Raw genomic sequence first — 57,671 nt, 5'->3', positions numbered from 1 at the left:
CCGCCGTCCCGGCTGGCGCCGGCGCTGCCCCGCCCCCGGCCGGCGGCGCCAGGGCGCTCCAGCTCTACACGGTCGACCTGAGCGCACGCGCTCGGGCCGGCGAGATCGACCCCGTCACCGGGCGCGATGAAGAAATCCGCCAGATGGTCGACGTGCTGCTGCGGCGCCGCCAGAACAATCCGCTGCTGGCCGGTGAAGCCGGGGTCGGCAAAACCGCCGTGGTGGAAGGCCTGGCGCAGCGCATCGCCAACGGCGACGTGCCGCCGCCGCTGCGCGACGTCGACCTGCTGCTGCTCGATATCGGCCTGCTGCAGGCCGGCGCCAGCGTCAAGGGCGAATTCGAAAAGCGCCTGCGCGAACTGATCGCCGAAGTGCAGGCCAGCGCCCGTCCGGTGATCCTGTTCATCGATGAAATCCACACCCTGATCGGCGCCGGCGGCGCGGCAGGCACCGGCGACGCCGCCAATCTGCTGAAACCGATGCTGGCGCGCGGCGAACTGCGCACCATCGGCGCCACCACCTGGGCCGAATACAAGAAATACATCGAGAAAGACGCCGCCCTGACGCGCCGCTTCCAGGTCGTGCAGATCGCCGAACCGGACGAGGCGCGCGCGGTCACCATGATGCGCGGCCTGGCCGCCAAGCTGACCACCCACCACCGCGTGCTGCTGCTGGACGATGCCATCGTGGCGTCGGTGGCGCTGTCGCACCGCTACATTCCGGCGCGCCAGTTGCCGGACAAGGCCGTCAGCCTGCTCGACACCGCCTGCGCCCGCGTGGCGGTGAGCCAGCACAGCCAGCCGCCCATGCTGGAAGACTGCCAGCGCCGCATCGACGCCCTGCTGGTCGAACAGGACATCGTGACAAAGGAATGCCAGGTCGGCGCCGGCGATGCCGGCCGCCTCGCCCCGCTGGCCCGGCGCATCGCCGCCGAGCGGCACGAGTTCGACACCATCGGCGCGCGCTGGCAGGCCGAAAAGCGGATGGCGGAAAAAATAGCCACCTTGCGCGAGGCCGTGCAGGCATCCGCTCCCGGCGAGCGTGCGGCGCGCCTGAGCGAATTGCAGGCGGTGCTGGTGCAGCTCGAACTGCACCAGGAACAACGGCCGCTGATCCTTACCGCGGTGGACGCCCATGCCGTCGCGGCAGTCGTTGCGGACTGGACCGGGATTCCGGTCGGTCGGATGGTCGGCGACGCCGTCGAAGCGGTGCTGGAACTGGCAGGCACCCTGGGCCAGCGCGTGATCGGCCAGCCGCATGCGCTCGAAGCGATCGCGCGCCGCGTGCAGACCGCGCGCGCGCGCCTGGACGATCCGAACAAGCCGGTGGGCGTGTTCCTGCTGGCCGGTCCGTCCGGCGTCGGCAAGACCGAAACCGCGCTGGCCCTGGCCGAGACGCTGTACGGCGGCGAACAGAATCTGATCGCCATCAATATGAGCGAATTCCAGGAAGCCCATACCGTCAGCACCCTGAAAGGCGCGCCGCCGGGGTATGTCGGCTACGGCGAAGGCGGCGTGCTGACCGAGGCGGTGCGCCGGCGGCCCTACAGCGTGGTCCTGCTCGATGAGATCGAAAAAGCCCATCCGGATGTGCACGAGATTTTCTTCCAGGTGTTCGACAAGGGCTGGATGGAAGACGGCGAAGGCCGCTACATCGACTTCAAGAACACCGTCATCATCCTGACCTCGAATGTCGGCAGCGAGCTCCTGATGCGCCTGTGCCAGGACCCGGACCTGATGCCGCAGGTCGATGCGCTGGCCGGCGCGCTGCGCGAGCCGCTGCTGAAAGTGTTCCCGGCCGCCCTGCTCGGCCGCCTGTCCGTGGTGCCGTACTTCCCGCTGTCGGACAGCATGCTCGCGCGTATCGTCGCGCTGCAATTGAATCGCATCCGCAGCCGCCTGCTGGCCAACCACGGCATTGCCTTCACCTATGACGACGCCGCCGTGGCCCTGCTCGGGCAGCGCTGCACCCAGCTCGAATCGGGCGGGCGCATGGTCGACGCGGTATTGACGCAGACGGTGCTGCCGCACATCAGCCGCGAAATCCTGCTGCGCCTGTCGGCGCCCGACAAACTGACGGGGGTGACGATCGGCGCGCAGGCAGGCGAGTTTACGTATCGCTTCGAGCATGCGCACGCCGCGCCAGCCATCCCGGACGCGCGCGCCGGCGACCTGGATGCCGCACTGTCGGCACTTCCGCACTGAGATTGCCCCACCTATGAAGAAAGAGTTTTTTGATGAACCGACCTGTTAGCGTTCGCCCCCCGGCATCCATGTTCAGCGCCGCTGTTGCCAGAACTGTCGCATCGGTGCTGGCCGTCGGCGCCCCGCTCCTGCTGGGCGCCTGCGCCGATGCACCCACCGCGCCGCCTGCCGCGCCCGAGCCGGCCGCCAGGCCCGCTGTCGTGATACTGAACTCCATGGACCAGCGCGGCCAGGCTGCCATCGCGGAAGCGAACAGGCAATTCGCTGCCGGCGACTTCAAGGCCGTCATCGCCAACCTGGGCGGCAGCAAGGCCATCGATTTTTCAAGCACGGCAACGCAGGTCCAGGCGCACAAGCTGCTGGCGTTCAGCTACTGCATCACCAGGAAAACCGCGCTGTGCAATGCGGAAGCGGAGCGCGTGATGCAGCTCGATCCGGGTTTTCAGTTGCCCGAAGCCGAGCGCTCGCATCCGATGTGGGGGCCGGCGTTCGAAGCCGCCCGCAAAAAGGCCGTCCTCCCAGCCAAGCCATGATCGGGAACCACGCATGCGATTGACCATCCTCGAACACGCCGGACAGCCGCTACGCCCGCCGCTCGGCACGGACTTTTCCCGGCCTGGCGCCACCATTGGCCGGGGCGCCGACAACCATCTGGTGCTGGTCGACGACACCAGGCAGATTTCGCGCCTGCAGGCATCGGTGCGCATCGACGACAGCGGCGCGTACCTGGCCAACCTGAGTACGGTCTGCCCGATTGCCGTCAACGACGCGGCATTGACCGGCGACCAGCCCCGGCGCCTGCAGGATGGCGACCAGGTGCGCATTGGCGTGTATCTGCTGCAGGTTGGCGATGTCCAGGCGGCGGCCGTCGAGGAGCCAGGCGCCGTTGCGCCCCCCGCTGCAACGCCGGCGGCGATCGTGGCGCATGACGACGCGTTCTGGGACAAGCTTGTGTCGGACTTTGCGCCGGCGCCGAGCGCGCATCGGTTTGCCGCCGCGGCGCCGCTGTCGGCGCCGCTGGCGGTCGCGCAGGCGCCGGCGCCGGCAGCGCTCCTGCCGGACGACGTCCTGGCGACGCTCAGCAATCCGTCGCTCGATCCGCTCGATTTCTTTGCCAGCCCTGGCGCGCAAGCGCACAGCATGCTGTTCGCCGACAGCGCCAGCGCCCTGCCCGAGACCAGCACTGCGCTGCTGGAACTGGCGCAGCAGGAACAGGCTTGTTCCGCCCCCTTCGACACCGGCTCCCTGTTCGGCCGGGCCGTCGAAAGCGGCGCGCCAGGCCGCTTCGCTGCCGGGATTGCCTCCCCGCCTGCCCAGGCGGCGGCGCGGCCCGCGTCCTGCGACGCCGCGCCGCCCACGTCCGACGCCGCCAGCATGGTCGCCGCGTTTCTCGATGGCGCCGGCTTCACGCCGAATGAAGGCACCTTGAACGAGGCGCACTTTCACCAGGCCGGCCGCCTGTTGAGCAAACTGGTCGGAGGCTCCATGAAGCTGCTGACCAGCCGCACGATCATCAAGCGTGAAGTCAAGGCAGAGCTGACCATGATGCTCGACAAGGAAAACAACCCGCTCAAGCTGCTGCCGAACGCCCAGACCGTGCTCAAGCAGATGTTCGGGCCGCCGTTTTCCGGCTTCATGACGTCCGAGCGCGCCGTCGACGACACCTTCCATGACCTGCAGGCCCACCAGATGGGCATGCTGGCGGGCATGCGCGCCGCGCTCAATCAACTCTTGCTCAATTTCAGTCCCGACGTGGTGGACAGGCAGATGGGCGCCGACGTCTGGTACGACCGCCTGATGCCGAAGGGGCGCGACGGCCGCGCGTGGGTGCGCTACCGCGCGCTGCACCAGGCGGCGGTGACGGCCGTGGAGGAAGACTTCCATACCGTGTTCGGGCAGGTATTTCTGTCCGCCTACGACGCCGAGGTCGAACTCTACCGCGCCCAAAGGATGCAACAGGCATGCTGACCTTGACCACGGCGCAATGTTCGCATCAAGGCGGCCGCGCCAGCAATGAAGATGCCCTGGGTTTGCGCGTGCGTGAGAACGACGCCTGCTTTGTGATCAGCGACGGCGTGGGGGGACAGGCCGGCGGCGCCATCGCATCCCGGCTGGCGGTGCACTGGGCCTTGCAGCAACTCGACGACAAGCAATCGTTCGGCCTGCAAGCGATGACGCACGGCAGCGTCGATGCCGCCGACGCCGCCATCGTCGCCGAGCAACGGCGCAATCCCGAACGCGCACGCATGGCGGCGACCATGGTGGCGCTGTTTATCGACCGCCGCGCACGGATGGCGCAGTGGATTCATGTCGGCGACAGCCGCCTGTACCTGTTCCGGCGCGGCTGCCTGTGGCAGCGCACCGAGGACCACAGCCTGGCCGCCCAGCTGCAAAGGGCGGGTTTGTCCAGCAGCCCGGACAAGGCGCATTTGCTCAGCCACGCGCTGGGCCAGGCCGATACCGACACCATCGAGCCCGGCGCGGCGTGCACGCTTGACGACGGCGATGCCTATCTGCTGTGCACCGACGGCTTCTGGCATGGGCTCGACGAAGCGGCGATGCAGCGCTGCCTGCAGGCGGCAGGCACGGTGTCCGACTGGATCGCCCTGCTGGCGGAACAGGTGCGCCAGCGCAGCGATGGCGAAGGCACGCAAGACAACTACTCGGCGCTGGGCGTGTGGGCCGGCGATCCGCAACTGGTCACCCGCGCGCCGGGCGCCTGATAATCGGTCGATTGCAGGACATACGATATTTATATTACCTGTTAATGACCGGATTAATATATTCAAAACATTGGGAAACATAATTGACCGTAGCGCTTCAATAACGTTAGCATGGCTCGCCGATTAAAATAATTGCAATATTTAATTCATTAAATAACGCGCGCGCCATATTTATTTGATTTCCAGCGTCACCGGATAAACAAGCACGAATGAAAATCATCAAACCGATGCGCCTGGGCGTATTACCCCGGCCCTTTACCTGGCAGAAAAAGCATTATTTATGCGTGACGGCGTATGCGCACCACACGCTGGGCGCCAATCCCACGCTCTTGAATGAACAGGGCTTGTGGCCCATGCTGGCAAGCGAACTGGGGGATAGCAAGGTACTCGACCTGGGCATGCCGAAGCAATATCCGGAGTTTCTGGTATCCGGTTTCGGCTATACCCGTCATCAGCAGGACAAAACCCGATGCGCCGTCTCCGCCCGGGTCGGCGCTATCGAAAAAAGCCTGACCGTCTTCGGCGAGCGCTATTGGATCGCCGGGGGCGCCAGCGCGCCGGCGCCGTTCGACGCCATGCCGCTGGACTGGGCGCATGCCTACGGCGGCGCGGCCTGCGCGAGCAATCCGCTTGGGCGCGGCATGGCCCCCGACCAGATTGGCGGCCAGCAAGTGATCCGGCTGCCGAACGTCGAGCTGGCCGGCGAGCTGTACCACTCGCCAGGCAGGCCACCGTCGGCCCCGGCCGGCATGGGACCGATCGACCTGTCCTGGCCGCAGCGCCAGGCGCGCATGGGCGTGCATGACCAACGCTGGTTCGAGAACGACTTCCCCGGCCTTGCGCCGACGCTGGACTGGCGCGCATGGAATGCCGCGCCCGACGACCAGCACTTCCCAGCCAGCGTCGAACTTGCCGGGACGCCGTACACGCTGCGCAATCTGCACCCGGAGCACGCGGTGCTGAGCGGGACCATTCCCGACTGGGTCGGCCGTTGCCTCGTGGTGAAACGGAAGAACGACAAACAGCTTACCGCCGACATCGACCTGCGGCTGACCACAGCATGGTTCTTCCCGCACCGGCTGGAATGCGTCCTGATCTATCACGGCGTGGTCGAGATCGGCCAGGACGATGCCCACGACGTCGTGCAACTGATGCCCGCGCTGGAGCATCGCCACGCAAAACGCGATCACGCCCACTTCCTGAAGGTGCTGGCCCAGCGGCTTGACACCAAAACGGGCAGCAACTACGCCTTTCGCGATGGCGACCTGCTGCCTGAAGGCGTGGCGCTGGCCCCCCTGTTCCCAGGCGAAGACACCCTGTTCGACAAGGTGCCAGGCCCGCTGGAGCGCAATCAGCGCCAGCGCATGCGGAACCAGCGCGAGCAGAGCGCGCAAACGGCGCGCGCGGAAGGACTCGACCCGGACCAGGTACTGCCGCCCATGGACGCCGCCCCCGAGCTGCCGCGCCGCCTGGAAGATCTGCCGCAATTCATGGAAAAAGTGGACCGGCTGCACGCCGCCGACATGGCCGAAGCCCGGGCCGCGCTGGCGAAGACGCGTAGCGAGATGGCGCGCAATCTCCCGCCCGAACATCAGGCCCAGACGGCGATGCTGGACCAGTTGGCGCCCCTGCTCGACAGCGATACCGGCGTGACGCGGCCGCCGCTGGCGCCGGCCCACAGCTTTGCCGATTTCAGCGCCAGCCACGCCGGCCTGGTCCGCGAAGCGGAATCGTTTTCCGGCATGGCCGTACCCGAGCTCATCCCGGCTGCGGAGCTGAAGTCGACCATGCACAGGATGTACTTGCATGGCGCGAGCAGTTTCGCGCCAGCCGCCGTGCTGGTCGGCGCTGCCGCCCGGCGCATGCGCGAGCAGGTGGCGGCGATCTACGCCACGACACGCGACTTTGCCGGCCTGGACCTGACTGGAGCGGATCTGTCAGGCATGGATTTGCGCAATGCCGATTTCAGTCGCACCATGCTGGAAAGCGCCGACTTGCGCGATGCCAAACTGGATGCTTGCGACTTCAGGGATGCGGTCCTGGCGCGCACCGCGCTGGCCGGGGCCAGCTTTGCGCACGCCAGGTGCGACGGCGCCAGCCTGGCGCAAGCCGATGCCCGCTACGCCTGCTTCGCGCACGCCGAGCTGAACAAGTGCGCATGGGAAGAAGCCAGGCTCGATCACAGCGACTTCTCGCACGCGCGGATCGGTGAAGTCATGCTGAACGACATGCAGTTCGCGTCGGCCAGATTCGATCATGCGCGCTTTTTTTCGGTCACTTTCTACAAGGTGGACATGCGCCATTGCAGCTTTCTTCATGCGCATCTCGAGAAATGCGTCTTTATCGAAGGCCGGCAAGACGATCTGTGTTTTGACAAAGCCACCTTGCAGGATAGCGCATGGGTCACGACGGCTGCGGCACGGCTGAGTTTTCGCGGCAGCGTCCTGCGCACCTGCGCGGTCACCGATCAAACCGCCTTCGACGAAGCCGACTTTACGGATGCGCAACTGTCCCAGTGTAATTTCCGTGAAATCAGCATGCAGCGTGCGAATTTCAGCGGCGCGACAGCGGCGATCACGGATTTTTCGGAAGCGAATCTCACCGGGGCCACCTTGCAGCGCATGGATGCCGGCGGCAGTTTTTTCACGCGCGCCATCCTGCTTGCCAGCGACCTGCGCGACGCCCGGCTGATCGGCGCCAGCCTGGCGAAAGCCGATCTGCGCTCGTGCGACCTGCGTGGCGCCAATCTGTTTCGGGCCGATCTGGCGCAAACCGTGGGCGACGGCGGCACCCTGTTCGACCAGGCCTACCTGGAGCAGACCAAATTCTTGCCACGGCTGGCGCCCGACACCGCCCTGGCCGATTGAGGCCGATGTTTTTCTCCCACTTTATGCAGGACACCCCATGTTCTTGAAAACCCAGCTTGGCCTGAGCCTGGCGCCGGTCGATGCGAAGATTCCGATTACCTCGCCCAACGCCGCGCCGGCGCCGATGCATATCCCGAACGCCTTCAACATCCTGGTGGGCGGCACCCCGGCCCATAACCTGGCCACCTTTGCGCCGATGACCATGACCCTGCCCGGCGTCGGCGTGGCCAGCGGGACGGTCATGGGACCGTCGCGTGAAGTGAGCGGCAAATACAACCTGCTGATCAAGGCGACGCCGGCGACGCGCATGACCAGCATGTCGATCCAGAATTCCACCAACGCACCGGGTATCTATCTGGTGCCGGGCCAATTCAAGGTGCTGGCGTTTTAACGATGCCGATCAGAAAGGGGTTTCCTTGAAGTACCGCAGCGTCCCAGCCGGTCCGGCCCACCGCCCTTCGCACAGACGCGCTCGCCGCATCCTGCTGATTGCCTCGCGCGAGGCCAGGCCGGTCATGATGGTGACCACCCTGTACCTGCCGGGCGGGCCGGGGCCGTTTCCGCTCTGGGTATTTAACCATGGCAAGAATTTCGGCAATACCGTGCATCAAGCACGCAGCCGGCCGGACGCCCTGGCCAAGGTCCTGCTGCGCCACGGTTATGCCGTGGCCGCCCCCAACCGCAGGGGGTTTGCCGATTCGGGCGGCCGCCATCTGAGCCACTGGGCCAACCCGCTTGCCGCCGGACTGTGCTGTGCGCGCGACATCGAGACCGTGGTGCTGGCCCTGTGCGGCAAGCCGTATATCGACGCCAGCCGCATCGTCGTCAGCGGGCATTCGTATGGCGCGCTGGGAACGCTGGCCTACGGCATGAAGCCGCATGCCGGCGTGCGTGCGCTGGTGAACTTTGCCGGCGGCCTGCGCGGGGAGTCGGACCACGGCTGGCAGCAGCCGCTATGCGACGCGTTCCGCTATTACGGCCGGCGCGCCAGGGTGCGCTCGCTGTGGCTGTACGCCGACAACGACAGCTTCTGGCCGCTCGACTACGCCAGGACGCTGCACGCCGCCTACTGCGAGCGCGGCGCCAACGCCGAATTTATCAACCTCGGCCGCTTCAAGGAATGCGCCCACCGCTACGTGCTGGACCCGCATGGCGTCGACTTCTGGTGGCCGAAGGTAGCCGAACTATTACGTGAGATCGAAGCATTTACGCCTACAAGGGAATTGATATGGAACGCATTGTAAAAGCCCACACGCCGCTCGGTGACGAGGTGCTGCTGTTTAGCGCCCTGCGCGGCACCGAAGCGCTGTCGCAACTGTTTGAATATGAAGTGGACATGATTGCCGACAGCAACGCGCTGGACCTGAAGGGGCTGCTGGGCCAGCCATTGACGGTGGAAGTACAAACGCGCGACGGCGCAGTGCGCTACCTGAACGGCATCGTCGGGCGCGGCATGCTGGTGGGCCGGGAAGGGGCAACCGCGCGCAGCTGGCGCTACCGCGCCATCGTGCGCCCGTGGTTGTGGCTGCTCACGCAAACCAAGGACTGCAAGATCTTCCAGAACAAGAGCGTCGCCGATATCTTGCAGGAAGTCCTCGGGGAATACGGCTTTGCCCTGGAGTTCAATCTGACCGGCAATTACCGCACCTGGACCTATTGCGTCCAGTACCAGGAAACCGACTTCGATTTCGTCAGCCGCCTGATGGAGCACGAGGGCATCTATTATTACTTCAAGCATGCGCTGGGCAGCCACACCCTGGTACTGGCCGACGATATCGGCGCGCACCAGGTGCTGCCCGGCTACGCCGCGATTCCCTTCTTCAAGGCCGAGCGCGTGGCCACGCCGCAGGAAGAATTCATCGACCGCTACCAGGTGGCGCAGGAAATCGCGCCGGGCAGCTATGTGACGGACGACTACAATTTCACCAAGCCGCGCGCCAGGCTGCAGAACCAGCGCGCCAACGCCGGTGCGCACGAGCATGGCGACATGGAAATCTACGACTGGATGGGCGGCTACGCCGACATGGGCGATGCCGACCACTACAGCCGCATTCGCCTTGAAGCGCTCCAGTCCGAGCGCGAACGCGACCATGGCCACGCCACGGTGCGCGCCCTGGCGCCCGGCTACCGCTTTACCCTGAGCAATTGCCCGCGCGACGATGCCAACCGCGAGTACTTGCTGGTGAGCGTGACCTATCGCTTGCAGGAACCGTGCTACGCCAGCGACCCGACCCCGGCGTGCTACGAATGCGATTTCGTCACCCAAGCGGCCACCCTGCCGTTTCGCCCGCGCAAGGTCACGCCCAAGCCGCGCACCAGCGGCCCGCAAACGGCCACCGTGGTCGGCCCGGCGGGCGAAGAAATCTGGACCGACGAATACGGCCGCATCAAAGTGCAGTTTCGCTGGGACCGCTACGGCAGCATGGATGAAAACAGTTCGTGCTGGCTCCGCGTGGCAACGAGCTGGGCCGGTTCCAATTTCGGCACCCTGTACATCCCGCGCGTGGGCCAGGAAGTGGTGGTCGACTTCATCGGTGGCGAGCCCGACCGGCCGATCGTGATCGGCAGCACCTACAACGCCGACCAGATGCCCCCGTTCGGGCTGCCGGGCGCCGCCAGCAAAAGCGGTATCGTGACCCGCTCGACCAAGGGCGGTTCGCCCGCCAATGCCAACTCGCTGGAGTTCGAGGACGCCATCGGCGCGGAAAGGTTGGCGCTGCATGCCGAAAAGGACATGCTGATCGAAGTGGAAAACAACAAGACCAATACCGTCGGCAACAATCAGGATGAGACCATTGCCGCCAACCATACGGAGTCGATCGGCGCCAACGCGACCCAGTCGGTGGCGGCCAACCTGACCGAAAGCGTCGGCGCCAATAAGGTGACCACCATCGGCGCCAACCATGCCCATGCGGTTGGCGGCACCAGCACGCGCACGGTCGCGGGCGCCAGCACCGAGCAGCATCGCAGCGGCCATGCGCACAAGGTCACCGGCCACCACGAGCATGTCGTCACAGGCGACTATAACGAAACCATCTACGGCAATCACAATTACGTCCTGCACGGCGACCATAATTACACGGTGCATGGACATCGCAATTACGACCTGAATGGCAACCAGGTCCATATGCTGAACGGAAACCAGCAACAAAACGTGATCGGCGACTATTTGCGCGCAGTCAGTGGCAACCAGGACCATATCGTCGATGGCAGCCACGTTCACGTTGTGCATGGCGGACATAAGGTGACCGCGAGCAATGCCGATTACCATACCTCCGGCGTGCACAATATTTTTGCCGGTGACGTGTTCATCAAGGCGGGCGGCGGCGGCGGCGGGGCGGCCGCCGAGGAAAAACCCAAGTCCGGGAATGCAACGTACGACAACAAGTTCGGTCTCACGGCGACCTACGCGGTCGACATCGTGGGCATTGTCAAATTCTCCTACGCCACCAGTGCGGTATCGGTCGTTCCGGTGAATCTGAACTTCCGGATGCTGCATTCCTCTTTCAATATCAAAGCATTGAGCTTCTTCGTTTTCAAGACCGACTTCTGCGTCTTCAAGCGCGATGTCAACGGCGCAAAAGTCGAAGGCAATGTGATGTTCAATCAAAGCAGCGCGGTCGAGAACGTCAATGGCGGGGTCGCTGTGCACAACCGATTCATGAACCTGATCTTTTGAGCTGCGCCATGTCTTTCACCACGTTCTCCAGTACTGCGGGCCGGACCATGTCGGCGCAAGAACTGCAATCGGCAATCGCCAATGGCGAAGCCGTGGAAAAACGCGACCTGCGCGGCGCCGTACTGACCGGGCTCGATCTCTCAGGCGGGCAGTTCGACAGGGTCGACCTGCGCGGCGCCCAGCTCGGCGGCGCCGACCTGACCGAGTGCGACTTCATGCACTGCCAGTTCGGGCAGGCCGACCTGCGCGCAGCCCGGCTCGCCAAAACGACCTGGCACGACTGCGACCTGGCGCAGGCCCGGCTCGACGGCGCGGACGCCAACGGCGCCAGCATGCTCAATTGCGATCTGCGCGCGGCGCAGCTGTCATCCGCGTGTCTTAGCAACGCCACCCTGCTGCGCTGCAAGCTCGACGATGCCAGCCTGGCCGCGCTGAGGGCAGAGGTATTGTGCGTCACCGAATGTTCGGCGCATCGCTGCGATTTTTCCGACGCGCAGCTGGAAAAAACCGTGTTCATGGAGGTCGATTTCGCCGGCGCCCGGTGGCGCGCGGCCAGCCTGAAGAACCTTGTCTTTGCCAAGGCGAAGCTGCGTGGGAATGTCTTCGCCGGCCTGGCCATGCCCTTGTGCCAGTTTGTCGAAAGCGACCTGGCGCAGGCCGATTTCAGCGGGGCCAGCATCGAGCACTGCATGTTCAAGGGGGCGCAACTGCAGGGCGCGCTGCTGCGGGGCGTGCAGGCGCGCTTTGCCTTGTTTGCCGAAGCCACGCTGGACGGCGCCGATCTGTCCGGCGGGTTTTTTGAACAAACGCTGTGGCCGCGTGCCAGCCTGCGTGCAGCCAACTTGCGCGGCGCCAGTCTCGCTTACGCCAATTTCCAGGCGGCGTGCTGCGAAGGAGCCGACCTGCGCGACGCCGACCTGCGCTTCGCCGATTTTTCCTATGCCGACCTGCGCGATGCCCGCTTCAGCCACGCCGGCTTCGAGCACACCCGGCTGCATCGCAGCGCGCAGGCCGGCGCGACATGGAGCAGCCGGCGCGGCCTGGTCGAACACGACGAGGCGCTCCTGCAGGCCGAACTCTGGTCGCGATGAGCTGCCCTCCCCCATTTTTTGAAAGGATGTTCACGATGCATACCGTACTCGCACCCGCCAGCGCCCTCGACGCGGCAATTCACACCATTGCCACGGTCGTCGCCGATCTCGGCCATGGAAATTTTCTGCTGGACCTGCATGGCGGCACCCTGACCTGCAAGCGCGCCGCCAGTTGCCTGCTCCATCCGGACACGGGCGACAAGGTGCTGGTCTCCGGTCCGAGCCGCCAGCAAAGTTACCTGATCGCCGTGCTGGAACGCGACAGCGCGCGCACCGCCCGGGTCGGCGTCGACGGCGCCATGACGATCGGCTACGGCGGCGCGCTGCAGGTCCTCAGCGACGACGCCATCCGCCTGGAAAGCGCATCGCTGTCCCTGGCATCGGGGCAGTTGGACATCCGCGCCGACAGCGCCGTCGTCGTCGCGCAGGAACTGAGCTACCATGGCCGCCAGTGGCAGGGCGCACTGGGGGTGCTGCGGCACACCGGGCAGGCGCTGGAAATGCTGTTGGACAAAGTCCGCCAGGTCGCACGGGTCTGCTATCGCCAGGTCGAGCAAACCGACCACCTGCGCGCAGGCCAGCTCGACTATCAGGCCAGGGACTATGTCCGGCTGCATGGCGACCACGTCATGGTGACCAGCGACAAGCTGTTGAAGATGGATTCGAAACAGATTCATCTCGGCTGACGCATGAGCGACGTTGGCTATATGGCGATCGCAGCGGCCGTGGTCCTGCTTGTCGCCGGGCACACCGCCTGGCAGATCCGTGGGCTATTCCGCGCCAGGGCCGCCGACGCCAGGCTGCTCGCGCACGGCGATATCCGCTATGCCAAGGTGGTCAGTGCGCGCCAGAGCGGCACCCTGATCGACGACCGGTCGCTGTGCGTGGTGCGCCTGGTGGATGTGGAATCGCCCGCCACGCAGCGCGACATCGCCCAGCCCATCGCCGCGATCGATCTGCCGGCAATACAAGCCGGCTGCACGGTCGCCTTGCGGGTCGACCGCTCGAGCGGGCGGGCCCTGATCGATTTTTCCCGCTCCTGAGCACGACGGCCCCTTCGACGTGGCAAGCATGTCGGTCTCAGTCCTTGCCTCGACGGCCCATTTTGGTATTAATTTCCCTCAACTTGGTATGCATATTCCCGATTATTGGTGTTATATTGGTATACCGATCTTGCACATAAAGCATCGGAATTGCCGGGTAAGCCGATTCCGCCATCACCGCGCGGGCACGGAGTGACGCGCGGCACACGGATCGACCAGCTTTATCTCCGGCACGCAAGTGCCCCGACAATTCGATAGGGAGCCTCAATTGAACAGAACAATCATCAACAGCCTGATCATCAGCGTACTGGGCGGGTCGCTGGCCGCGTGCGGCGGCGGCGGCGACAATACCTCCACCGGCACCCAGTCATCCCAAAGCAAGATGTTGGCGGCCGCAAGCGTCTGCTACGCAGCGTGGAACAGCGCCACCGTCTATGACGGCGGCAAATCGGCCAGCTACGGGGGGACGAACTACACGGCAGCCTACTGGACGCAGGGCGACAATCCATCGACCAACAGCGGAGCCGCCGGCAGCGGCAAGCCATGGACCGTGAGTGGTTCGTGCAGCACCACGCCGACGCCTACGCCTACCCCGACGCCGACGCCAACGCCGACACCGACACCTACCCCTACCCCTACCCCGACACCGACCCCGACCCCGACCTGTTCATCCCAGACCTGGAGCGCGGGAGTGAACTACAGCCTGGGCACGGTGGTGAAGTATCCAGCTAACGGCAATTTCTACAAGGTCGTCAATAGCGGCAGCAACGGTTCCGACGGTACCGATCCGACCATTAGCACCTGGTATTGGCAGCCAACAACCTGTGGCAGCACGCCAACGCCGACGCCGACGCCCGACCCGGGAGGTAGTTTTGCCGGCCTGACAAAAACCCAGTTCGAAGCATGGTTCCCCAGCCGCAGTTCGTTCTACCAATACGCCGACTTTGTCGCTGCGGCAGCGTACTATCCAAGCTTTGCCAAGTCGGGCAACGCGACCCTGGACAAGCAGGAAGTGGCCGCCTTCTTCGCCAACCTGCAGCACGAATCGGACAACCTGAAGGCAGTCAGGGAGTACAACACCGCCAACTGGCCTCTGTACTGCGATGTGAACTGGGTACGCGTCACCTGCAAGAGCACCAATATGGTCGACCAGTACTTCGGCCGCGGCCCGATCCAGATCAGCTGGACCTCGAACTACCGCAGTCTGGGCAACGCCATGGGCCTGGGCGAGCAACTGGTGAACAATCCGGAACTGTTGGCCACCAACGCCACCATCGCCTGGCGCAGTGCGGTCTGGTACTGGATGACCCAGCCGGGCCGGGCCGGCAGGTCGGCGCATGACTCGATGGTGGGCGGCTACGGTTTCGGCCAGACCATCAATGCCATTAACGGCAATCGCGAATGCGCAGGCGGCACCGAGTACCAGGGGCCGGCACAGATGCAGACCCGGGTGAATTACTACACCAGCTTCACCCAGAACCTGGGCGTCGCCACCGGGCCTCATCTGACTTGCTGACAGGCCCGGGCTGAAGCCCAGGCCTGAAAGCGACAAGGCGGCATCGATATACGGATGCCGCCTTTTTCATGTCGGGAGCGGCGTGCCGTCAACCGTGCATCGCGGGCCGCTCCGACACGTTCTGGAACTGGCGCGCCACCAGCCTCGCATAGTACGGATGAGAACTGATCAATTCGTGATGGTTTCCGGCGCCCGATACCTTTCCTCCCTCCAGAAAGTAAATGCAGTCCGCATGCACGACCGTGGCCAGGCGATGCGCAACCACGATGTTGGTGCGCCCCTGCATCAGCGCTTCGAGCGCGGTCTTGACCTGGTGCTCGGTTTCGCTGTCCAGGTTCGAGGTCGCCTCATCCAGGATCAGGATGGCCGGGTTACGCAGGAACATGCGGGCGATGGCGATCCGTTGCCGTTGGCCGCCAGACAGGTTGTTGCCCTGCTCGATCAGCAGCGTGTCCAGTCCCTGCGGCATCTGCTCGATGAAGGCGAGCGCGCCGGCTTTGTCGGCAGCGGCGAGCACCATCGCGTCGGTATACAGGCCAGGCAGGCCGTAGGTGATGTTCGCGCGCACGCTGCCGGGCATGACCGGCGCGCCTTGAGCCACATAGCCGATCTTGCCGCGCCAGTCGGCCAGCCCGAGCTGCCCGATCGGCACGCCGCCGTACAGCAGCTCGCCTTCCGACGGCTGGTAAAAGCGCTCGATCAGGGACAGGATCGTGGTCTTGCCGTTGCCGCTGGCCCCGACCAGCGCCGTCGTCGTCCCGGGCCGGAACGCCAGATCGAGCCCGTCGAGGACGCGGCGCTCCTGGCCGGGATAGGCAAACGACACTCCCCTGAACTCCAGCGTGCCATCCTGGGCGTCGCAGGCGGCGCGCGCCGCGCCTTGCTCTTCCTCGCGCTCGTCGAGCAGTGCGCCGATGCGGCTCGATGCGCCCCTGGCCTTTTGCAGCTCGGCGGCGAAATTGGTCAGCTGGATCAGCGGCGCGGCCACATTGAAGATGTACAGGATGAAGGCGGTCAGGGTGCCGATGCTGATCGCCCCGCTGCTCACCCGCCCGGTCCCGTAGACCAGGATGACGATGATCGCCGCCGTCAGCGCCAGGCCGATGACCGGCTCGAGCGCGGCATTGATTTTCGACGCTTTCAGGCCAAGGCGCCGCAGTTCCTCGATTTCTTCCGCGCTGCGCGCACGCTCGCGCCCTTCGGCGGTGAACGCCTTGACCAGGCGTATTTCGGAAAACACGTGGGTCAGGATGCCGCCCAGCTTGGCCGTACGATCCTGGGTACTGCGCGCCAGCCCTTCGAGCAGCAGGGCCAGGGGAATGACCACGCAGAAGGCGCCCGCCACGCAGCCGAGCAGGGTCAGGGTCAGGCGCACGTCGAGCATCAGCAGCACCCCCACCGACCCGCTCAGCAGCAGCACGCCGGTGAGCAGGTTCACCGCCTGCTTGGTGGCCAGCTCGGAAATGGCATCGCAGTCGCTCAGCACGCGGCTGACACGCTCGCCGGTGCTGTCCTGGTCGAAGGCCGCCACCGGCAGCTTGAGCAGCTTGTCGACCAGCATGGCGCGCAGGCGCGCCACCAGCCCATGACCGACGCACGCCAGCAAATAGGCCGACAGCGCCGACGCCAGCGCGGCGCCGACCAGGATCGCCGCCAGCAGGCCGATACTGAGCGCATCGGTCTTGCCCGCCGCGAGTTGGTCCACAACGCGCCGGGCCAGCAGCGGAAAGCACAAGGTGCCGGCGGCCGACACCAGCGCCATGGTCGCGGCGGCGCCCAGCTGGCCAACGGACGGCCGGGCGACGCGCAGCAGCCGCCATAACAGGCCGTAGGACGTTGCGGCCCCGCTCACAACATCAGTTCCATCTTGCCGAACAGGACATCGGCCTGCTTGCCCTGCCCGCGCACGGTCTTCTCGACGATGCGCGCTTCCTTGAACTGGGTCGACTCTTCCGAGTACAGGATGCTGGTGATGTGCGTGAGCCAGGGTTCGGCCCCCATGGCGTAGATGAACAGGCGCTTCGGATCGAAATATTCCTGCATCCTGAGGGCCTTGGCGGCGTCGCAGCCATCGAGCCGGCGCGACTGGTCCTCGCCTCGGGTCAGCATTTTCTGCAGCAGGGGGCCGTACAGCCAGGTCGCCGGCGCGCCGACGCACTCCATGCCAAGGAACAGGCAGTCGATCTTCGGCATCATCTTCTTGAGCGGCTCGTAGAATTCCGGCGCCGGCGGATTCGAGTCGGCGAAGAACAGGCACGCCGCGCCGTTCATCTCGATGCCGAAAGCGAGCTTGGTGCGGATATCGAGATCGGCGTGTTCGCCGTAGAACGGCGCGCCGACGATGCGTCCTTCCTTGAACTCAAGCGTCTCGTATTCGCCCAGTTCCACCACCCGCCCGAACCCGCAGCGCAGCAGCATCAGCTTGAGCGAAATATCCTGCAGGTTGCCGCCGCCGGCACGGCCCACCACCACGCAATCGACCTTGCTGCGCAGGCGCAGCAGGGTTTCGAAGACGATGTGATCCTGGTGCGGGTGCGTGATGAGCACATAATCGAGCCGCTCGGGCAGGTCGTCGAAGGTGAAATGGTCGATGCGCGACTCGTCCGGATAGCTGATCAGGGGATCGATCAGGATGCTCACGCCGCCGCACTCCATCAGCACGCAGGCGTGGCCCAGGTAACGGATGCGCACCGTGTCGGCCGGCCCGCCGCGCTGGCCCTCAGGGACGCGGCGCTCGCTGAACATGGTTTCCAGCAGCGGCATGTCGCGCGCCGGGTCATCCACGCGCGGGCGCAGCATGTCCATCAGTTCGGCCGCATCGTGGGCGCCGCCGTGCAGGTGGTTCCAGAGCGGATCGCCGAACGGCAGGCGCAGTTCGACCGAGCTGTCGCGGCGCCGGATCTGCGGTGTACTGAGGACAAAGGTGCGCGGCTCGTAGCTGGCTTTTTCGAGCACGCAGGTTTGCAGCGAGGTGTCGTACAGCGGGCTGTCGTAAAACACCGATTCGATGAAGCGCGCATTGGGCTGCTTGCACAGATCGTAGGACAGCTCGACGCCGTTGCGGATCTGCGGGTCGATCTGGGCGTACAGGCCGGGCACGCCCGCGCCCTTGGCCTGGTTTTGCAGCATCTGGTACATCGCGCCGATGGCGTCGGCGCAGCGCAGTTGCGGCGCGCAGCGCTCCAGGGTGCGCTCGCGAAAACGCGCCATGTCGGCCGGGTCGTCCGCGTAGTTGATGAAGGGGCCGCCGAGCAGCTCCGGAATCAGCGCCGATTCCAGGTGCTGGGCCGGGTCTTCGATGAACGACTCGAGCATGGCCAGGTGCGCGTGCCTGGTGTACAGGCCGAATGTGAGGGGCGAGACCAGATACGGATGCGCGAACCATGAATTGACCAGCGGGACGCTGCGAACGTTCGGTGCGAGGGATTTCAGGGTTTTCATTGGCGTTTCGCTTTGGAAGAAGAGTGGATGAATGGGTTGAGCGGCATGACGTCGGCGTCGGCCGCCCACGCGTCGGCCGCGGCGCCGGCCAGCAGGTCGACGAAGGGCTGCTTCAGGATGTTCATGTGGTTGCTGCCGTCGAGCATCTGCACCTCGACCCGCTCGGCCAGGTGCTGCCAGCGCGCCAGCTTCTCCGGCGCCGACATGGCCGCCCTGCGCGCCGAGCCGGCCGTCTCGGCCACGTCGGCATTGACCAGCAGGAGCGAGCCCGCATACGGCGCCGCCGGCTGGTAGCTGGTATTGAGGTGGCTGCCGAACACGCGCAGCAAGCCTTGCAGCTTGTCGACCGGCGTGCGCGGTGGCAGGACTCCGGCTGCGCTCAGGCGTTCCATCAGGTACGCCAGTTGCCCCGCCTCGTCCAGGCCAGCCAGCCTGGCACGGTCCACGCCGAGCGCCTGTCCACGGTCCAGCTCCAGCAGGTCGATGAACAGGGTCAGGGTTTGCAGGCGGTCCGAATGGCGTACCGGCCCGGGCGGCTCGCAATCGACCAGTACCACCTGCGCCACCGTCTCGCCAGCCTGCACCAGCAGGCGCGCCAGTTCCAGCGCGATCCAGCCGCCGAACGAGTGGCCCAGCAGGCGGTATGGCCCGCTGCCGGCGTGCGCCCGCACTTCGGGCAGGTAGGCGCGCGCGGCCGCCTCCACGGTGGCATGCGGCACGCAGCTGCCGTCGTGGCCCCGTGCCTGCAAGCCGATCACCGGTTCGGCGTCGCCGAGGGCATGCACCAGCGGCAGGAAGGCGGTGACGTTGGCGCCCGCGCCTGGCACGCAGAACACCGGGGAGTGTCCCTTGCGGCCCGACTGCAGGGTGATGGCCGCCTTGTCGGGCGCCACCGCCGCCAGCGCCGGCAGCGCTTCGGCGTCGGCCAGCACGCGCTTGATGCGCGCCGCCAGCGTTTCGATGTACGGCTCCTCCATGATGGTCTTGTGGTCGCCCCCGATGACGTTCAGGTGCAGGTGGCGCCGCAGCAGCGCGTGCCAGCCGATCGACGGATCGGCGCCGTCGGCCGGCTCGCCCGCGAACAGGTGCACCGAGATCGGCAGCGGCTGCGGAACATAGTTGGCGCAGGCCTGGATCAGCTGCGCGAAGCGCGCCGAGCGCCAGCTCAACTCCTCGGTCGTGAAGGCGGCAGGCAGCCAGCCGCGTTCGCGGCAGGTGGCGACGGCCGCCTCGATGCTGCCCGATGCCTGCAGGTCGCGCACGCGCAGCATATCCAGGCTGGTGTCGAGATAGCTGGCGTACACCTCCAGGAACACCCAGCGCATCGCCGCTTCATCCGGCATCGCTTCGGCCGCCTTGTACCCGGGGCGGCCGCTGTCGATCAGGCCGAGGAATTCGACCGATTCGTCTTCGCCCAGCAGCTGGTGCGCCATTTCGTAGGCGATCAGGCCACCGCCGGACCAGCCGGCCAGCCGGTAAGGGCCGTGCGGCTGCACCGTGCGGATCACGTCCAGGTAACGGCGCGCCAGGGTTTCCATGCGCACTGGCTGGCCGGCGTCGACGTGACCGGCCTGCACGCCGTAGATCGGCATGTCGTCGCCGAAATGGCGCGACAGCCTTTCGTACGACAGCACCTCCCCCGTGGGCTCGTGCAGGAAGAACAGCGGGCGGCGCGCGCCGCCCAGGCGCAGCGGCACCAGATGGTGCGACAGCGCCGCCGAACGCCGGATGCGCGCGGCGATCTCCTTGAGCGCAGGGCTGTCGAAAATGCTGCGCATCTCGACCTGGAGTCCCTGCTGGCGCAGGCGCTCGACCATCTGGATGGTCAGCAGCGAGTGGCCGCCCAGCGCGAAGAAGTCATCCTCGCGGCCGACCGCGTCGACGCCGAGCAGCTCGGACCAGATCCGGGCCAGCGCGGTTTCCACGTCGCCCTGCGGGGGGGCGAAGGCAGTGCGGGCGTAGGCCGCCCCCTCCGGCGCGGGCAAGGCCTGACGATCGAGCTTGCCGTTCGGCGTGAGCGGCAATGCGTCCAGCACCACGATCGCGGCCGGCACCATGAACTCGGGCAGCACCTGCGCCAGGGCTGCGCGCACCCGCTGCGCATCGAGCGTGGCGGCGCCTGCGACGACGTAGGCCACCAGGCGCCTGTCGCCGGGGCGGTCTTCACGCGCCAGCACAATCGCATCACGCACGCCATCCTGGCGGCGCAGCTGCGCTTCGATCTCGCCGAGTTCGATGCGCAGGCCGCGCAGCTTGACCTGATGGTCGTTACGGCCCAGGTAGTCGAGCGTGCCGCCGGCAGACCAGCGGCCCAGGTCGCCGCTCCGGTACATGCGCGCTCCGGCGCGGCCCGCGAAGGGGTCGGGCACGAAACGCTCGGCGCTCAGCTGCGGCAGGTGCAGGTAGCCGCGCGCCACGCCCACGCCGCCGATGCAGATTTCGCCCGCGACGCCGGTGGGCACCGGCTGGCCGTGGCGGTCCAGCAGGTAGATCGCGGTGTTGGCGATCGGGCGCCCGATCGGCGGCGCGCCCGCCTGGGCGCCCGCCACGCACTGCTGGAAGGTGGCCCAGATCGTCGTTTCGGTCGGGCCGTAGGCATTGACGAACACCCTTCCCGGCGCCCAGCGCTCGACCAGGGCCTGGCTGCACGCCTCCCCCGCCACCACCAGGGTGCGCAGCGCCGCCAGCCCGGCGCCCGCATCGAGTCCGTTCAGCACCGCCGGCGTCAGGGTGACATGGGTGATGCCGTGCGCGGCCAAGGCCTCGCCCAGTACCGGGCCAGCCAGCAGCGCGCCCGGCGCCGGCAGGTACAGGGCCGCGCCGTGGCACAGCGCCATGAGCAGCTCGAACACGCAGGCGTCGAAACCCGGGGACGCGCATTGCAGCACGCGGCTGGCCGGGTCGACGCCAAGCGCGCGGGCCTGCGCCTGCGCCACGTTGCACAAGCCGCGATGCTCGACCATCACGCCTTTCGGCTGCCCGGTGGAGCCGGACGTGTAGATCACGTACGCCAGGCTGGCCGGAGTCAGCCCGAGCGCGGCCGGATCGGGATTGGCGGCCGGCTGTTCCAGCCAGGGCTGGGACTGGCCGTCGAGTTCCAGCACCGGCACCTGTACGTCGGCCGGCAGCGGCATGCCGGCCATGGTCAGCAAGGCCAGCGGCGCGCTGTCGCGCAGCATGTAGCCCAGCCGTTCGCGCGGATAGGCCGGGTCCAGCGGAACGTAGGCCGCGCCGGCCTTGAGCACGGCCAGGATCGCGACGACCATCTCCACGCTGCGCGGCGCGCAAATGGCCACGCGCGCGTCAGGCTGCACCCCGAGGCTGCGCAAGTGATGCGCCAGCCGGTTGGCGCGCTCGTTGAGCTGCGCGTAATCCAGGCGCTGGTCGTGCTGCACCAGCGCCGGCGCCTGCGGCGCGCGCGCCGCCTGGCGCTCGAACAGTTGATGGATGCACAGCTCGTCCGGGAACGCCTGCGCCGTGTCGTTCCAGCGCACCAGCAGCCGTTCGCGCTCGTCCGCGCCGAGGATGGCAATGTCGCGTGCCGGCTGCTGCGGCGCCGTCTCCAGCGCCACGACCAGTCCTTCCAGCGCCTGCGCCACGTAGCCGCACACGCGCTGCGGATCGACCGGTTCGGCGACCTGCGCACTGAGGCCGAAGCCGTCGCCCAGGTCGTCCACGGACAGGCAGAACGGATAGTTGCTGCGTTCTTCCGCGGCCAGCACCGTGATGCCCTGCGCCCAGGGGCCGGTGACGCTGTCGCTGGCTGGCTGGCCGCTGTGGCGGTAGTTGAGCAGTGCCGAAAACAAGGGCGTGCCGGCCGTCAGTGCGCTGCTGCGCTGCGCCAGCGCGAGCGGCGCGTGCTCGTGCCGCATCAGCTGCGCCAGCAGCGCGTGGGTCTGGCGGATCCCCTGTTCCACGCTCACTTCGCCGAGGCGCACGCGTAGCGGCAGTGTGTTGATGAACAGGCCCATGCTGCGTTCGGCACCGGCGCCCGGCTGCATGCGGCCGAACAGCACGGTGCCGAAGACCACGTCCTCGCGGCCGGTGGCGTGCGCCAGCACCTGGGCCCAGGCCCAGTGGAACAGGCTGGCGGCGCTGACGCCGAGGGCGCGCGCCTGGCGCCTGATGCGATCCGACAGCGCCGGCGCGAGCACCTGTCGCGCCTCGTGCACGGTGCTGCCGTCGCCCTGCACGTTGGACAGGCCGAACGGCGCCGTCGGCGCGTCGACGTCGCCCAGCATGGTGCGGAAAAAGGCTTCGTGCTCCTGGCGGCTCACACCCAGGCGCGCCTGGGCCACGAAATTGCGGAACGGGACAGGCGCCGCCAGCTCGCCGGCGCGCCCGGCGTCGATCATCGCCATTTCCTCGAACAGCAGGTCGAGCGTGGTGTGATCGGTGACCAGGTGATGTTCGAGCAGGAGCAGCAGCCAGCGTCCATGGTCCGGATCGGGCGCGGCGACGCCGCGCAACAGCGGCGCCTGGCCCAGATCGATGCGCATGCTGCGCGGATCGGCGTGGGCGCGCAGCATCGCGGCCACGTCGCCCGCCGCCAGCGTGGGCGTCTCCAGCACGAACGGCGCATCGCGCCACACCACCTGCACCGGTTCCGGCAAGCCTTCCCATTGCACGGAAGTGCGCAGGGCGTCATGGCGCGCAATCACCTGCCCCAGCGCCCGCACGAAACCGTCAAGCCGCTCGCGCGAATCGAAGGCCAGCGTGGCCGACGACAGATACAGGTCGCCTTCGGCCTGCAGCAGGTGGTGGAACAGGATACCTTCCTGCAGCGGTGCCAGCGGGTAGATGTCCTGCACATTGGCGGCGCCGCCGGCGACCGTGTCCGTAATGCGCGCGATCTGCGCGGCGTCGAGCGCGACCAGCGGCAGCATGTCGGGCGTGATCGCGGTGCAGCCGGACGGAATGCGGTTCGGCGGAACCACCACCTCGCGCGCAGGCTCCGCGCCGGTGGCGCCGGCCAGAGCGGCGACCGTCGGCCGCAGGAACAGGGTGCGGATATCGACCGGCATCTGGCGCCGGCGCATGCGCTCCATCAGCTGCACGGCCAGCAGCGAATGGCCACCGAGTTCGAAGAAGTTGTCGTCGCGGCCGACGCGCTCGACGTGCAGCAGTTCGGCCCAGATCCGCGCCAGCGCGGTTTCGGTCTCGCCCTGCGGCGCCGCATAGGCACGCTGCGCATAGGCGCTGCCGTCCGGCGGCGGCAGCGCGCGCCGATCGAGCTTGCCGTTCGGCGTGAGCGGCATGGCAGCGAGCATGACAAAAGCCGCCGGCACCATGTAGTCCGGCAGCGCCTGCGCCAGGGCTGTGCGCAGCAGCGAGGCGTCGGCCTCGCCGGCCACGTAGGCCACCAGGCGCTTGTCGCCGGGCGCATCCTCGCGCGCCAGCACCACGGCCTGGCGAACGCCGCCCTGGCGGGCCAGTTGCGCCTCGATCTCTCCCAGCTCGATGCGAAAGCCGCGCAGCTTGACCTGATGGTCGTTGCGGCCGAGGTATTCCAGCGATCCGTCGGCCAGCCAGCGCCCCAGGTCACCGCTGCGGTACATCCGTGCGCCGGCCTCGCCCGCGAACGGGTCGGGGACGAAGCGCTCCCGCGTCAGCTGCGGCAGGTTCAGGTAACCGCGTGCCACGCCCACGCCGCCGATGTGGATTTCGCCAGCGACGCCAGGCGGCACCGGCTGGCCATGGCGGTCCAGCAGGTAGACAGGCGTGTTGGCCACCGGGCTGCCGATCGAACGCGGATTGGCGCCGGGCTGGCAGGCAAGGATGGTGGCGTTGATGGTCGCCTCGGTCGGGCCGTAGGCATTGACCAGCAGCGGACGGTGGCCGGGCCGGGCCCACCATGCGTCGAGCGCGGCGGCCGCCACGCCTTCGCCGCCGATGCTGATCTGGCGCAGGGTTGGCGGCAGCGCCACGTGCGGCGCCTGGGCAATCTGCTGCCAGAACATGGTCGGCAGGTTGGCCACGGTCAGCGCATTCGCTTCAGCCAGTTCGCACCAGCGGCGGGCGTCGGCAATCCAGGCCGGCGAACCCAGTACCAGGGTGGCGCCGCCGAGCAGGGCGCCGAAGATCTCCTCGACCGACATATCGAAGCTCGGCGCGGCAAACTGCAGCACGCGGTCGGCGGGACCGAGCCCGTACAGCCGCCCGAGCGCCGCGATCTGGTTGCACAGGCCACGGTGCTCGATCATCACGCCTTTCGGCGCACCGGTCGAGCCGGAGGTGTAGATCACGTACGCCAGGTGCGATGGATCCAGGCCGATGGCCGCCGGTTCCGGGTTGGCGGTCGGCTGGTGCTGCCAGGATGGCGCTTCCAGATCGTCCTGCGTGAGCAGCGCCACCGGTGCGCTGTCGCGCAGCATGTAATCGATCCGCTCCTGCGGATACGCCGGGTCCAGCGGCACATACGCGGCGCCGGATTTCAGGACGCCGAGAATGGCGGCCAGCATCTCCAAGCTGCGCGGCGCGCAGATGGCCACGCGCTGGTCCGGCTGCACGCCGCGCTGGCGCAGGTGGTGCGCCAGCTGGTTGGCGCGGGCATTGAGTTCGCTGTAGCTCACTGCCCTGCCCTCCTGCTCGGCCGCGGTCGCGTGCGGGGTGCGTTCCACCTGCTGTTCGAACAGCTGGTGGATGCAGGCGTTGTCGGGATACGGCTGGCGCAGGCGCCGCCAGGCCGCCTCCAGCTGCCGGCGCTCGTCCGCGTCCAGCAGGTCGATGCGGTCGAACGCCTGGCTGTCGTCGCGCACCATGCCTTGCAGGACCGTGCGCAGGCGCGCCAGGTGCCGTTCGATGGTGGCGCGGTCGTACAGCGCCGCCGCATATTCCATCGTGCCCACGATGCGCTCGCCGCTTTCCTGCAAGGTCAGCGACAGGTCGAACGCGGTGCTGCGGTCGGTGCGCTCGGGCAGTTCTTCCAGGCGCAGCTCGCCCAGTTGCACGGCCTCGTGCGGCATGTTCTGCCACGCGAACATCAACTGGAAGATGCTGCTGTAGTTCAGCGCCCGCTCCGGATTGAGCACCTCGACCACCTGCTCGAACGGCACGTCCTGGTTGCTTTGCGCTTCCAGCACGCGCTGCCTGGCCTGGGCCAGCAGCCCGGCCACCGTCGGGCTGTCGCTGAGATCGAGCCGCAGCGCCACGGTGTTGACGAAGAAGCCGATCATGGGTTCGAGTTCGACCCGGCCGCGATTGGCCACGGGCGAGCCGATGACGACGTCGTCCTGGCCGGCCAGGCGCGCGGCCAGCGCGGCCCATGCCGCCAGCAGGGTCATATACAAGGTGGTGCCGTGCCTGCGCGACAATGCCTTCAGGCCCGTGCACAGCGCGGCATCGATCGCGAACGGCAGGCTGCGGCCCGTGTAGTCCTGCAGCGCGGGCCGGGGGCGGTCGCTGGGAAGGGTGATCAGGGCCGGGGCGCCCGCCAGTTGCCGCTTCCAGTAGTCGAGCTGCTCCCGGGCCGGCGCCGCGCTAAGCCAGCCGCGCTGCCACAGCGCGTAGTCGGCATATTGCACCGGCAGCGGCGGCAGCGGGTCGAGACCGGGGGCCAGCCCATCGACCGCGTAGGCGCTGTACAAGGCGCTCAGTTCGCGCGCCAGCACGCCCATCGACCAGCCGTCCGACACCACATGGTGCAGCGTCAGCAGCAAAACGTGTTCCTGCTCGCCCAGGCGCAGCAGGCGGGCGCGGATCAGCGGACCATGGCCCAGGTCGAGCGGGCTGCCCGCCTCCACCCGGCTCCAATGGTCGACCAGCGCCTGCGGCTGCGCCTCGGCGCTGAGGTCATGGCGCACCAGGCGCAGGCCGGTGCTGGCGGCGATGCGCTGCACCGGCGCGCCGTCGACCAGCGCGAAATGGGTGCGCAGCGCCTCGTGGCGCTGCACGATGCGGTCCAGGGCGCAGCGCAGCGCGCGCTCGTCGAGCCGGCCATGCAGGCGCATGCCGCCGCTGATGTGGTAGGCGGCGCTGGCGGCCTCGCCCATCTGGGCGATGAACCACAGGCGCTGCTGCGCGAACGAGACCGGAATGTCGCGTGGGCGCGGGCCAGCCGCCAATGGCGGCAAGCCCTGGGCCGGCGCCTTGTGGGCCAGGGCCGCGAACGCATGCAGCAGCGGCTGGGCAAACAGGTCCGACAGCGCTGCCTCCAGTCCGAGACGCTGGCGCAGGTGCGAGATCATCTGCACCGCCAGCAGCGAATGGCCACCGAGCTCGAAAAAGTGGTCGCGCCGGCCGACCCGTTCCACTTGCAGCAGTTCGCTCCACAGCGCGGCCAGCGCCGCTTCCACCGGGCCTTGCGGCGCCTCGTAGGCACGGGTGCCGAACGCACCATCCTCCGGCGCCGGCAAGGCGCGCCGATCGAGTTTGCCGTTCGGCGTGAGCGGCAAGGCGTCCAGGCAGACATAGGCCGCCGGCACCATGTACTCCGGCAGGCGGCCGGCCAGGTGCAGGCGCAGCGACTCCGGCGTGCACAGTTCCGGTTCCGGCGTGCTGAAATACGCCACCAGGCGCCGCTGGCCGGGCTGGTCCTCGCGCGCCAGCACCACGCAATCGCGCACACCGGGCGCGGACTGCAGCACCGTGTCGATTTCACCGAGTTCGATGCGAAAGCCCCGCACCTTGACCTGCTGGTCGACCCGGCCGACGAATTCGATGTTGCCGTCCGCGCGCCGCCGTCCGAGGTCGCCGCTGCGGTACATGCGCGCGCCCGCGGTGCCGGCGAACGGATCGGGGACAAAGCGCTCCTCGCTCAATTCGCGGCGGTTCAGGTAGCCGCGCGCGATGCCGGCGCCGCCGATATGGATTTCGCCGGCCACGCCCAGCGGCACCGGCGCACCATGGGCGTCGAGCAGGTAAATGCGCTTGTTGCCGATCGGCTGGCCGATCGGCGGCTCGCCCGCATCCTGCGCATCGCACACGAACACCGTGGCGCACACCGCGGTTTCGGTCGGACCGTAACCGTTGATCAGGGTGCGTCCGGCAGCCCAGCGCCGCACCAGCGCCCGGCCGGGCGCTTCGCCGGCCATGACCAGGGTGGTGACCGAGTCCATGCGCGCGTCGTCGGGCAAGGCCGTCAGCACGGCCGGCGGCAGGATGGCGTGGCTGATGCCATGCCTGTCGGCGACGGCGAGCAGGTCGTCGCCGGCCAGCGGCACCTCCGAGGCGACCATGTACAGGGCGGCGCCGTGGCACAGCGCCATGACGACCTCGAAGATGCAGCCGTCGAAACTGAACGAGGCAAATTGCAGGATGCGGCTGCGGGCGGTCACGCCGAAACTGTCGATCTGCGCCTGCGCCAGGTTGCACAGGGCGGCATGCTCCATCATCACGCCCTTCGGCGTGCCGGTCGAACCGGAGGTGTAGATCACGTAGGCCAGATGCGCATCGGTCAGGCCCAGCGCGGCCGGATCGGGATTGGTGGCCGGTTTGTCCTGCCATGGCGCGGCCGGGTCGTCCAGTTCCAGTACGGTGGCGGTGAGCAGCGCGCGGCTGGCCGGCAGCCGCTCCTGCAGGTCGGCGTGGGTCAGCACGACGCGCGGGCGGCTGTCATCGAGCATGAAGGCCAGGCGCTCGGCCGGGTAGCCCGGGTCGAGCGGCACGTAGGCGGCGCCGGCCTTGAGCGTGGCCAGCAAGGCGACGATCATGTCGGCCCCGCGCGGCAGCGCAATGGCGACCCGCATGTCCGGCCGCAGGCCCGACTTGATCAGGTGATGCGCGAGCCGGTTGGCGCGGGCATTGAGCTCGGCGTAGCTGAGCGGCGCGCTGCCGTCCACCACCAGCGCGGCGGCGTCGGGCGAACTGGCCGCGTGCTGTTCGAACAGTTGATGGATGCAGCGGCCGGCGTCGAGTGCGACAATGGCGCCGTTCCAGCCGTCGAGCAGCTGGCGGCGCTCCCCGGCGGGCAGGATGTCCAGCTGGCAGCTGGTGGTGGCCGGTGCATTGTCGAGCGCATCGGCCAGATGGTCGAGCGCCGTGTGCATGTAGCGGCACACGCGCATCGGGTCGATCGGACGCTGCGCGTTGGCCGTGAGCGAAAACGCCGCGCCATGGTCGTCCACCTTCAACACCAGCGGGAAGTTGCTCAACTCCTCGCCGTGCAGCACCTCCATCCCTTCCCATACCTGCTGGGCCGGCGGGCTGTGACGGTAGTTGAATCCGGCCGAGAACAGCGGCACCGAGGCCGCCATGCCGCTGCAGCGCTGGGCCAGCGACAGCGGCGCATGTTCGTGATGCAGCAGTTGCGCCAGGCGTTCATGGGTATCGCGCACGGCCGCTTCGAGCGGGGTGTCGTCAAGGCGGATGCGCACCGGCAGCGTGTTCATGAACAGGCCCAGGACGCGGTCGGCGCCGCTGCCGCCATGCATGCGGCCGAACAGCGCGGTGCCGAAGACGACGTCATCGCGCCCGCTGGTGCGCGCCAGTACCTGCGCCCACGCGAGGTGGAACAGGCTGGTGGCGCTCACGCCAAGGCGGCGCGCATGCTCGCGCAGGCGCAGGGCCAGCGCCGGGTCGAGCGGCAGGCGCGCCTCGTCGACGTTGGAGCCGTCGCCCTGCATGTCCAGCAAGCCGAAGGGCGCGGTCGGCTGGTCGACGTCGCCCAGCATCCGGCGGAAGAATTGTTCGTGTTCCTGCACGCTCACGCCCAGGCGTGCCTGCGCCACGAAATTGCGGAACGGGACCGGCAGCGGCAAGTCCTGCGCGCGTCCGGCCTGGATCAGCGCCATTTCCTCGAACAGCACGTCGAGCGTGGTGTGGTCGGTCACCACGTGGTGCAGCAGCAGCTGCAGCAGCCAGCAGCCGGTCTTGTCGTCGAAGGCCGCAAAGCCGTGCATCAGCGGGGCGCGCCGCAGGTCGATGCGGAAGTGGCGCGGATCGGCGTGGGCGCGCAGCTCGGCCGGCGTGTCGACGCCGGGCAGGACCGGTGTGTCGACCGTGAACGTCGCTTCGCGCCAGACCACCTGCACCGGCTCGGGCAAGCCTTCCCACAGCAGCGCGGTGCGCAGCGCATCGTGCCGCGTGAGCACCTGCTGCAAGGCGCCGGTGAAGGCATCGAGCCGTTCGCGCGCGTCGAACGACAGGGTGGCCGACAGCAGATAGGCATCGCCCTTGTTCTGCAGCAGGTGATGGAACAATATGCCTTCCTGCAGCGGCGCGAGCGGATAGATGTCCTGCACGTTGGCGGCGCCACCGGGGACGCTGGCGACGATGCGCGCGATCTGTTCGGCGTCCAATGCCACCAGCGGCAGCATGGCCGGCGTGATATCGGTGCAGCCGGGCGGGATGCCGTTGGGCGGCACCACCACGTCGCGCCGGCCCGCTTGCCCGGCCTGGTCCACCGCCTGTGCCAGCGCGGCCAGGGTCGGTTGCGAAAACAGGGTGCGGATGTCGGCAAACAGCTCCTGGCGGCGCATGCGTTCCATCAGCTGCACGGCCAGCAGCGAGTGGCCTCCCAGTTCGAAGAAGTGATCGTTGCGCCCTACCCGCTCCACTTTCAGCAGGGCGGCCCACATGCCGGCCAGCGCGGTTTCGGTCGGGCCTTGCGGCGCCTCCCAGGTGCGCCGCGCATACGCCGAGCCTTCCGGCGCCGGCAGCGCCTTGCGATCGAGCTTGCCGTTGGCGCTCAGGGGCAAGGCGTCGAGCACGACGCAGGCGGCGGGAACCATGTACTCGGGCAGCTCGCGCGCCAGCGCGGCGCGCACGGACTGCGTGTCGACCTGGCCGACCAGGTAGGCGACCAGGCGCTTGTCGCCCGGACTGTCCTCGCGTGCCAGCACCACGGCTTCGCGCACGCCTTCCTGGCGCGCGAGGTGCGCTTCGATGTCGCCAAGTTCGATGCGCAGGCCGCGGATCTTGACCTGGTGATCGTTGCGGCCGAGGAATTCGACGCTGCCGTCGGCCAGCCAGCGGCCCAGGTCACCGGTCTTGTACATGCGCGCGCCCGGCTTGCCCGCGAACGGATCGGGCACGAAGCGCTCGCGCGTGAGTTCCTCGCGGTTCTGGTAACCGCGCGCCACCTGCACGCCGCCGATGTGGATTTCGCCGGGCACGCCGATCGGCGCCGGCTGGCCGTAGCGATCGAGCAGGTAAATGGCGGTGTTGCCGATCGGCCGGCCGAGCGGGATGCTGTCGGGCAGATCGGGGCCGGCGCAGTGCCAGGCGGTGACGTCGACGGCGGCTTCGGTCGGGCCGTACAGGTTGTACAGCTGCGCGCCCGGCAGGCATTGCCGCATGCGCCGCGCCAGTGCGCCGGGCAAGGCTTCGCCGCTGCACACGACCCGTGTCAGGCCGGTGCAGCGCGCGGCCGCGCCGTTATCGACGAAGGCCTGCAGCATCGACGGCACGAAGTGCACGGTGGTGATGCCATGCCGTTCGATGGCATCGGCCAGGTAGGCCGGGTCTTTGTGGCCGTCCGGGCGTGCCATCACCAGGCGCGCACCGCTCATCAGCGGCCAGAAGAACTCCCATACCGACACGTCGAAGCTGTACGGCGTCTTTTGCAGCACCGCGTCGGCCGCATCCAGGCGGTAGGCTTCCTGCATCCACAGCAGGCGGTTGACCACGCCCAGGTGCTCGTTCATCACGCCCTTGGGCTGGCCGGTGGAACCGGAGGTGTAGATCACGTACGCCAGGCTGGCCGGACTCAGGCCCGCTGCGGCGACATCGCTGCCCGCGAGCGCCTGCCATGGCGGATTGACGGCGTCGAGCAGCAGCACGTGCAACTCCGGCGCGACGCTGAGGCGGCGCGCCAGGCCGGCGTCGGTCAGCAGCACCAGCGGAGCGCAGTCGTCGAGCATGAAGGCGAGGCGCTCCGGCGGATAGGCCGGGTCGAGCGGCACATAGGCGCCGCCGGCCTTGAGCACGGCCAGCAGCCCCACCACCATGGCGACGCCGCGTTCCAGGCACAGCGCGACGCGCCGCTCCGGACCCACGCCAAGCATGCGCAGATGGGCGGCAAGCCGGTTGGCCTCTTGATTCAATGCGGCGTAGCTCAGGCGCGTGCCGCCGGCTTCCAGCGCCACCGCCAGCGGAGACCTGCGCACCTGCGCTTCGATCAGTTCGTGGATGCACAGGTCCAGGCGATAGTCGCGCGCGGTGTCGTTCCAGCCGCGCAGCACCTGCTCGCGCTCGGCCGCGTCGAGCAGGCCGGCCAGCACATGGTCGGCGTCCGGCTCGCGCGCCATCGTCACCAGGGCCGCCTGGTAGGCCGCGGCGATGCGTGCCCCCTGGCGCGCCGACAGCCGCGCCGGGTCGCGTTGCAGCGACAAGGTCAGCCTGTCGCCTTCCTGGGCCGCATTGAAGGTCAGCGCGTGGTTGGTGGCCTCGAACGCCTGGCCTTCCAGGAACTCGAGCGACTGCACATTGCGCAGGCCGTCATAGACGTAAAAATTGACGAAGTTGAAGGCCGTGTCGAACAGGGCGCGGCGCCCGTTTTCCTGCATGATGCGGGCGTACGGATAGGCGCGGTACGGCATCACCGCCAGTTCCGACTTGAAGGTGGCCACGATCAGGTCCTTCCAGCTGCCCGGCGCGATCGCCTGGCGCAGGGGCAGCGTGTTCAGGTACAGGCCGAGCACCTTGTCGCCATCCTGTTCGGCCGGACGCGCATGCGAGACCATCCCTGTCAGCACGTCGCTCTCGCCAGAGAACAGCGCCATGACGCGCACGTGGGCGGCCAGCAGCAGCGTACGCAAGGGCACGTGCAGCTCGCGCGCCAGGGCGTCCAGCCGCGCCGTCACGCCTTCCGGCAGCGTGACGGCGGCCGTGCGCGACGCGCCGGGATCCTGGTCCGCGTCGCGCGGCGGCAGGCTGGCGACCGTGTGGCCGGCCAGGTAGTCGCTCCAGAACGCAGCGGCGGAGGACGAGCCGAGGATGGCCTGTTCGGCGGCGACGGCCTGCCGGAAGCTGCAGGCGAGCGCCGGGGCGTCGATGCGCCCGCCCGCCTGCAAGGCTCGATATGCCTGGAACAGTTCGGTGACGAAGGATGCCACGCTCCAGCCGTCCAGGATCGCATGGTGGAAGCTGAGCGTGAGCTGGACGCTGTCGTCGCCGCGTCGATGGAGGAAGATGCGCAGCATCGGCGCCTGGCCCGGGGCAAAGCCGTTAGCGCGCTCCCGGCGCAGCCAGTCGCCGATCAGGCTTTCCTGCCGCGCCGCGTCGAAGGCGCTGATGTCGCTGATGTCGGCCACGATGCGCGCATCCCTGTGCACCAGTTGCAGGGGGACGCTGTAGGTACGCAGGTCGAACGAGGTGCGCAGGACCGGGTGGCGCGCCACCACCGCGTCGAGCGCCTGTTGAAACGTCCCGGCATGCCAAGCCGCGATGCGCAGGTGATGGCTGAAGACATCGTGGTACACGCTGCCGTCGGCCGACATCTGGTTATGGAAGACCATGCCCAGTTGCAGGCAGGTCAGCTCGTAGGCGTCTTCGACGTCGCCCGGCAGCAGCGCGGCATCGGCGGGCGACAGCGCCATGGCGGCGGGGGCGGCGGGGGTGGTGGCGAGGGCGGCGGCGTCGGGCTGGGCGCGCGCCAGTGCGGCGGCGACACCGGCCACGCTCAGGTGGCTGAAAATGTGCTCGATCGAGAGTGCGATTCCCCGCTCGCGCGCTTTCGACACGATGGCAATGGTGCGCATCGAGTCGCCGCCCAGCGCAAAGAAGTTATCGTGCACGCCGACCTTGTCGATCCCCAGCACGTCGGCCCAGATCGACGCGATGCATTCTTCGGCGGCGTTGCGCGGGGCCGTATAGCCGGCCTGGCTGCGCGCTGCGTCGGGCGCCGGCAGCGCGGCGCGGTCGAGTTTCCCGTGCGCGGTCAGCGGCAGGCTGTCCAGGCAGACGATGCAGGCCGGTACCATATAGTCCGGCAGCAGCTGCGCCAGCGCCGCGCGCAGCGCCATCGGGTCGCCCTGCGCCGCGCCGTCGCGCGGGACGACGTAAGCGGCCAGGCGCTTGTCGCCCTGGGCGTCGTCGATGGCCAGCACCACCGCTTCGCGCACGGCGGGCAGGTGCAGCAGGCGCGCCTCGATTTCGCCCAGCTCGATGCGAAAGCCCCGCACCTTGACCTGGGCATCGTTACGGCCCATGAATTCGATCGATCCGTCGCGCAGGCGCCGGCCAAGGTCGCCGCTGCGGTACAGGCGCTTGCCGACGCCGGGCTGGAACGGGTCGTCGATGAAGCGTTCGGCGGTCAGCTCGGGCCGGTTCAGGTAGCCGCGCGCCACGCCGGCGCCGCCGACATGCATTTCGCCGACCACGCCGAGCGGCGCCGGGCGGCCCTGCGTATCGAGGATGTGCACGGCCAGGTCGGGAATCGGCATGCCGATCGGGCTGCCGCTGCCCTGCGCATCGGCCGGGGTGAGCGCGCGGTAGGTCACGTGCACGGTCGTTTCGGTGATGCCGTACATATTGACCAGGCGCGTGCGTTCGCCATTGCGGGCGTACCACGGCGCGAGCATGGCCGGTTGCAGCGCCTCGCCGCCGAACACGACATAGCGCAGGCTGTGGGTTGCCTCGCTCGCCTCCTGGCTGGCGATGAAGCGGCGGAAGGCGCCGGGAGTCTGGTTCAGGACCGTCACGCCTTGCTCGCACACCAGCCGGTAAAAGTCGTCCGGCGAGCGCGCGATCGCCTGCGGCACCAGCACCACGCGGCCGCCATGCAGCAGGGCGCCCCACATCTCCCATACCGAAAAGTCGAAGGCGTAGGAATGGAACATGGTCCAGACATCGTCCGGGCCGAAGCCGAACCAGTCGGCGGTGGCGGCAAACAGGCGCCCGACGTTGGCGTGTTCCACCATCACGCCCTTCGGCAGGCCGGTCGAACCCGAGGTGTAGATAATGTAGGCCATGTGGTGCGGCCGCAGCCCGACCTCGTCCGCGCGCGGGTTGCTCGTGGCGTTGTGCGCCCAGGCAGGCTGGCTTTGCGAGAGGTCGAGCACCGGCACGGCGTGCTCCACCGCCTGCAGGGTGCCTTCGTGGGTGATGAGCACCTTCGGCGCGCTGTCGTGCAGCATGTGCGCCAGGCGCGCGGCCGGATAGGCCGGGTCGAGCGGCACATACGCGCCGCCGGCCTTGAGCACGGCCAGGATGGCGACCAGCATGCTGTGGTCGCGCTGCACGCAGATGGCGACACGGTCGTCCGGCCGCACGCCGAGCGCGCGCAGGTGATGCGCAAGCTGGTTGGCCAGCGCGTTCAGGTGGCCGTAACTGAGTTCGGCGTCGCCATGGCGCACGGCGATGGCGTGCGGCGTGCGCTCGACCTGCTGTTCGAACTGTTCGTGAATGCAGAATGGCTGCGCGAAGCTGCGCACGGCGTCGCTCCATGGCGCCGCGCCGTTGACGGCGGCGACAGGGGTGCGCTCGTTCTTGTCGAGCGCGTCGGCCAGCGCTTCCAGTTCGCGCCGTACGTCGTCGCAGATCTGGCGCGCCTCGACCGGCGCTGCCACCTGGAGCGTCAGCAGGAAGTCCTGCCCCAGGTCGTCGACCGACAGGCCGAATGGATAATTGGTGCGCTCCTGGGCCGACAGCACCTCGATGCCTTCGTCCCAGCCGCCATCTGCCTGGTCGTCGCGGCCGGCGCTATGGCGGAAGTTCAGCAGCGCCGAAAACAGCGGCTGGCCGGCCGGCAGGGCGCTGCAGCGCTGTGCCAGCGACAGCGGCGCGTGCTCGTGGCGCACCAGTTGCAGCAGGGTCTCGTGAATGGCGCGCAGTTCGTCCTGCACGCTGGCCGCGCCCAGGCGCACCCGCAGCGGCAGGGTATTGATGAACAGGCCCATGGCGCGGTCGGCGCCGGCGCCGCCCTGCATGCGGCCGAACAGCACGGTGCCGAAGATGACGTCGTCGCGCCCGCTCCCCTGGGCGACGACCCTGGCCCAGGCCCAGTGAAACAGGCTGGCCGCGCTGACTCCGGCGGCCCGCGCCTGCCGGCGGATGCGCTGCGACAGCACCGGCGTCAGGCGGCGCTGGACTTCTTCGACCTTGCTGCCATCGCCCTTGACGTCGGCCAGGCCGTAGGGCACGGTGGCCTGGTCGACGTCGCCCAGCATCTGGCGGAAAAAGGCTTCGTGCTCGCGCGCCCTGCCCTCCAGGCGCGCCTGCGCCACGAAATTGCGGAACGGGACCGGCTCGGGCAGCTCGCCTGCCCGGCCGCCCTGGATCGCCGCGATCTCCTGGAACATGACGTCCAGGGTCGTGTGGTCGAGGATCATATGGTGCAGCAGCAGTTGCAGCAGCCAGCGCCCGCTCCTGTCGTCGAAGGCGCTGAAGCCGCGCAGCAGCGGCGCCGTGCGCACGTCCAGGCGCACGTGGCGCGGATCGGCCAGGGCGCACAGTTGGGCGACCGTGTCGCCCGCTGGCAGTGCCGGGGTGTCGACCACGAAGCGCGCCTGGCGCCAGACCACTTGCACCGGTTCGCTCAAGCCTTCCCACAGGATGGCGCTGCGCAGCACGTCATGGCGGTCGATCACCTGCTGCAGCGCGGCGACAAAGCCCTCCATGCGCGCGCACGAGTCGAAGGCCAGGGTGGCCGACGACAGGTAGGGGTCACCCTCGGCCTGCAGCAGATGGTGGAACAGGATGCCTTCCTGAAGCGGCGCCAGCGGGTAGATATCCTGGATGGCCGGCATCCCGCCCGGCACGGCGCTGGCGATGCGCGCGATCTGGCGCTGGTCCAGCGTTACCAGCGGCAGCATGGCGGGGGTAATCTCGTTGCAGCCGGCCGGAATGGCATTCGGCGGCACGGCCACTTCGCCGCCGCCGGTGCCGGCGGCCTGCTCCACCGCCTGCGCCAGCGCGGCCAGCGTCGGTTGCGCGAACAGGGTGCGGATGTCGGCGCCAAGATGCATGCGGCGCATGCGTTCCATCAGCTGCACGGCCAGCAGCGAGTGGCCGCCGAGTTCGAAGAAGTGGTCGTGCCGGCCGACCCGGTCGCGCTGCAGCAGCTCGGCCCAGATCGCGGCCAGCGCCGTCTCGGTGGCCCCTTGCGGCGCCTGGTACGAGCGCTGGGCGTAGGCCGCGCCTTCCGGGGCGGGCAGCGCCTTGCGGTCCAGCTTTCCGTTGGCGGTGAGCGGCATGGCGTCGAGCACGACGCAGGCGGCGGGCACCATGTACTCGGGCAGTTCGCGCGCCAGCGCTTCGCGCACGGCGCCGGTGTCGACATCGCCGGCCAGGTAGGCGACCAGGCGCCGGTCGCCGGGACTGTCCTCGCGCGCCAGCACCAGCGCTTCGCGCACGCCGTTCTGGCGGCGCAGATGCGCTTCGATCTCGCCCAGTTCGATGCGCAGGCCACGGATCTTGACCTGGTGATCGTTCCGGCCCAGGAATTCGATGGTGCCGTCGGCCAGCCAGCGCGCCAGGTCGCCGCTCCTGTACATGCGGGCGTGCGGGATCTGCGCAAACGGGTCGGGAAGAAAGCGTTCCTGCGTCAACTGCGGCTGGTTCAGGTAGCCGCGCGCCACGCTGGCGCCGCCGATGTGGATTTCGCCCGTCACGCCCACCGGGACCGGCTGGCCGTACCGATCGAGCAGATAGATGCTGGTGTTGGCGATCGGACGGCCGATGTGGACCACGGCGTCGCCGGCACGGATGCGGCCCGACGTCGCCACCACCGTCGCTTCGGTCGGTCCGTAATTGTTGACCAGGTCGAACCCAAGGCCGGCCGCGGGTACCTTGCCCAGGCGGTCGCCGCCGACCAGCAGGGTCCTGAGCGGCTTTGCCGCGCCGGCCTCGCGCTGGACGGCGATGTCGGCAAGCGCCGTCACCAGGAAGCTGCAGTGCAGCTGCTGCCGTTCCCACCAGTCCAGCAGTGCCAGCGGATCGCCGCTGGCGCCGGCCGGCGCCAGGGCCAGCGCGGCGCCCATGCACAGCGGCGGCCAGACTTCCCAGGTGCAGGCGTCGAAGGCGATCCCCGCGGTGCTCGAAGCGCGTTCGCCCGCCATCAGCGGAAAGGCGTCGGCGTGCCAGCCGACCAGGTTGGCCAGGTTGCGGTGTTCGACCATCACGCCTTTCGGCTTGCCGGTCGAGCCCGAGGTGTAGATCACATACGCCAGATGCGATGGCGCCAGCGCGGTGGCGGTGCGTTTCGGATTGCTGGCCGGCTGGATTGCCCACGGCGCGTGCGCGGCATCGAGTTCCAGCACGGCAGCCGTCATCAGGGCGCGGCAGGCCGGCAGGCGCTCCTGCAGCGACGCCTGCGTGAGCACCACCTTGGGACGGCTGTCGTCGAGCATGAAGGCAAGGCGGTCGGACGGGTAGTGCGGGTCGAGCGGCACGTAGGCGCCGCCGGCCTTCAGGGTGGCGAGCATGGCCAGCACCAGCGGCATGCCGCGTTCGAGCGCGATCGCCACGCGCGTATCCGGGCGCACGCCGAGCGAGACCAGATAGTGCGCCAGCTGGTTGGCCTGCTCGTTGAGCGCCTGGTAGGTGAGCGAAGCGCCATCGGCTTCCAGGGCGATCGCATCCGGCGCCTGCGCGGCCCGCCGCTCGAACAGTTCATGGGCAAAGGCGTCGCCATAATCGCGCCCGGTAGCGTTCCAGTCGACCAGCACCTGGCGCCGTTCGGCCTGGCCTAGGATGGGAATCGACGCCACCGGCTGGCTGTCGTCGCGCACCATGCCCTCCAGCAGGGCCTTCAGGTAGGCGGCATGGCGTTCCATGGTGGCGCGCTCGAACAGGGCGGTCGCGAAACCCAGGCGGCCGACGATGCGCCCGTCCGCCTCCTGCATGTCCAGCGCGAGGTCGAACTTGGCGCTGTGGTGGTCGAATTCGAGTTCGCGCAAGGCGATCTGGCCAAGCTCCAGCGCTTCGCGCGGGGTGTTCTGCCAGGCGAACATCAATTGAAAGATCGGGCTGTGCGCCAGGGTGCGCTGCGGATTGAGCGCTTCGACCACCTGCTCGAACGGCACATCCTGGTGGCTTTGCGCCTGCAGCACGGTTTCGCGCACCTGGGCCAGCAACTCGCTCACGCTCGGATTGGCGCTCACGTCGATGCGCAGCGACAGCGTATTGACAAAAAAGCCGATCAGCGGTTCCAGCTCGACCCGGGTGCGGTTGGCGACCGGCGAGCCGATGACCACCTCGTCCTGGCCGGCCAGGCGCGCGCACAGGGCGCTCCATGCCGCCAGCAGGGTCATATACAGGGTGCTACCGTGTTTATGCGCTAGCGCCTTGAGCGCGGCGCTCAGATCCGCATCGAGCTCGAAGCCGATGCTGCGGCCGCTGTAGTCCTGCACTGCGGGACGCGGCCGGTCGGTCGGCAGCGTCAGCAGTTCGGGGGCGCCGGCCAGTTGCGCGCGCCAGTAGGCCAGTTGCTGCTTCTGCACGGCGCCATCGAGCCACTGGCGCTGCCACAGGGTGTAGTCGGCATACTGCACCGGCAGCGGCGGCAGCGGGTCCTCCCAATGCGCCACGCCTTGGTCGGCATAGGCGCGATACAGCTCGCCCAGTTCGCGCATCAGCACGCCCATCGACCAGCCGTCGGAGACGATGTGGTGCAAGGTCAACAGCAGAATGTGCTCGCGCTGGCCGAGGCGCAGCAGGCGGGCGCGGATCAGGGGCGCGCGTCCCAGGTCGAACGGGGCGGCCGCTTCGTGCGCGCTCCAGTGGGCAATGGCCGCCTGGCGCGCATGCGGGTCGTCCGCGCTGATGTCGTGCCGCTCCAGCGCGAAGCGTCCGTGCGGCGCGATGCACTGCTGCGCGCGGCCGTCGACCAGCGCGAAGCCGGTGCGCAGCGCTTCGTGGCGCTGCACGATGCGGTCCAGCGCGGCGTCGAGCGCGTCGTCGTCGAGCTGCCCGTCGAGCGCCAGGGCCCCCGGAATGTGGTAAGCCACGCTCGCGTCCTGTCCCATCTGGGCGATGAACCACAGGCGTTGCTGGGCGAACGACAGCGGCCAGGCGCCGCCGGGCGTTGCGCGCACCTCGATCGGGGCGCGCTGGGTGGAACCCTTGCGCTGGAGTTTGGCGGCGCGCGCGCGGGCCAGCAGCGCTTCCCTCTCGGATGGATCCAGGTTTTCCAATGATGGGTTGGTCATTTTTCAAGCCTTATGTTGAGAGATCACACATGCGAGTTCCTCGGCGTCGAACGCCCGCAACTCGTAATCGAGGATGACGCTGGCGAGCGCGCACAGGGTCGGGTTGGCAAAAACATCCATCAGCGGCAGGTCGATATCCCATTCTTGCCGGACGCGGGCGATCAGTTGCATCACCAGCAGGGAGTGGCCGCCGGCATCGAAGAAGTGGTCGTGCCGCCCTACCCGTTCCAGCCGCAACAGATCGGCCCAGACCCGCGCCAGCGCCGCTTCGGTTTCGCCCTTGGGCGCGGCGTAGGCGCGTTGCGCATAGGCCGCGCCTTGCGGCGCAGGCAGCGCCTTGCGATCGAGCTTGCCGTTCGCGCTCAGGGGCAAGGCGTCGAGCACGACGCAGGCCGCCGGCACCATGTAGTCGGGCAGTTCGCGCGCCAGCGCCGCGCGCAGCGCTTGCGGATCGGCTGCGCCGGCGACGTAGGCCACCAGGCGCTTGTCGCCGGGGCTGTCTTCGCGTGCCAGCACCACCGCTTCGCGCACGCCGTCCTGGCGCGCGAGATGCGCTTCGATTTCGCCCGGTTCGATGCGCTGGCCGCGGATCTTGACCTGATGGTCGTTACGGCCCAGGAATTGCACCGTGCCGTCGGCCAGCCAGCGTCCCAGGTCGCCGGTCCTGTACATGCGCGCGCCGGGCCTGGCGGCGAACGGGTCGGGCACGAAGCGCTGGGCGCTCAGTTCGTCGCGGTGCAGGTAGCCGCGCGCGACCTGCACGCCGCCGATATGGATTTCGCCCGCCACCCCGGCCGGCACCGGCGCGCCATGGCGGTCGAGCAGGTAGATCGTGGTGTTGGCGATCGGCCGGCCCAGGGGAATGTTGTCGGGCAGGTCGCTGCCCGTGCAGTGCCAAGCGGTGACGTCGACCGCCGCCTCGGTCGGGCCGTACAGATTATGCAGCTCGGTTTGCGGCAGGCATTGCACGAAGCGCCGCGCCAGGGCGCCGGGCAGCGCTTCGCCGCTGCACATGACGCGCCGCAGCCGCGCGCAGCCTTCGGCGGCGCCGCTGTCGACAAACGCCTGCAGCATCGACGGCACGAAGTGCGCGGTGGTGATGGCGTGGCGTTCGATGATGCCGGCCAGGTAGGCCGGGTCCTTGTGGCCGCCGGGACGGGCCAGCACCAGGCGCGCGCCGCGCATCAGCGGCCAGAAAAACTCCCACACCGACACGTCGAAGCTGAACGGCGTTTTTTGCAGCACCGCGTCCGTCGCGTCGATGCGGTAGGCCTCCTGCATCCACAGCAGCCGGTTGACCACCCCGGCATGCTCGTTCATGACGCCCTTGGGCTGGCCGGTGGAACCGGAGGTGTAGATCACGTAGGCCAGGTGCGCGGGCGTCAGGCCCAGTTGTGCCGGGGCCAGGTCGGTCGCCGGCATCGATTGCCATGGCCGTTCGGGGCCATCGAGCCGCACTGCCGCCAGCGCGCCGGGCAGGTCGATGCCGTCCTGGGTCAGCAGCAGCACCGGTGCGCTGTCGGCCGCCATGAAGGCCAGGCGCTCGGGCGGATACGAGGGGTCGAGCGGCACGTAGGCGGCGCCGGCCTTGAGCACCGCCAGGATGGCGACGACCATCTCCAGGCTGCGTTCCAGGCACAGGGCGACGCGCTGCCCGGGGCCGGCGCCGCGCGTGCGCAGGTAATGCGCAAGCCGGTTGGCGCGCTCGTTCAGCTCACGGTAGCTCAGGCGGCTGTCGCCGAATTCGAGGGCAACGGCATGCGGCGTTGCCTGCGCCTGCGCCTCGATGAACTGGTGGATGCACAGGTCCTGGCGATAGTCGCGCCGGGTGCGGTTCCAGCCGCGCAGTACCTGCGCGCGCTCGGCGTCCGACAGGATGTCGATGCGATCGATGGCGCAGGTATCGTCCTTGACCATCCCGGCCAGCAGCAGCCTGAAACAGCCCAGGTGCCGCTCGATGGTGTCGCGCTCGAACAGCGCGCTGGCAAACGTCATCGCACCGACGATGGCGCCGTCGCACTCTTCCAGCTCGAGCGACAGGTCGACCGTGGCGCTCGGGTGCTCGAGGACGATTTCCTTCGTCCGCACGCCATCGAAGGACGCTGCCGCCTGCGGCGTGTTCTGCCACGCGAACATCAGCTGGAAGATCGGGCTGTGCGACAAGGTGCGCTGCGGCTTGACGGCGTCGACCACCTGTTCGAACGGCACGTCCTGGTGACTCTGCCCCTGCAGGACGCACTCGCGCGCCTGGGCCAGCAAGGCGCCCACGCTCGGGCCGCCGCTCAGGTCCAGGCGCAGTGCCAGGGTGTTGGCGAAAAAGCCGATCAGCGGTTCCAGTTCGAGGCGGCCGCGATTGGCAACCGGTGAGCCGATCACCACCTCGTCCTGCCCCGCCAGGCGGGCGCACAGGGCGCCCCATGCCGCCAGCAGGGTCATGAACATGGTGGTGCCGTGCTTGTGCGACAAGGCTCTAAGGGCGCCGGCCAGATCGGGCTCGATCCGTACCGGCACGTTGCGGCCCGCATAGTCCTGTACGGCGGGGCGTGGGCGGTCTGCCGGCAGGGTGACGAGGCCTGGCGCACCGGCCAGTTGCTGCTGCCAATAGGCCAGCTGGATGCGTTGCACCGCCCCGCCCAGCCACTGGCGCTGCCAGAACGCGTAGTCGGCATACTGCAGCGACAGTGGCGGCAGCTCGTCGCCGCGATACAGCGCACCCAATTCGGCGGCCAGCACGCCCATCGACCAGCCGTCGGCGACCATGTGGTGCATGGTCAGCAGCAGGCAGTGGTCGTGTTCCCCCAGCCGCAGCAGGCGGCCCCGGATCGGGGCGCCATGGGCCAGGTCGAACGGCGCCTGCGCCTCGTGCCGGCTCCAGCGTCCGATCGCTTCGTCACCGGCTTGCCCGGCGTCGCGCAGGTCGTGGCAGACCAGCGTGAAGGCGCCAGCGGGCGCAATGTCCTGCACCGGGTGGCCGTCGACCATGCCGACGCGCGTGCGCAGCACGTCATGGCGCCTGACGATGGCGTCGAGCGCGGCCTGCAAGGCAGCCGTGTCGAGCGGGCCGCGCAGGCGCAGCCCGCGCAGCATGTGGTAGGCGGCAGCGGCGCGCTCGCTCATCTGCGCGATGAACCACAGGCGCTGCTGCGCAAACGACAGCGGCGCGCTGGCAGGGTGCTGGCCGGGCACGATGGCCGGCAAGGTGCTGGCGGCCGATGCGCTCACCAGCATGGCGAAGGAGCGCAGCACCGGTTTGGCGAACAGCGCGGCCAGCGCAACCTCCAGGCCGAGGCGCTGGCGCAGGCGCGACGTCATCTGCACGGCCAGCAGCGAGTGCCCGCCCAGTTCGAAAAAGTGGTCGTTGCGCCCCACCCGTTCGACCTGCAGCAGTTCGGACCACAGGTCGGCGAGCGCGCCCTCGACCGGCCCTTGCGGCGCGGCGTACTCGCTGTGCGCGAACGCCGCTCCCTGCGGTGCCGGCAAGGCCTTGCGATCGAGCTTGCCGTTGGGCGTGAGCGGCAGGGACGCGAGCGGTACGTACGCCGCCGGCACCATGTGCTCGGGCAGGACCCCGGCCAGCGCGCGATGCAGCGCGCCCGCGTCGAACCCTGCGCCTGTGGCGACCATGTAGGCGACCAGGCGCTTGTCGCCGCGCCCATCGTCCCTTGCCAGCACCACCGCCTCGCGCACGCCGGGCAGGCGCCCGAGCTGCGCTTCGATTTCGCCCAGCTCGATGCGAAAGCCCCGGATTTTCACTTGCTGGTCGTTGCGGCCCAGGAATTCGATCGCGCCGTCGGGCAGGCGGCGGCCCATGTCGCCGGTCTTGTACAGGCGCGCGCCGGGCGCGCCGCCGAAAGGATCGGCCACGAAACGCTGCTCGGTCAGGTCGGGGCGATTGAGGTAGCCGCGGGCCACCCCGGCGCCGCCGACGTACATCTCGCCGGGCACGCCGTCGATCACCGGCTCGCCGTGGGCGTCGAGCAGATACAGTTGCAGGTCGGGGATGGCGTGTCCGATCGGGCTGGCCTCGCGCCGGCCGGCCAGGTCGGCCGCCACGATTGGCCGGTACGTCACGTGGACCGTGGTTTCGGTGATGCCGTACATATTGACCAGCTGCGTGGCGCCGGCATCGCTGCGCGCGAACCAGCGCGCCAGGCTTGCCACCTCCAGCGCTTCGCCGCCGAAGATGACGTGGCGCAGGCGGTGCGGCTGCGCTCCCTGCTGGTCGATCAGCTGCAGGAAGGCGCTCGGGGTCTGGTTGAGAACCGTGACGCCGCGTTCGCACAGCAAGGCGTAGAAGGCTTGCGGATTGCGCGTGGTCGCATGGGGAACGACCACCAGCCGGCCGCCGTGCAGCAGCGCGCCCCACAGCTCCCACACCGAAAAATCGAAAGCGAAGGAGTGAAACAGGGTCCACACGTCGGACGGGCCGAAGCCGAACCACGGGCGGGTGGCGCCGAACAGGCGCGCGACGTTGCCATGTTCGACCATCACGCCCTTGGGCTGGCCGGTGGAGCCGGAGGTGTAGATGACGTAGGCCAGGCTGCGCGGCGTGGCGCCCGTGTGCTCCGGGTTGTGCGGGGAAAGCGACTGCCACGGCTGCGCCTCGCCGTCGATGGCGAGCACGCTGACCCCGTCCGGAACCGGGGCGCCGGCGTCGCTCAGCATCAGCAGCGGCGCGCTGTCGTGGAGCATGTAGGCCAGCCGCTCGGCCGGATAGGCCGGGTCCATCGGCACGTAGGCGGCGCCGGCCTTGAGCACGGCGAGAATGGCGACCACCATGTCCAGGCCGCGCTGCATGCAGATGGCGATGCGCTGCTCCGGGCCCGCTCCCAGGCTGCGCAGATGATGCGCCAGGCGGTTGGCCCGCTCGTTCAGGGCTGCATAGCTCAGTTCCCGGTCCTCGTACGTCACCGCCACGGCATGCGGCGTGCGCGCGGCCTGGCGCTCGAACAGGCGGTCGATGCAATGCTCTTCGGCGGGCGGCGGCGCTTGGCCGGGGGTTTGGCCGGGGGTTTGGCGGCGCTCATCCGGATCGGCGATGGCGATGCGCCACGCCGGCGTCCGGGGCGCCTGTTCGAGGGCCTCGACCATGCCTTCGAGCGCGCGCTGGAGGTAGCGGCAGATGCGGGCAGGGTCGACCGGGTGCGCGATCTGCACGCTCAGGTCGAAGTCCTGGCCCAGGTCGTCCACCGACAGGCCGAACGGATAGTTGGTGCGCTCGTGCGCCGACAGCATGTCGATGCCGCTGCGCCAGCCGGAATCGTCGTTGCGGTCGATCCGTTCGTTGGCGCTATGGCGGTAATTGAGCAAGGCGGTAAACAGCGGCACGCTATTGGGCAGCGCGCTGCAGCGCTGGGCCAGGGCCAGGGGCGCGTGCTCGTGCTCCATCAAGCCGGCCAGCAGTGCGTGAGTGCGGCGCACGCCATCGTGCACGCTCACCTCGCCCAGCATGACGCGCAGGGGCAGCGTATTGATGAACAGGCCCATGGCGCGGTCGGCGCCGGCGCCGCCCTGCATGCGGCCGAACAGCACCGTGCCGAACACGGCCTCGTCGCGTCCCGTGGTCTTGGCCAGCACCTGGGCCCAGGCCCAGTGAAACAGGCTGGCCGCGCTCACGCCGGCCGCCCTGGCCTGGCGCCGCAGGCGCTGCGCCAGGGCCGCTGGCACGCGCGCGCGCACCTCCGCGATGTTGCCGCCGTCGCCCTTGATGTCGGTCAGGCCGAACGGCGCGGTCGGCTCGTCGACGTCGCCCAGCATCTGGCGGAAGAACGCTTCGTGGTCGCGCGCCCTGCCCTCGCGGCGCGCCTCGGCCACGAAATCGCGGAACGGGACCGGTTCGGGCAACGCATCGGCGCGCCCGGCCTGGATCAGCCCCATTTCCTGGAACATGATGTCGAGGGTGGTGTGATCGAGGATCATGTGATGCATCAGCAGTTGCAGCAGCCAGCTTTGCGATGCCTGGTCGAAGGCGGCAAAGCCGTGCAGCAGCGGCGCCTGGCGCACGTCGAGGCGGAAATGCAGCGGATCGGCCACGGCGCGCAGTTGCGCGGCGGTGTCGCCCGGCCCCAGGGCCGGCATGTCGACCGTGAACTGCGCGCGGCGCCACACCACCTGTACCGGTTCGTCCAGCCCTTCCCATAGCACGGCGGTACGCAGCACATCGTGACGCTCGATGACCTGGCCGAGCGCCGCCACGAAACCGTCCATGCGCGCGCGCGAGTCGAACGCCATGGTCGCCGACGACAGATAGGGGTCGCCCTCGGTCTGCAGCAGGTGGTGGAACAGGATGCCTTCCTGCAGCGGCGCAAGCGGGTAGATGTCCTGGATATTCGCCATTCCACCCGGTACCATGCGGGCGATGCGCTCGATCTGGCCGGCGTCCAGCCTCACCAGGGGCAGCATGGCGGGCGTGATCGCGGCGCAGCCGTCCGGGATGGCATTCGCAGGTACCGCGGCGGCGGCGCCCGCATGGCCGGCGGCGTCGACCGCACGCGCCAGCGCGGCCAGCGTCGGCTGCGCGAACAGGGTGCGGATGTCGGCCGCCAGGTGCTGGCGGCGCATCCGTTCCATCAGCTGCACGGCCAGCAGCGAGTGGCCGCCCAGTTCGAAGAAGTGATCGTGGCGCCCGACGCGGTCGCGCTGGAGCAGTTCGGCCCAGATCGCGGCCAGCGCGCTTTCGGTGGGCCCTTGCGGCGCCTCGTAGTCACGCTGGGCGTACGCCGAGCCGTCCGGCGCGGGCAGCGCCTTGCGGTCCAGTTTTCCGTTGGGGGTGAGCGGCATGGCTGCCAGCAGCACATAGGCGGCCGGCACCATATACATGGGCAACTGGCGCGCCAGCGCGTCGCGCACGGCCTGGGTGTCGACCTCGCCGACCAGGTAGGCCACCAGGCGCTGCTCGCCGGGGCTGTCTTCACGCGCCAGCACCACCGCTTCGCGCACCCCGTCGTGGCGGCCGAGGTGCGTTTCGATCTCGCCCAGTTCGATGCGCAGGCCGCGCATCTTGACCTGGTGATCGTTACGGCCCAAAAATTCGATGGCGCCGCCGTCGAGCCAGCGCGCCATGTCGCCGGTCCGGTACATGCGCGCATCGGGCGTGTCCGCGAACGGGTCGGCCAGGAAGCGTTCCTCGGTCAGCGTCGGCTGGTTCAGGTAGCCACGCGCCACGCTGGCGCCGCCGATGTACATCTCGCCGGCCACCCCCGGCGGCACCGGCCGTCCATGCCGGTCGAGCAGGTAGATGCTGGTGTTGGCGATCGGACGGCCGATGTGGACCACCGGGTCCCCGGCAAGCAGGCGTCCCGAGGTGGCCACCACGGTCGTTTCGGTCGGGCCGTAGTTGTTGACGACCTCGAAGGGCAGAGCGGCGGCGGGCGCCTTGCGCAGTCGGTCGCCGCCGATCAGCAGGGTTCTCAGGCGCGCGTTGCCCTTGCGCTCGCGCAGCAAGGCCACGTCGGCCAGCGCAGTGACCAGGAAGCTGTTGTGCAGGTCCTGCCGCTCCCACCAGTCGAGCAGCGCGACCGGATCGGCGGCGGCGCCGGGCGGCGCCAGGGTCAGCACGGCGCCCATGCACAGGGGCGGCCAGACTTCCCAGGTGCAGGCGTCGAAGGCAATCCCCGCAGTGCTCGAGGCCCGCTCGCCGGCGGCCAGCGGAAAACTGTCGGTATGCCAGCCGACCAGGTTCGCCAGGTTGCGCTGTTCGACCATGACCCCTTTCGGCTTGCCGGTCGAGCCGGAGGTGTAGATCACATACGCCAGGTGCGATGGCGCCAGGCCGCTCGCGGCGCGCCCGGGATCGGCCGCGCCGGCGTCGGCCCACGGCGCCGGCGCCGCATCGAGTTCGAGCACCGTGGCCGTCATCAGGGCGCGGCAGGCCGGCAGCCGTTCCTGCACCGATGCCTGGGTGAGCACCACCTTCGGCCGGCAGTCGTCGAGCATGAAAGCGAGGCGCTCGGAGGGATAATGCGGGTCGAGCGGCACGTAGGCGCCGCCGGCCTTGAGCGTGGCGAGCATGCCGACCACCAGCGCCACGCCGCGCTCCAGCGCCAGCGCCACGCGCGTGTCGGGCCGCACGCCGAGACGAACGAGGTAGTGGGCCAGGCGGTTGGCGCGCTGGTTCAGGTCGCGGTAGCTAAGCGTTTCCCCCTCCGCCTCCAGGGCGATCGCCGCCGGCGATTGCGCCGCGCGCTGCTCGACCAGTTCGTGGACGAAGGCGGCGCCGAACTCGCGCCGGGTGTCGTTCCAGCTGCGCAGCACTTCATGGCGCTGGGCGGCGTTCATCACGTCGATGCGCGATGCCGGCGTGTGCGGTGCGTGTTCCAGCGCGTCGGCGATCCGTTCGAGCGCCGTATGCATGTAGTCGCAGATCCGGTCCGCCGGCACCGGCAGCGCGATCAGGGTACTGAGCCGGAAATCGTGTTCCAGGTCGTCGACGCGCAAGCTGAAAGGGTAGTTGCTCAGCTCCTGCACCGGCGCCATGGCAATGCCCTCGCCCCAGCGGACAGTATCGAGCCCGGCGCCGTGGCGGTAGTTCAGCAGCGACGAGAACAAGGGCGTGCCGGCCGGCAGCGCGCTGCAGCGCTGGGCCAGGGCGAGCGAGGCATCTTCGTGCATGACCAGGCGGGCCAGGGCCGCGTGGGTCTCGCGCACGCTTTCCACGACGCTGATCTCGCCCAGGCGGATGCGCAGCGGCAGCGTATTGACGAACAGGCCCATGGCGCGCTCGGCGCTGGCCCCTTCCTGCATGCGCCCGTACAGGACCGTACCGAAGACGATGTCATCGCGTCCCGTGGCGCGCGCCAGCACCTGCGCCCAGGCGCAATGAAACAGGCTGGCCGGGCTGACGCCCAGCGCCCTGGCCTGCTCGCGCAGGCGTTGCGACAGGCGCGCGCCGAGCAGGCGTTCGGCCTCGCGAATGGTGCTGCCGTCGCCGCGCACATCGGCCAGTCCGAACGGCGTGGTCGGCTCGTCGACATCGCCCAGCATGGCGCGGTAAAAGGCTTCGTGCGCGTCCGCCCTGCCCGCCTGGCGCGCACGCGCGACGAAGGCGCGGAACGGCTCAGGCGGCGGCAAGGCATGCGCGCCGCCGCCGAGGATGGCGGCCGCCTCGCGCAGCAGCAGGGCCAGCGTTGCGTGATCGACCACCATGTGATGCAACAGGAGATGCAGCAGCCAGCACTGGCGCTCGGCGTCGAAGGCGGCAAACGCGCGCATCAGCGGCGCCTGGCGCAGGTCGAGGCGCATGCGGCGCGGGTCGGTGTGGGCGGCCAGCGCGGCTGCCGAGCCGCCCTGCGCAAACGCGAGTTCCCGCAGCGCGAGCGGCGCGCTGCGCCAGACCACCTGCACCGGTTCCGGCAAGCCTTCCCACAGGACGGCGGTGCGCAGCGCGTCGTGGCGGGCGATGACCTGCTGCAGCGCCTGCACGAAACCATCCATGCGCCCGCGCGTGTCGAAGGACCATGCGGCAAGCAGCAGATAGGGATCGCCTTCGCCCTGCATCAGGTGGTGGAACAGGATCCCTTCCTGCAGCGGCGCCAGCGGGTAGACATCCTGGATGTTCGCCGCGCCGCCGGGAACGGCCGCAGCGATCCTGGCGATCTGTTCGGCGTCGAGCCCGATCAAGGGGAGCACGGCGGGGGTATTCGCGGCGCCGGCGCATCGCCCTTGCGCATCTTGTACCGCCAGCGCCAGGTCGGCGATGGTCGGCTGGGCGAACAAGGTGCGGATATCGGCGGCGAGCGAGGCGCGGCGCAGGCGCTCCATCAGCTCGACCGCCAGCAGCGAGTGGCCGCCGAGCTCGAAGAAATGGTCGTCGCGTCCCACCGGGCCGCATTGCAGCAGGTCGGACCAGATGGCGGCCAGCGCCTGTTCCAGCGGCCCTTGCGGCGCCGCGTACGGGCGCTGGGCAAAGGCGCTGGCGGCGGGAGCCGGCAGCTGCGCGCGGTCGATTTTTCCGTTGGGGGTGAGCGGGAGCGCGTCGAGCGGCACGCATGCGGCGGGAACCATGCTGGCCGGCAGGGTGCGCGCCAGCGCAGTGCGCAGCGCGCGCGCGTCGGCCGTGCCGGTGAAATACGCGACCAGGCGCGCAGCGCCGGGGATATCGTCGCGCGCCAGCACCACCGCTTCGCGCACCCCGGGCTGGCAGGCCAGCTGCGCTTCGATTTCGCCAAGTTCGATGCGCACGCCCCGGATCTTGACCTGGTGGTCGTTACGTCCCAAAAATTCGATGTTGCCGTCGTCCAGCCAGCGCGCCAGGTCGCCGCTCCGGTACATCCGCGCACCGGGCACGCCCGCGAACGGGTCGGCCAAAAAGCGCTCCCGGGTCAGGTGCGGCTGGTTCAGGTAGCCGCGCGCCACGCCGGCGCCGCCGATGTACATGTCGCCGGCAATCCCCACCGGAACCGGCTGGCCGTGGCGGTCGAGCAGATAGATGCTGGTGTTGGCAATCGGACGGCCGATGTGGACGACCGGGTCGCCGGAGCGAATGCGCCCCGACGTGGCGACCACGGTGGTCTCGGTCGGTCCGTAGTTGTTGACCAGTTCGAAGTCAAGATCGGCGGCGGGCGCCCTGGCCAGGCGGTCGCCGCCCACCAGCAAGGTGCGCAGCGTCCTGGCGGCGCGCGCATCGCGCTTGACGGCGATATCGGCCAGCGCGGTGACCAGGAAGCTGGTGTGCAGCTCCTGCCGGTGCCACCAGTCCAGCAAGGCAAGCGGGTCGCCCGCCGCATCGGCCGGCGCCAGCGCCAGCACGGCGCCCATGCACAATGGCGGCCAGACTTCCCAGGTACAGGCGTCGAAGGCGATGCCGGCCGTGCTGGAGGCGCGTTCGCCCGGGGCAAGCGGAAAGCTCTCGCAGTGCCAGCCGATCAGATTGGCCAGGTTGCGGTGTTCGACCATCACGCCTTTCGGCTGCCCGCTGGAGCCGGACGTATAGATGACGTAAGCCAGGTGCGATGCAGCCAGGCCGTTCGCGGCGCGTTCCGGGTCGGCGCAGGGCTGTTCCCGCCACGGCGGCGCTTCCGCGTCGAGTGCCAGGACGGCCATTGCGGCAGCCGGCGCGATGCCGTCCATCAGGCGCGACTGGGTCAGCAATACCGCCGCGCCGCTGTCGGCAAGCATCCAGGCGATGCGCGCTGGCGGATAAGCCGGGTCCAGCGGCACATAGGCGCCGCCGGCCTTGAGCACGGCGAGCATGGCGACGACCATCTCGGCGCCGCGCTCCAGGTACAGGGCGACGGTCGCTTCCGGCCCCACTCCCAGGGTGCGCAGGTGATGCGCCAGCCGGTTGGCGCGCGCGTTGAGCTCCCCGTAGCGCAAGGCGCCGGCGCCGGACTCGATGGCGATGGCATCGGGCGCGCCATGCGCCTGGCGTTCGACCAGCTGGTGGACGCAGACGTCCTGCGGATAGTCGCGCGCGGTGGCGTTAAAGCCGGCGAGCACGCGCTGGCGTTGCGCCGCGCCCTGCAGCGGCAGTGCGGACAATGGCGACGGGGCGCCGGCGGCCACCGCCTCGATCGCGGCGGCAAGCGCGCCTTGCAGCGCCGTCACATACGGGAAGTCCAGTAGCTGCCTGTTCCAGTGAAAATCGAGCCGGGTGTCCTCCGCCCCGCCCTGGACCATGACGGCCAGCGCGGCATGTTCCAGGCCCTGACCGAAAGACGCCGGGCCGTCATGGGCAGGCGCGGACGCGTCGGCATCCACGCGCAGGAGCACGTCGACCAGGCGCTGCGCCGCCGCTGCGCGCCAGGCGAGACGGGACAGCGGGTAGCGCGCATGCGCCGCGCACTGCTCCAGGTCGTCGGCAACACGCCGCATGTTGTGGGCGAAGGTAGCGTCGTAGCGCAGGCGGACGTGCACCGGAACGACCGTCGAGAAGCGGCCGAACGCGCGCCGCTGCTGCCGTTCCAGGCCAACGACGATCGCGCCGTCGCCCGCCTGCAGGCGGTCGAGGCACGTTGCGAGGGCCGTCAAGACGACATCGGTCAAGGTGCAGGCATGCTCGCCTGCGCGCGCTTCGAGCCGGGCACGCAGCGCCGGCGCGATATGCCACGACACCGTGCTTGCCGCGCTGGCGTCGGGCGCGCGGGCATTGGGCGCGCGGGCATTGGGCGCGCGGGCATTGGGCGCGAACAGCGGAGCAGGCGGTCCGGGAAAGCGGTCTTGCCAGAAGGCCTGGTCGCGCGCGCACGCGGCCGAGGCCAGATAGGCGTCGTCCGCGCGCAACTGCTCGAGCAAGGGAAACGCGTCCGCTGCCGGGAGCGCGCCGCCGTCGAACAGGGCGCGATACAGCAGGCGCTGGGCGGCGCTGTCGCAGACCAGCGGATGGCAGCGCAACATCCACGTGCCGTCCTGCGCGCTGGACCTGACCAGCAGCAACTCCCAGAGCAGGCTGCCGTCCAGGGCGAACGGCGCATTCCTCGCCTCTTCTATATAGTGCGCCGCGCGTTGCGCGCTGTCGGCCTGGTCCGACAGATCGACAATGCGCAGTGGCGCTTCGGCGGTGGACAGCATATGCGGAATGGGATTGTTGCCGATCAGCACCATGCGCAAGGCATCGTGGGCGTCGACGAGGCGCTGGAGCACGGCGCGCACGTCCGACGGATCGCATGGCCGCGTTAGCGGACAAACCCATCCGCCGCTGCGCGAACCGCGATCGGCCAGATGCGCCAGGTCGGACCAGACTGCTTCCTGTGCGATCGACAACCGTACGGCCGACATGGCTGCTCGATCGCCGGTCTGCTTGTCTCCACTCATCCGTTCCATTCCATTCCTCCGAAGTTGATGCTGGGCAGAAAGTTATCCGCCTTTCAATGAACTTATTAACTTGGGCAAGGCTGAGTACGGCACCATTCATATCGGATAAGTGGTCGCCGATAATCAAGGCAGGTGTGCGAAGCGATTATCCGGGCAATATCCCACGGCGACCTCGGTGGTATTACCGAAGTCATTTCCCGCAATGGTATGATTTTTATTTTTATTAATTAAATGGCGGTGTCATGAGCGCGGCCACTGCTACGGTGGCGTGCTGGCGTGTCTTTGCCCACGAGGCGCACGCTGTGGAAGCTGCATGCGCGAGGCGATTACCTAGCGCCTGCACGCATGACTGGCCAAGGAAGGAGGCGTACGGAAACGAAGGAAAAGTCCCGATGTTCGATATTGTATAAGGCACGACATAAACTCATATCCTATGCAGATGCATTGACAAGCGTAAATATTTTTATGCCAAGGCGGTATAGCTATCAGTTCGCTCAGCCAGAACAGTAAATCAATTATTAAGATTTGTCATTTTATTTTTTAAATTATTCTATATGCATAATAATGATTAAATGAAATTAATATTCGATAGAAAATTTTATTTGCCGATTATTAAGCAGCATTTTCTTTATAATGTGCAGCATCGATTAAACTCAGGAAATTTATCTTATCGCTACGCAGTACGGACGAAAAAAAGCCCCTGAACTCAGGGGCTTGCTTACTGCAAATGCATGCGCCTTCCAGCTCATGCCATCGTTCGTATCATTCCCACTCGATCGTCGCCGGTGGCTTGCCGGAAATATCGTACACCACCCGGTTAATCCCGCGCACCTCGTTGATGATGCGGTTCGACACCTTGCCCAGCAGGCTGTGCGGCAAGTGCGCCCATTGCGCCGTCATGAAGTCCAGCGTTTGCACCGCGCGCAGCGCCACCACGTATTCGTAGGTGCGGCCATCGCCCATCACGCCGACCGATTTGACCGGCAGGAACACCGCAAACGCCTGGCTGGTCGCTTCGTACCAGTTGGTCGGCGCGGCGCCGGCGTCGATGCTTTCCAGCGCCGGCAGGTCGCATGGCGTGTTGCGCAGTTCTTCGATGAAGATCGCGTCGGCCTGGCGCAGCAGGTCGGCGAACTCCTTCTTCACTTCGCCCAGGATACGCACGCCCAGGCCCGGACCCGGGAATGGATGGCGGTACACCATATCGTGCGGCAAGCCCAATGCAACGCCGAGCTTGCGGACTTCATCCTTGAACAGTTCGCGCAGCGGTTCGAGCAGCTTGAGGTTCAGGGTTTCCGGCAGGCCGCCCACGTTGTGGTGGCTCTTGATGGTCTGCCCTTTCTTGCCCTTGCCGGCGCTTTCGATCACGTCCGGATAGATCGTGCCCTGGGCCAGCCACTTGGCGTTCTTCAGCTTGCCGGCTTCGACCTGGAACACTTCGACGAATTCGCGGCCGATGATCTTGCGCTTGGCTTCCGGATCGGTCACGCCGGCCAGGTGGCCGAGGAACTGGCCTTCGGCATCGATGCGCAGCACCTTCACGCCCAGGTTCTTGGCGAACATGTCCATCACCATCTTGCCTTCGTTCAGGCGCAGCAGGCCGTGGTCGACGAATACGCAGGTGAGCTGGTCGCCGATGGCGCGGTGGATCAGGGCCGCCGCCACGCTCGAATCGACCCCGCCCGACAGGCCGAGGATGACATCGTCGCTGCCGACCTGCTCGCGGATCTTGGCGACCGCTTCGCTGATGTAGTCGGGCATGTTCCACTCCGACTTGCAGCCGCAGATCTCGTGCACGAAGCGGCCCAGCATGGCCTTGCCCTGCGCCGTGTGCGTCACTTCCGGATGGAACTGCACGCCATAAAAACGGCGCTCCTCGTCGGCCATGGCGGCGATCGGGCAGCTCGGGGTGTCGCCCATCAGCTTGAAGCCGGGCGGCATGTCGAGCACCTTGTCGCCGTGGCTCATCCAGACCTTGAGCATGCCGTGCCCTTCGTCGGTGACGAAGTCGTTGATGCCGTTCAGCAGCGCCGTATGGCTGCGCGCGCGCACTTCGGCGTAGCCGAATTCGCGCACCAGGCCGTTTTCGACCTTGCCGCCCAGCTGGGCCGCCATGGTTTGCATGCCGTAGCAGATGCCCAGCACAGGCACGCCCAGTTCGAACACGGCCTGCGGCGCGCGCGGGGCGTCGCCTTCCAGGGTGGAACTGTGGCTGCCCGACAGGATCACGCCGGCGGCGCCGTAGTTGCGCACGAATTCGTCGCTGACGTCGTACGGGAATACTTCGGAGAACACGCCGGCATCGCGTACGCGGCGCGCGATCAGCTGGGTGACTTGGGAACCGAAATCGAGAATGAGGATTTTAGAGTGCATGGAGGCGTTTCAGATGGATGACTGGGTGCGTGCTAACGAGGCGTGGAGCGGCCGCCGGACGGCCGCCCCACCCTGCCCAGCGCCAACGGCGCCGGGCCAGGGGTGATGATTACTCCGAACGGTAGTTCGGCGCTTCCTTGGTGATCTGCACGTCGTGCACATGCGATTCGCGCATGCCGGCCGAGGTGATCTCGACAAACTCGGCTTTTTCGCGCAGCTCGTCGATCGACGCGCAACCGCAGTAGCCCATCGACTGGCGCACGCCGCCGACCAGCTGGTAAATGATCGCCAGCACGCTGCCCTTGTAGGCGACGCGGCCTTCGATGCCTTCGGGGACGAATTTGTCGGCCTTGGCCGCCGCATCCTGGAAATAACGGTCGGCCGAGCCGTCGGCCATCGCGCCCAGCGAACCCATGCCGCGGTACGACTTGTAGCTGCGGCCCTGGTACAGGATCACTTCGCCCGGCGCTTCTTCGGTGCCGGCGAACATGGAGCCCATCATGACGGTCGATGCGCCCGCCGCCAGTGCCTTGGAAATGTCGCCCGAGAAGCGGATGCCGCCGTCGGCGATGCATGGCACGCCGGTGCCGGCCAGCGCTTCGGCCACATTGGAAATCGCGGTGATCTGCGGCACGCCGACACCGGCCACGATGCGGGTGGTGCAGATCGAGCCAGGGCCGATGCCGACCTTGACCGCGTCGGCGCCATGCTCGACCAGCGCCAGCGCGGCGGCTGCCGTGGCGATGTTGCCGCCGATGACATCCACGTGCGGGAACTTGACCTTGATCCATTTCACGCGGTCGAGGATGCCCTGCGAATGGCCGTGCGCGGTGTCGACCACCAGCACGTCCACGCCGGCCGCGACCAGCAGCTCGATGCGCTCTTCGTCGCGCTGGCTCACGCCCACGGCGGCGCCGACCAGCAGCTTGCCGAACTTGTCTTTCGACGCGAACGGGTGCTCGTGCGACTTCTGGATATCCTTGACGGTGATCAGGCCGCGCAGTTCGAAGTCGTCGTTGACGACCAGCACGCGTTCGAGGCGGTGCTTGTTCATCAGGCGCTTCGCTTCGGCGGTATCGGCGTCTTCCTTGACCACGACCAGCTTGTCGCGCGGGGTCATCTTGTCGCGCGCCTCGGCGTCGAGCTCTTCTTCGAAGCGCAGGTCGCGGTTGGTGATGATGCCGACCACGGTCTTGCCCTCGACCACAGGGAAGCCGCTGATGCCGTACTGCTCGGTCAGGGCGATCACGTCGCGGATCTTCATGCTCGGTGGAATCGTGATCGGGTCGCGCAGCACGCCGGCCTCGAAACGTTTTACGCGGGCTACTTCGCGGGCCTGGTCCTTGGGCGAGAGATTCTTGTGGATGATGCCGATGCCGCCTTCCTGCGCCATGGCGATAGCAAGACGCGCTTCGGTGACCGTATCCATCGCTGCGGACAGCAAGGGAATGTTCAGGGCGATATTACGGGTCAGGCGGGTCTTGAGGGAGGTGTCGGCTGGCAAGACATTCGAGTAAGCCGGGACGAGCAGCACATCATCGAACGTGAGTGCTTTTTGAAGTAGACGCATAGCATTTTCCTATTGGCGCAAAAGTGAATTATACAGAAGTTCCTGTGCGCCGTCTCATCAAGCCCTCAAAATGCCCGCAAATCCGCCAAGTTCGTTGACACGACGGGCAAATCACGGTGAAATCGGGGATTGATTACTAATGGAAAGATTCAAATGGTCAACCTTATCGGAAAGCGAACACTGCAGCTGCTGGCCGGGGGCGCGCTGATGCTGTTCGCATCCGTGTCCTACGCGCAATATGTGTGGGTCGACGCCAATGGCACCAAGCAATTCTCGGACCGTCCGCCGCCACCGGGCATCCCTGCCAAGAACATCCTCAAGCAGCCGGGCGGCACGGCGGCGCGCGACGCGGCGCCTGCGCCATCGGAAAGCGCGCCCGTCGCGGCCGGGGCCGACGACAAAACGCCGCCGAGCCTGGCCGACCGCGAAGCCGACTACCGCAAGCGCGCCAAGGCCAAGGAAGAGGCGGACAAGAAAGCCAGCGCCGCGAATGCCGCCAAGGCCAACAGCAAGGCCGCCTGCGAAGGTGCGCGCGCCTACAAGCGCAGTCTTGAACAGGGCACGCGCATCACCACCACCGACAAGAACGGCGAACGCTCGGTCATGGAAGACGCCCAGCGCGCCGCCGAGATTGCACGCGCCAACAAAACCATCGCCGAGGCCTGCAAATAAGCCGCACGGGCGCTCCCGCTCACAGCGGCTGCGCCTTTTTCTCCGCCCGCTTGCGGCGCGACTCTTTCGGGTCGGCCACCAGCGGCCGGTAGATTTCAATCCGGTCGCGCGCGCGCAAGACTGTCTCCAGCGGTTTTTTTTTGCCGTACAAACCCACCGGCTGGACCGCCAGGTCGATGCCGGGGATGGCGTCCAGCACGCCGCTCAGGCGGATCGCCTGTTCGATCGTGCAGCCCTGCTCCACCGTCAGCTCGCGCAGGTACGCGCGCCCGGCGGTCGCGTAGCAGACCTGGACCGTCAGTTTCCCGCCCGCGGCGGGAGGTAGCGGATCAGCCATACACCGTCTCGGCGCGCTTGCAGAACGAGTCGACCATGCTGTTGGCAATCACGCCGAACACGGGCCCGATCAATTGTTCGAGTATCATGCTGGAAAATTCATAGTGCAGGTCGAATTCGACCTTGCAGGCATCGGCACGCAGCGCCTTGAAGGTCCAGGTGCCGTCCATGCACTTGAACGGGCCGTCCACCAGTTTCATTTTCATCTGGGTCGGCCGGGTGTTGATATTGCGGGTCGTGAAGCTCTGCTTCACCCCGTGGAAGTGGATCGCCAGGCTGGCCACCAGGGTGTCGTCGGTCCGCTCGATCAGCTTCACGCCGCCGCACCAGGGCAGGAATTTGGGATAATCTTCCACTTTGGCCACCAGGTCGAACAT

The 57,671-nt window shown here is 68.0% G+C and carries 21 protein-coding genes (2 of these 21 cut by a window edge); 13 read left to right on the top strand and 8 right to left on the bottom strand.

What is annotated here, in order from left to right; all coding sequences use genetic code 11:
- The 12 genes from tssH to EJB06_RS04395 all read left to right on the top strand — a co-directional run.
- Positions 1-2,204 carry the 3' portion of a type VI secretion system ATPase TssH gene (gene tssH, locus EJB06_RS04450; RefSeq protein ID WP_126072780.1) on the top strand. Its footprint begins 487 nt before the window's first position, so only the last 2,204 of its 2,691 coding nucleotides appear in the window; its start codon lies off the left edge, out of view; it ends in the stop codon at positions 2,202-2,204.
- Positions 2,205-2,236: 32 nt separating this feature from the next.
- A complete protein-coding gene (locus EJB06_RS32410) occupies positions 2,237-2,737 on the top strand; it encodes a TssQ family T6SS-associated lipoprotein (RefSeq protein ID WP_229426929.1) in 501 nt (166 codons plus the stop codon).
- A gap of 13 nt (positions 2,738-2,750) precedes the next feature.
- Positions 2,751-4,172: a type VI secretion system-associated FHA domain protein TagH gene (gene tagH / locus EJB06_RS04440; protein ID WP_126072779.1), complete on the top strand. Its 1,422-nt coding sequence runs from the start codon at positions 2,751-2,753 to the stop codon at positions 4,170-4,172.
- Entirely contained in the window at positions 4,166-4,927 is a 762-nt protein-coding gene (locus EJB06_RS04435) for a PP2C family protein-serine/threonine phosphatase (RefSeq protein ID WP_126072778.1), read from the top strand. Before tagH ends, EJB06_RS04435 begins: the two co-directional genes overlap by 7 nt.
- 209 nt (positions 4,928-5,136) lie before the next feature.
- A complete protein-coding gene (locus tag EJB06_RS04430; protein ID WP_126072777.1) occupies positions 5,137-7,794 on the top strand; it encodes a DUF2169 family type VI secretion system accessory protein in 2,658 nt (885 codons plus the stop codon).
- A gap of 37 nt (positions 7,795-7,831) precedes the next feature.
- A complete protein-coding gene (locus tag EJB06_RS04425) occupies positions 7,832-8,185 on the top strand; it encodes a PAAR-like domain-containing protein (RefSeq protein ID WP_126072776.1) in 354 nt (117 codons plus the stop codon).
- Between the two features lie 124 nt (positions 8,186-8,309).
- The gene (locus tag EJB06_RS04420) at positions 8,310-9,038 is read left to right on the top strand and encodes a dienelactone hydrolase family protein (RefSeq protein WP_126072775.1); all 729 of its coding nucleotides are present in this window, start codon (positions 8,310-8,312) and stop codon (positions 9,036-9,038) included.
- Positions 9,023-11,473, top strand: coding sequence for a type VI secretion system Vgr family protein (locus EJB06_RS04415; protein WP_126072774.1), 2,451 nt, complete (start codon positions 9,023-9,025; stop codon positions 11,471-11,473). Before EJB06_RS04420 ends, EJB06_RS04415 begins: the two co-directional genes overlap by 16 nt.
- A gap of 8 nt (positions 11,474-11,481) precedes the next feature.
- Positions 11,482-12,564, top strand: coding sequence for a pentapeptide repeat-containing protein (locus EJB06_RS04410; protein ID WP_126072773.1), 1,083 nt, complete (start codon positions 11,482-11,484; stop codon positions 12,562-12,564).
- Between the two features lie 35 nt (positions 12,565-12,599).
- Complete coding sequence (locus tag EJB06_RS04405) at positions 12,600-13,250, top strand: DUF3540 domain-containing protein (RefSeq protein ID WP_164557811.1); 651 nt, start codon at positions 12,600-12,602, stop codon at positions 13,248-13,250.
- A 3-nt stretch (positions 13,251-13,253) separates the two neighbouring features.
- Positions 13,254-13,607 carry a hypothetical protein gene (locus tag EJB06_RS04400; RefSeq protein WP_126072771.1) on the top strand — a complete coding sequence of 118 codons (354 nt, stop codon included), beginning with the start codon at positions 13,254-13,256 and terminating at the stop codon, positions 13,605-13,607.
- Between the two features lie 268 nt (positions 13,608-13,875).
- The gene (locus tag EJB06_RS04395) at positions 13,876-15,123 is read left to right on the top strand and encodes a glycoside hydrolase family 19 protein (RefSeq protein WP_126072770.1); all 1,248 of its coding nucleotides are present in this window, start codon (positions 13,876-13,878) and stop codon (positions 15,121-15,123) included.
- 88 nt (positions 15,124-15,211) lie between these two features.
- Here the strand turns inward: EJB06_RS04395 and EJB06_RS04390 are convergent, their stop codons facing one another.
- From EJB06_RS04390 to guaB, 6 genes are all read right to left on the bottom strand, one after another.
- Positions 15,212-16,975 carry an ABC transporter ATP-binding protein gene (locus EJB06_RS04390; protein ID WP_126072769.1) on the bottom strand — a complete coding sequence of 588 codons (1,764 nt, stop codon included), beginning with the start codon at positions 16,973-16,975 and terminating at the stop codon, positions 15,212-15,214.
- Complete coding sequence (locus EJB06_RS04385; RefSeq protein ID WP_126072768.1) at positions 16,972-18,564, bottom strand: MBL fold metallo-hydrolase; 1,593 nt, start codon at positions 18,562-18,564, stop codon at positions 16,972-16,974. The genes EJB06_RS04390 and EJB06_RS04385 overlap by 4 nt, the downstream gene beginning before the upstream one ends.
- On the bottom strand, positions 18,561-39,593 hold the full coding sequence (locus EJB06_RS04380; RefSeq protein ID WP_126072767.1) for a non-ribosomal peptide synthase/polyketide synthase: 21,033 nt from the start codon (positions 39,591-39,593) through the stop codon (positions 18,561-18,563). The genes EJB06_RS04385 and EJB06_RS04380 overlap by 4 nt, the downstream gene beginning before the upstream one ends.
- Before the next feature lie 3 nt (positions 39,594-39,596).
- Entirely contained in the window at positions 39,597-52,307 is a 12,711-nt protein-coding gene (locus tag EJB06_RS04375) for a non-ribosomal peptide synthetase (RefSeq protein WP_164557810.1), read from the bottom strand.
- A 798-nt stretch (positions 52,308-53,105) separates the two neighbouring features.
- Positions 53,106-54,716 carry a glutamine-hydrolyzing GMP synthase gene (gene guaA / locus EJB06_RS04370; protein WP_126072765.1) on the bottom strand — a complete coding sequence of 537 codons (1,611 nt, stop codon included), beginning with the start codon at positions 54,714-54,716 and terminating at the stop codon, positions 53,106-53,108.
- A gap of 109 nt (positions 54,717-54,825) precedes the next feature.
- Positions 54,826-56,286: an IMP dehydrogenase gene (gene guaB / locus EJB06_RS04365; RefSeq protein ID WP_126072764.1), complete on the bottom strand. Its 1,461-nt coding sequence runs from the start codon at positions 56,284-56,286 to the stop codon at positions 54,826-54,828.
- 153 nt (positions 56,287-56,439) lie between these two features.
- Here guaB and EJB06_RS04360 point away from each other — a divergent pair, with 153 nt between their 5' ends.
- The gene (locus EJB06_RS04360; protein ID WP_126072763.1) at positions 56,440-56,958 is read left to right on the top strand and encodes a DUF4124 domain-containing protein; all 519 of its coding nucleotides are present in this window, start codon (positions 56,440-56,442) and stop codon (positions 56,956-56,958) included.
- A gap of 19 nt (positions 56,959-56,977) precedes the next feature.
- Here the strand turns inward: EJB06_RS04360 and EJB06_RS04355 are convergent, their stop codons facing one another.
- Positions 56,978-57,295, bottom strand: coding sequence for an RnfH family protein (locus EJB06_RS04355; protein ID WP_126072762.1), 318 nt, complete (start codon positions 57,293-57,295; stop codon positions 56,978-56,980).
- Positions 57,288-57,671, bottom strand: partial view of a type II toxin-antitoxin system RatA family toxin gene (locus EJB06_RS04350; RefSeq protein ID WP_126072761.1) — the 3' portion only. It continues 48 nt past the right edge of the window; the window shows 384 of its 432 coding nt (coding positions 49-432); the start codon falls outside the window, past its right edge; it ends in the stop codon at positions 57,288-57,290. The genes EJB06_RS04355 and EJB06_RS04350 overlap by 8 nt, the downstream gene beginning before the upstream one ends.

The sequence above is a fragment of the Massilia atriviolacea genome, assembly GCF_003953935.1.
GTDB lineage: Bacteria > Pseudomonadota > Gammaproteobacteria > Burkholderiales > Burkholderiaceae_D > Telluria_A > Telluria_A atriviolacea.
The sequence above is the reverse complement of the archived record's forward strand: the minus strand, read 5'-3'. Positions and strand labels throughout refer to the sequence as shown.

What these genes read in the sequence shown, in the direction of transcription:
- guaA (WP_126072765.1), bottom strand. Translation starts at nt 54,716, where the DNA reads ATGCACTCTAAAATCCTCATTCTCGATTTCGGTTCCCAAGTCACCCAG.
- EJB06_RS04405 (WP_164557811.1), top strand. Translation starts at nt 12,600, where the DNA reads ATGCATACCGTACTCGCACCCGCCAGCGCCCTCGACGCGGCAATTCAC.
- EJB06_RS04430 (WP_126072777.1), top strand. Translation starts at nt 5,137, where the DNA reads ATGAAAATCATCAAACCGATGCGCCTGGGCGTATTACCCCGGCCCTTT.
- EJB06_RS04435 (WP_126072778.1), top strand. Translation starts at nt 4,166, where the DNA reads ATGCTGACCTTGACCACGGCGCAATGTTCGCATCAAGGCGGCCGCGCC.
- EJB06_RS04380 (WP_126072767.1), bottom strand. Translation starts at nt 39,593, where the DNA reads ATGACCAACCCATCATTGGAAAACCTGGATCCATCCGAGAGGGAAGCG.
- guaB (WP_126072764.1), bottom strand. Translation starts at nt 56,286, where the DNA reads ATGCGTCTACTTCAAAAAGCACTCACGTTCGATGATGTGCTGCTCGTC.
- EJB06_RS04355 (WP_126072762.1), bottom strand. Translation starts at nt 57,295, where the DNA reads ATGGCTGATCCGCTACCTCCCGCCGCGGGCGGGAAACTGACGGTCCAG.
- tagH (WP_126072779.1), top strand. Translation starts at nt 2,751, where the DNA reads ATGCGATTGACCATCCTCGAACACGCCGGACAGCCGCTACGCCCGCCG.
- EJB06_RS04360 (WP_126072763.1), top strand. Translation starts at nt 56,440, where the DNA reads ATGGTCAACCTTATCGGAAAGCGAACACTGCAGCTGCTGGCCGGGGGC.
- EJB06_RS04385 (WP_126072768.1), bottom strand. Translation starts at nt 18,564, where the DNA reads ATGAAAACCCTGAAATCCCTCGCACCGAACGTTCGCAGCGTCCCGCTG.
- EJB06_RS04425 (WP_126072776.1), top strand. Translation starts at nt 7,832, where the DNA reads ATGTTCTTGAAAACCCAGCTTGGCCTGAGCCTGGCGCCGGTCGATGCG.
- EJB06_RS04400 (WP_126072771.1), top strand. Translation starts at nt 13,254, where the DNA reads ATGAGCGACGTTGGCTATATGGCGATCGCAGCGGCCGTGGTCCTGCTT.
- EJB06_RS04375 (WP_164557810.1), bottom strand. Translation starts at nt 52,307, where the DNA reads ATGTCGGCCGTACGGTTGTCGATCGCACAGGAAGCAGTCTGGTCCGAC.
- EJB06_RS32410 (WP_229426929.1), top strand. Translation starts at nt 2,237, where the DNA reads ATGAACCGACCTGTTAGCGTTCGCCCCCCGGCATCCATGTTCAGCGCC.
- EJB06_RS04410 (WP_126072773.1), top strand. Translation starts at nt 11,482, where the DNA reads ATGTCTTTCACCACGTTCTCCAGTACTGCGGGCCGGACCATGTCGGCG.
- EJB06_RS04415 (WP_126072774.1), top strand. Translation starts at nt 9,023, where the DNA reads ATGGAACGCATTGTAAAAGCCCACACGCCGCTCGGTGACGAGGTGCTG.
- EJB06_RS04420 (WP_126072775.1), top strand. Translation starts at nt 8,310, where the DNA reads ATGATGGTGACCACCCTGTACCTGCCGGGCGGGCCGGGGCCGTTTCCG.